Source organism: Bradyrhizobium rifense (genome assembly GCF_008123425.1).
Taxonomy (GTDB): domain Bacteria; phylum Pseudomonadota; class Alphaproteobacteria; order Rhizobiales; family Xanthobacteraceae; genus Bradyrhizobium; species Bradyrhizobium rifense.
Genome location: NZ_VSSS01000037.1, coordinates 1 through 57671, shown reverse-complemented (window position 1 = coordinate 57671; position 57671 = coordinate 1). Strand labels below are relative to the sequence as shown.

Annotated in this window: 47 protein-coding genes and 10 pseudogenes (1 of these 57 running past the window's edge); 18 read left to right on the top strand and 39 right to left on the bottom strand. The window is 59.9% G+C overall.

Going from position 1 to position 57671, the window contains the following annotated elements; all coding sequences use genetic code 11:
- The 3 genes from FXB40_RS24240 to FXB40_RS24230 form a co-directional block, all read left to right on the top strand.
- A protein-coding gene (locus tag FXB40_RS24240) for a hypothetical protein (protein ID WP_148774702.1) crosses the window boundary here: on the top strand, positions 1 to 1314 show its 3' portion. The gene continues 147 nt to the left of window position 1, outside the view; only the last 1314 of its 1461 coding nucleotides appear in the window; its start codon lies off the left edge, out of view; the stop codon is at positions 1312 to 1314.
- The gene (locus tag FXB40_RS24235; RefSeq protein ID WP_148774701.1) at positions 1286 to 1603 is read left to right on the top strand and encodes a hypothetical protein; all 318 of its coding nucleotides are present in this window, start codon (positions 1286 to 1288) and stop codon (positions 1601 to 1603) included. The genes FXB40_RS24240 and FXB40_RS24235 overlap by 29 nt, the downstream gene beginning before the upstream one ends.
- Positions 1604 to 1849: 246 nt before the next feature.
- A complete protein-coding gene (locus FXB40_RS24230; protein WP_148774700.1) occupies positions 1850 to 2611 on the top strand; it encodes a class I SAM-dependent methyltransferase in 762 nt (253 codons plus the stop codon).
- A gap of 17 nt (positions 2612 to 2628) precedes the next feature.
- Here FXB40_RS24230 and FXB40_RS24225 read toward each other — a convergent pair.
- Positions 2629 to 3362 (bottom strand): annotated as a pseudogene (locus FXB40_RS24225) (IS3 family transposase); the annotation flags it as partial.
- Positions 3363 to 4556: 1194 nt separating this feature from the next.
- Entirely contained in the window at positions 4557 to 6143 is a 1587-nt protein-coding gene (locus FXB40_RS24220; protein WP_246207886.1) for a carbohydrate porin, read from the bottom strand.
- 915 nt (positions 6144 to 7058) lie between these two features.
- Between FXB40_RS24220 and FXB40_RS24215 the strand changes: the two genes are divergently transcribed.
- The 6 genes from FXB40_RS24215 to FXB40_RS24190 are packed head-to-tail and all read left to right on the top strand — an operon-like array spanning position 7059 to position 14986.
- Positions 7059 to 8324: an extracellular solute-binding protein gene (locus FXB40_RS24215; RefSeq protein ID WP_148774699.1), complete on the top strand. Its 1266-nt coding sequence runs from the start codon at positions 7059 to 7061 to the stop codon at positions 8322 to 8324.
- A 45-nt stretch (positions 8325 to 8369) separates the two neighbouring features.
- The gene (locus FXB40_RS24210; protein WP_148774698.1) at positions 8370 to 9488 is read left to right on the top strand and encodes an alpha/beta fold hydrolase; all 1119 of its coding nucleotides are present in this window, start codon (positions 8370 to 8372) and stop codon (positions 9486 to 9488) included.
- The gene (locus tag FXB40_RS24205; RefSeq protein ID WP_148774697.1) at positions 9485 to 11155 is read left to right on the top strand and encodes a hydantoinase B/oxoprolinase family protein; all 1671 of its coding nucleotides are present in this window, start codon (positions 9485 to 9487) and stop codon (positions 11153 to 11155) included. Before FXB40_RS24210 ends, FXB40_RS24205 begins: the two co-directional genes overlap by 4 nt.
- Entirely contained in the window at positions 11148 to 13325 is a 2178-nt protein-coding gene (locus FXB40_RS24200) for a hydantoinase/oxoprolinase family protein (RefSeq protein ID WP_148774696.1), read from the top strand. Before FXB40_RS24205 ends, FXB40_RS24200 begins: the two co-directional genes overlap by 8 nt.
- On the top strand, positions 13318 to 13713 hold the full coding sequence (locus FXB40_RS24195) for a RidA family protein (RefSeq protein WP_246207884.1): 396 nt from the start codon (positions 13318 to 13320) through the stop codon (positions 13711 to 13713). Before FXB40_RS24200 ends, FXB40_RS24195 begins: the two co-directional genes overlap by 8 nt.
- On the top strand, positions 13685 to 14986 hold the full coding sequence (locus tag FXB40_RS24190) for an NAD(P)/FAD-dependent oxidoreductase (RefSeq protein ID WP_246207882.1): 1302 nt from the start codon (positions 13685 to 13687) through the stop codon (positions 14984 to 14986). Before FXB40_RS24195 ends, FXB40_RS24190 begins: the two co-directional genes overlap by 29 nt.
- Positions 14987 to 15197: 211 nt before the next feature.
- Here FXB40_RS24190 and FXB40_RS24185 read toward each other — a convergent pair whose 3' ends face one another.
- The 11 genes from FXB40_RS24185 to FXB40_RS24135 all read right to left on the bottom strand — a co-directional run bounded on the left by FXB40_RS24185 (position 15198) and on the right by FXB40_RS24135 (position 27377).
- The gene (locus FXB40_RS24185) at positions 15198 to 16679 is read right to left on the bottom strand and encodes an alkaline phosphatase family protein (RefSeq protein ID WP_148774695.1); all 1482 of its coding nucleotides are present in this window, start codon (positions 16677 to 16679) and stop codon (positions 15198 to 15200) included.
- A gap of 86 nt (positions 16680 to 16765) precedes the next feature.
- Positions 16766 to 17785, bottom strand: coding sequence for an MBL fold metallo-hydrolase (locus FXB40_RS24180; protein WP_246207880.1), 1020 nt, complete (start codon positions 17783 to 17785; stop codon positions 16766 to 16768).
- On the bottom strand, positions 17782 to 19005 hold the full coding sequence (locus FXB40_RS24175) for an ABC transporter substrate-binding protein (protein WP_187437103.1): 1224 nt from the start codon (positions 19003 to 19005) through the stop codon (positions 17782 to 17784). Before FXB40_RS24175 ends, FXB40_RS24180 begins: the two co-directional genes overlap by 4 nt.
- Positions 19006 to 19090: 85 nt before the next feature.
- The gene (locus FXB40_RS24170) at positions 19091 to 20032 is read right to left on the bottom strand and encodes an alpha/beta hydrolase (protein WP_187437102.1); all 942 of its coding nucleotides are present in this window, start codon (positions 20030 to 20032) and stop codon (positions 19091 to 19093) included.
- A gap of 140 nt (positions 20033 to 20172) precedes the next feature.
- A complete protein-coding gene (locus FXB40_RS24165; protein WP_246207878.1) occupies positions 20173 to 21327 on the bottom strand; it encodes a succinylglutamate desuccinylase/aspartoacylase family protein in 1155 nt (384 codons plus the stop codon).
- Complete coding sequence (locus tag FXB40_RS24160; protein WP_148774692.1) at positions 21239 to 22351, bottom strand: aminotransferase-like domain-containing protein; 1113 nt, start codon at positions 22349 to 22351, stop codon at positions 21239 to 21241. The genes FXB40_RS24165 and FXB40_RS24160 overlap by 89 nt, the downstream gene beginning before the upstream one ends.
- A 28-nt stretch (positions 22352 to 22379) precedes the next feature.
- Positions 22380 to 23645, bottom strand: coding sequence for an extracellular solute-binding protein (locus FXB40_RS24155; RefSeq protein ID WP_148774691.1), 1266 nt, complete (start codon positions 23643 to 23645; stop codon positions 22380 to 22382).
- A gap of 16 nt (positions 23646 to 23661) precedes the next feature.
- A complete protein-coding gene (locus tag FXB40_RS24150; RefSeq protein WP_246207876.1) occupies positions 23662 to 24510 on the bottom strand; it encodes a carbohydrate ABC transporter permease in 849 nt (282 codons plus the stop codon).
- A complete protein-coding gene (locus tag FXB40_RS24145) occupies positions 24507 to 25481 on the bottom strand; it encodes a carbohydrate ABC transporter permease (protein ID WP_148774690.1) in 975 nt (324 codons plus the stop codon). The genes FXB40_RS24150 and FXB40_RS24145 overlap by 4 nt, the downstream gene beginning before the upstream one ends.
- Entirely contained in the window at positions 25478 to 26656 is a 1179-nt protein-coding gene (locus FXB40_RS24140; RefSeq protein ID WP_148774689.1) for an ABC transporter ATP-binding protein, read from the bottom strand. Before FXB40_RS24140 ends, FXB40_RS24145 begins: the two co-directional genes overlap by 4 nt.
- A 493-nt stretch (positions 26657 to 27149) precedes the next feature.
- Positions 27150 to 27377, bottom strand: coding sequence for a hypothetical protein (locus tag FXB40_RS24135; protein ID WP_148774688.1), 228 nt, complete (start codon positions 27375 to 27377; stop codon positions 27150 to 27152).
- 72 nt (positions 27378 to 27449) lie between these two features.
- On the opposite strand from FXB40_RS24135, the gene FXB40_RS24130 reads away from it, so the two are divergent.
- The 5 genes from FXB40_RS24130 to FXB40_RS24110 all read left to right on the top strand — a co-directional run bounded on the left by FXB40_RS24130 (position 27450) and on the right by FXB40_RS24110 (position 33407).
- Positions 27450 to 28595, top strand: a complete 1146-nt coding sequence (locus tag FXB40_RS24130) for a pyridoxal phosphate-dependent aminotransferase (RefSeq protein WP_148774687.1) — start codon at positions 27450 to 27452, stop codon at positions 28593 to 28595.
- Between the two features lie 41 nt (positions 28596 to 28636).
- Positions 28637 to 29479 carry an isocitrate lyase/phosphoenolpyruvate mutase family protein gene (locus FXB40_RS24125; RefSeq protein WP_246207873.1) on the top strand — a complete coding sequence of 281 codons (843 nt, stop codon included), beginning with the start codon at positions 28637 to 28639 and terminating at the stop codon, positions 29477 to 29479.
- Between the two features lie 204 nt (positions 29480 to 29683).
- On the top strand, positions 29684 to 30592 hold the full coding sequence (locus tag FXB40_RS24120; RefSeq protein WP_148774685.1) for a LysR family transcriptional regulator: 909 nt from the start codon (positions 29684 to 29686) through the stop codon (positions 30590 to 30592).
- 957 nt (positions 30593 to 31549) lie between these two features.
- On the top strand, positions 31550 to 31909 hold the full coding sequence (locus FXB40_RS50420; RefSeq protein ID WP_148774684.1) for a helix-turn-helix domain-containing protein: 360 nt from the start codon (positions 31550 to 31552) through the stop codon (positions 31907 to 31909).
- Between the two features lie 544 nt (positions 31910 to 32453).
- Positions 32454 to 33407, top strand: coding sequence for a LysR family transcriptional regulator (locus tag FXB40_RS24110; RefSeq protein WP_246207870.1), 954 nt, complete (start codon positions 32454 to 32456; stop codon positions 33405 to 33407).
- On the opposite strand, the gene FXB40_RS24105 is transcribed toward FXB40_RS24110, so the two are convergent.
- From FXB40_RS24105 to FXB40_RS24095, 3 genes and pseudogenes are all read right to left on the bottom strand, one after another.
- The gene (locus FXB40_RS24105) at positions 33371 to 33628 is read right to left on the bottom strand and encodes a DUF2274 domain-containing protein (protein WP_148774683.1); all 258 of its coding nucleotides are present in this window, start codon (positions 33626 to 33628) and stop codon (positions 33371 to 33373) included. The two genes, FXB40_RS24110 and FXB40_RS24105, sit on opposite strands and share 37 nt — an antisense overlap.
- A pseudogene (locus FXB40_RS24100) lies at positions 33625 to 33921 on the bottom strand (TraB/TrbI/VirB10 family type IV secretion system protein); the annotation flags it as partial. The gene FXB40_RS24105 and the pseudogene FXB40_RS24100, both read right to left, overlap by 4 nt.
- 30 nt (positions 33922 to 33951) lie before the next feature.
- Positions 33952 to 34416 carry a glycoside hydrolase family protein gene (locus FXB40_RS24095; protein ID WP_148774682.1) on the bottom strand — a complete coding sequence of 155 codons (465 nt, stop codon included), beginning with the start codon at positions 34414 to 34416 and terminating at the stop codon, positions 33952 to 33954.
- 171 nt (positions 34417 to 34587) lie between these two features.
- On the opposite strand from FXB40_RS24095, the pseudogene FXB40_RS24090 reads away from it, so the two are divergent.
- Positions 34588 to 34875 (top strand): annotated as a pseudogene (locus tag FXB40_RS24090) (IS630 family transposase); the annotation flags it as partial.
- A gap of 183 nt (positions 34876 to 35058) precedes the next feature.
- On the opposite strand, the gene FXB40_RS24085 reads toward FXB40_RS24090, so the two are convergent.
- From FXB40_RS24085 to FXB40_RS49250, 8 genes and pseudogenes are all read right to left on the bottom strand, one after another.
- The gene (locus FXB40_RS24085) at positions 35059 to 37056 is read right to left on the bottom strand and encodes a class I tRNA ligase family protein (RefSeq protein ID WP_148774681.1); all 1998 of its coding nucleotides are present in this window, start codon (positions 37054 to 37056) and stop codon (positions 35059 to 35061) included.
- 306 nt (positions 37057 to 37362) lie between these two features.
- On the bottom strand, positions 37363 to 38142 hold the full coding sequence (locus FXB40_RS24080) for a phytanoyl-CoA dioxygenase family protein (protein ID WP_148774680.1): 780 nt from the start codon (positions 38140 to 38142) through the stop codon (positions 37363 to 37365).
- A gap of 565 nt (positions 38143 to 38707) precedes the next feature.
- Positions 38708 to 40012: a lysine N(6)-hydroxylase/L-ornithine N(5)-oxygenase family protein gene (locus tag FXB40_RS24075; protein WP_148774779.1), complete on the bottom strand. Its 1305-nt coding sequence runs from the start codon at positions 40010 to 40012 to the stop codon at positions 38708 to 38710.
- Between the two features lie 814 nt (positions 40013 to 40826).
- Positions 40827 to 41272 (bottom strand): annotated as a pseudogene (locus FXB40_RS24070) (transposase); the annotation flags it as partial.
- Between the two features lie 99 nt (positions 41273 to 41371).
- The gene (locus tag FXB40_RS49255; protein WP_246207864.1) at positions 41372 to 41530 is read right to left on the bottom strand and encodes a hypothetical protein; all 159 of its coding nucleotides are present in this window, start codon (positions 41528 to 41530) and stop codon (positions 41372 to 41374) included.
- 89 nt (positions 41531 to 41619) lie between these two features.
- Positions 41620 to 42318 (bottom strand): annotated as a pseudogene (gene trbF, locus FXB40_RS24060) (conjugal transfer protein TrbF).
- A 3-nt stretch (positions 42319 to 42321) separates the two neighbouring features.
- A pseudogene (gene trbL, locus FXB40_RS24055) lies at positions 42322 to 43624 on the bottom strand (P-type conjugative transfer protein TrbL).
- Between the two features lie 105 nt (positions 43625 to 43729).
- Positions 43730 to 43789, bottom strand: a pseudogene (locus tag FXB40_RS49250) (putative entry exclusion protein TrbK-alt); the annotation flags it as partial.
- Between the two features lie 85 nt (positions 43790 to 43874).
- On the opposite strand from FXB40_RS49250, the pseudogene FXB40_RS24045 reads away from it, so the two are divergent.
- Positions 43875 to 44062 (top strand): annotated as a pseudogene (locus tag FXB40_RS24045) (transposase); the annotation flags it as partial.
- Between the two features lie 299 nt (positions 44063 to 44361).
- Here FXB40_RS24045 and FXB40_RS50415 read toward each other — a convergent pair.
- The 14 genes and pseudogenes from FXB40_RS50415 to FXB40_RS23975 all read right to left on the bottom strand — a co-directional run bounded on the left by FXB40_RS50415 (position 44362) and on the right by FXB40_RS23975 (position 53751).
- Complete coding sequence (locus FXB40_RS50415) at positions 44362 to 44736, bottom strand: DUF4189 domain-containing protein (RefSeq protein ID WP_148774679.1); 375 nt, start codon at positions 44734 to 44736, stop codon at positions 44362 to 44364.
- 371 nt (positions 44737 to 45107) lie between these two features.
- Positions 45108 to 45902 (bottom strand): annotated as a pseudogene (locus FXB40_RS24035) (IS5 family transposase).
- Between the two features lie 1300 nt (positions 45903 to 47202).
- Positions 47203 to 47472, bottom strand: a complete 270-nt coding sequence (locus tag FXB40_RS24030) for a DUF6129 family protein (RefSeq protein ID WP_187437101.1) — start codon at positions 47470 to 47472, stop codon at positions 47203 to 47205.
- Between the two features lie 11 nt (positions 47473 to 47483).
- Positions 47484 to 47843, bottom strand: coding sequence for a DUF3024 domain-containing protein (locus tag FXB40_RS24025; RefSeq protein WP_148774678.1), 360 nt, complete (start codon positions 47841 to 47843; stop codon positions 47484 to 47486).
- Positions 47840 to 48094, bottom strand: coding sequence for a nitrogen fixation protein NifZ (locus tag FXB40_RS24020; protein WP_148774677.1), 255 nt, complete (start codon positions 48092 to 48094; stop codon positions 47840 to 47842). Before FXB40_RS24020 ends, FXB40_RS24025 begins: the two co-directional genes overlap by 4 nt.
- Positions 48094 to 48411, bottom strand: coding sequence for a nitrogen fixation protein NifZ (locus FXB40_RS24015; protein WP_148774676.1), 318 nt, complete (start codon positions 48409 to 48411; stop codon positions 48094 to 48096). The genes FXB40_RS24020 and FXB40_RS24015 overlap by 1 nt, the downstream gene beginning before the upstream one ends.
- Positions 48412 to 48960: 549 nt before the next feature.
- Complete coding sequence (locus tag FXB40_RS24010) at positions 48961 to 49236, bottom strand: hypothetical protein (protein ID WP_148774675.1); 276 nt, start codon at positions 49234 to 49236, stop codon at positions 48961 to 48963.
- A gap of 272 nt (positions 49237 to 49508) precedes the next feature.
- Positions 49509 to 49733, bottom strand: coding sequence for a 4Fe-4S binding protein (locus FXB40_RS24005; protein WP_148774674.1), 225 nt, complete (start codon positions 49731 to 49733; stop codon positions 49509 to 49511).
- A gap of 16 nt (positions 49734 to 49749) precedes the next feature.
- Complete coding sequence (nifB, locus tag FXB40_RS24000) at positions 49750 to 51303, bottom strand: nitrogenase cofactor biosynthesis protein NifB (RefSeq protein WP_148774673.1); 1554 nt, start codon at positions 51301 to 51303, stop codon at positions 49750 to 49752.
- 146 nt (positions 51304 to 51449) lie between these two features.
- A complete protein-coding gene (locus tag FXB40_RS23995) occupies positions 51450 to 51695 on the bottom strand; it encodes a hypothetical protein (protein WP_148774672.1) in 246 nt (81 codons plus the stop codon).
- Positions 51692 to 51913 (bottom strand): putative nitrogen fixation protein NifT, encoded by a 222-nt coding sequence (gene nifT, locus FXB40_RS23990; RefSeq protein ID WP_148742989.1) that lies wholly within the window; start codon positions 51911 to 51913, stop codon positions 51692 to 51694. The genes FXB40_RS23995 and nifT overlap by 4 nt, the downstream gene beginning before the upstream one ends.
- Positions 51910 to 53103, bottom strand: a complete 1194-nt coding sequence (gene nifS / locus FXB40_RS23985) for a cysteine desulfurase NifS (RefSeq protein ID WP_187437100.1) — start codon at positions 53101 to 53103, stop codon at positions 51910 to 51912. The genes nifT and nifS overlap by 4 nt, the downstream gene beginning before the upstream one ends.
- Positions 53104 to 53121: 18 nt before the next feature.
- Positions 53122 to 53391 carry a NifU family protein gene (locus tag FXB40_RS23980; protein WP_148774670.1) on the bottom strand — a complete coding sequence of 90 codons (270 nt, stop codon included), beginning with the start codon at positions 53389 to 53391 and terminating at the stop codon, positions 53122 to 53124.
- A gap of 39 nt (positions 53392 to 53430) precedes the next feature.
- Entirely contained in the window at positions 53431 to 53751 is a 321-nt protein-coding gene (locus FXB40_RS23975; protein WP_148774669.1) for an iron-sulfur cluster assembly accessory protein, read from the bottom strand.
- Positions 53752 to 54069: 318 nt separating this feature from the next.
- Here FXB40_RS23975 and FXB40_RS23970 point away from each other — a divergent pair, with 318 nt between their 5' ends.
- Positions 54070 to 54660 (top strand): hypothetical protein, encoded by a 591-nt coding sequence (locus tag FXB40_RS23970; RefSeq protein ID WP_148774668.1) that lies wholly within the window; start codon positions 54070 to 54072, stop codon positions 54658 to 54660.
- A 394-nt stretch (positions 54661 to 55054) separates the two neighbouring features.
- Positions 55055 to 55303 (top strand): annotated as a pseudogene (locus FXB40_RS48060) (hypothetical protein).
- Between the two features lie 1152 nt (positions 55304 to 56455).
- Here FXB40_RS48060 and FXB40_RS23960 read toward each other — a convergent pair.
- Positions 56456 to 57671, bottom strand: a 1216-nt coding sequence (locus tag FXB40_RS23960; RefSeq protein WP_246207862.1) for a GltB/FmdC/FwdC-like GXGXG domain-containing protein, incomplete at its 5' end; no start/stop codon positions are given.

Genomic DNA, 57671 nt, shown 5'->3' with positions numbered 1-57671 from the left:
GCTGGCAACGAACCGGTTGCAATGACCCGGTTACCCAAGTCGGGCGGTTTGAAAAAGCGGGTCCTGATTCCGCGTGCGCACCGTTTTCCCTATGAGTCTGCCATAAGCATTGTCGGAGCCGAACTTGTTCCATTCGATAGCCTCGAAGATCTCGCCACGTTAGCCGAATCAGCTTGCATGATCTGCTTGCTCGGAAGGGTGGAGGCGGCTGATGGCAACATGTTCTTGGAAGCGATGCGTGAACGCGTTGGGCATATGCCGATTGTGGTCGATGCAGCTGGACTGTCTCCTGGCAAGCCTGACCCGTGGCTATCCCGAGGCGCAACATTGGCTATCTACTCAGGCGGTAAATATCTGCGCGGCCCACAGTCAACCGGCCTGTTGATCGGATCAGAACAACTGGCACGGGCCGCGTGGGCGAATGGGCCACCGCACCTTTCGTTTGGCCGCGCGATGAAGGTCGGCAAAGAGGAGATCGTTGGCGCCGTCGTTGCCCTCGAGGCCTGGCTTACTCCGTCTTTACGTGCGAACGATGAGCAAAAGTGGCTTCGGCTATTGGGGACGATCGCGTCAAACCTCTCGCCCGATCTATTCCATGTTTCAATACAGCCGCCAAATTGGTCGGCGCTCACGCCTCGCCTGAAGGTGTTTTGGGTCGACGAACGGATAGCCGCGGTCGAAATCGTTGCTCGGATGCTTCATGATTTTCGTATTCAACTTCCGGACTTTTGCTCGAGCGAGAATGTCGTTCTGATCGACCCCTTTAACATCGTCGATGATGAGCAGGCTCACCTGGTTGCTAAATCCCTCGATACCGTACTCCGAAATCTGCAATCCGAGGTCGAGAACGACGCTGTGTCGGCTGGTCCGAAAGCACACGAATCTTTCGCTGGACTCTGGAGTAGTACTTTGACTTTTGCCGGTCGGGTGGAAGAGCATGCCATGGAGCTAACGCAAGAGGGAGCTGCCATTTCTGGTGTCTACCGAGGCGACGTCTTTGACGGTTCGATTACTGGCCGCGCCAATGGCAATGAGCTTAACCTCGTTGCAAAGCACGATACCGACCTAATGGAAATATACTATTGCTTTGAAGGCCACCTCCGGGTGGGCCGCATTGAAGGGATTGCTCAGTTAGGAGCCGCGACGCCGGAGCTAAGAAGTCCGTCGCTTTGCAAGCAGTTCGGCAATGCCCGATGGACTGCAAGACCGTCGAGCGCGGCAAGAGGGTGGCGGCCGCCGCCCATACAACGCGACATCCATCAGGAAATCAAGTGTGGAGGTCCAGATGCGAACGTTCCCGGAGACTGCAAGTGAATACATCCAGCTTGCCGAGCGAGCTGTGGACCGATTTTCGTTGAGCCAAAATATCGACGATCTCTTCACTGCGATTCTGGTCACGGCGCATTCGTTTGATTTCTTTCATCGCGAAAATAAGGGGAGGCCTGCGGAAGAGGCCGACAAGCAAGCTTTCGGCATTGAAAATCCGGATTGGAAGATCATCAGGCAGCTTTGCAATGGGGGCACAAGAGCAAGACTAACCGCTGTCGGAGACCCTAATCTCTGTCCTTCCGCCGAGCGCGCCATTCCAGACCGAACGGTCTGAGTTATTGCTTTTGAAGAGCGCGAACGGGCCCTTGATTTCCTGTGCTCTCGCTTTCTAGAGCGACTTAAGGGACGGCTCTCCACTCGCGTCTCACCGACGACGAAGCGTCTGCTTCACATCTTGATATGATCAGTCACTGACATGAAGGAATCGTACTATGTGGTGGGGTGGCACCTTTCGGCTCTGATGGAGCGGTAATGCGTCGAGTGCACTCGTAGCGCATCAAACGAAACAAAGGAGCCATCGATGCTTTCTGATTTTTATGATGATCTCGCCTTAGTGTACCACTTGCTCTTCGAGGATTGGGACCAAACGATAAAGGAACAGGCCGAATGCCTTAGCCGGCTACTGCCTTCGCCGAAACAGGCGGGCCCGATACTTGACTGCGCTTGTGGTATCGGAACGCAAGCGTTGGGTTTGGCTGCACTCAATTATGACATCTCGGGAAGCGATCTTTCAGCGCTCGCAATCCGCCGCGCTCGCTCCGAAGCGCTGGCGCGCGGATACGACATTGAATTTCGCATTGATGACATGCGGCAGCTGTCCGCGGCGCCGTGCAAGCACTACGGCGCAGTTCTTTGCATGGGAAATTCCATTCCCCATCTGGAGAGTGAGGTCGAGGTCCGCCAAGCGATTGAGAACATGAACAAGAGGCTGACCGACGGCGGTTTGGTCATGCTCAGCATCCGTGACTATGACATAGCTCTTCACGAGAGACAGACATCTACTAAGCCGTCGTTCTTTTCCGACGGCGTAAACCGACGGATACTTCACCATGTCTGGGACTGGGTCGATGATCGATCCTACAAGTTTCACGTCTATCTGACTTTGCAAGACGACGATCAGTGGCGAATTCATCATTTCGTCGGCCACTACCGAGCTCTCCGAACCCATGAACTCGTCCGCCTACTCGATCAATCGGGTTTCAAAAAGATCGATGTTCTTCCGCCGAACCAGACAGGCTACTACCAAACTATTGTGAAGGGAGTTAAGGCAGAAGCAGTTTAATAGCCGATTGAACTTCACCGGTGGATCACTTCGGCCTTGTAGAGACCGTTCACGGTTTCGGCGACGGCGTTGTCATAGGAATCTCCGACGCTGCCGACAAAACGCTCGACGCCAGCTTCAGTCAGGCGTTCGGTGTATTTGATAGAGACGTATTGGGCGGCCCCGGTCGCTTTGATGCACGAGCCTGCCGCGGTGGACCGGTCGCCGATCGTGCACGGCCTGCTCCAGGGCATCGAGCACGAAGCCTGCATGCGCCGAGCGCGAGGCCTCGCCAGCCCACAATCCTGCGGGCATAGGCGACGATCACAAAGGCGGCGTAGACGAAGCCGGTCCAGGTCGCGACATAGGTGAAGTCGGAGAGCCAGAGGACGTTCGGGCTTGGCGCCTTGAACTGGCGGTTGAGGTGATCCAGCGGGCATGGCGAGGCCTTGTCGTGGTCTTGACCGGCTTGCCGCGGATAACCCCTTGCAAACCCATGTCCCGCATCAGTCGCGACACCGTGCAACGGGCAACATCGAAGCCTTCGCGCTTGAGCTGCCGCCAGACCTTGCGCACGCCGTAGACGGAGAAGTTCTCATCGAACACGCGCCGAACCTCGATCTTCAGCCTGACATCTTGCCTGGCGCGCGCCGACTGCGTGCCGGATCGCGCCGCTTGGCCATATGGGCGTGGTAGGTCAAGGGGGCGATCGGCAAGACCTTGCAGATCGGCTCGACCCATGCGCCTCACGATGATCGTCAATGAAGGCGATTGTGTTTCGGCATGGAACAAGGGCTCTGACTCATATGTGGAAAGGCCCGGGCTGCAAGATATTTCTCCGATTCAACAAGGGATGACGGTGCCGTCATATGTTCGGCCTGTAAACGCGGCGCCAGGCCTACCGGGAATGTCATCATTCGGAGTTCATCCAGATTTGCACCTTGCCTCCTCGGCAGCTTTCTTCTTCAGCCGAAGAGCTCTTAAGATCAGTCTCGTGCATGCCGACGTCCAAACCACGGAAGAAGTCTATCGCGCGCCTCCCGCGTTGCTGAGACGGCGCAGTGTGCGGGATATTCACCGCGCAAACCACCTACTCTGCTGCCGCAGGCTCTGCAGCAGTCCGATTACAGGCGGCCTCAAAAAGGCGCGCCTCAATGTAGGAAAGTCTTTGCCAAAGGCTATATGGCTCATCACGCAGTCAGCACTGAGATCCACGAGCGCGTCCTGACCTTGGAGCAGCCCCCGATTTGGAATTGACTCTGTGAGCGATCGGCCCTCACCAAATGCCCAAGTTGGATCCTTGCGTTCTGCCGCGCCCTTGGCTTACTTGCCCGTCGTTGCCCTTGTCCTGTGGGCGCCAGATCGGTCCGAGCGGGCGCGCAGCGCCAGTTCGAGCCTCCACATCCGTCCTGACCGGCTATGGCGCTGCATGACGACGCGGGCATGACAATAATCGAATAATGCGATTTGATCGCCGCTGTGATGCGATGTGGGGACGTCGCCGCTTGTGAATACAAGTAAGGCGAGTCAACCTGCCGTTTGACCCGTACGCTCCCGCAAGGAAGCCGTCCTGTGTGAGCTTGCTTCTGGTGCCGATATGACAGACCTCGGAATAGGGATCAGCTTCAAGTTGGGACGGTGGGCGCTGAGTTTCGATCTTGAGAAGATCGACGAGTTCAAGGCGCAGCACGGCTCCGACCTGTTCGTTGAAGAAGGGTGCCGTTACGTCACCCGCCGATGCTAAGCGCTCGGCATCACTGACGATCTCCGGCTATGGCTTGAGGCAGTGCGGGCAAACAGATGACTTGATCGCGCCAGCCACGGAATACGTGAACACGAACTCACCTGGGAGCGTGTGGGTTTGAAGTCACCCAATCGGCCTCATAATAAAGCTCCTGCGTCCTGGGAGGCTGCCAATGCTGCCACCGAGCCGGCGTGAGCCGGCCCGGCGGGCTTCCGGAGCGCTTTAGAAGAATATCGATGTCGACGCTGAGAAGTTCAGGGCGTGGCCGATTTGGGGTGTGTACGTAATGGTCGTGGGATTGTTGATATAGGTGAGACCAAGGTTGAGATAGACGCCCGGCGCAAGATGCGCCGTGTATGTGCCAGAAATTGCCTTACTGTCGTTGTGAACGAGGTTCTTGGCCGCCAGTGCGTTCTGCACGGCAATGTTGCTCCAGACGGTGTCTGTCGCAACAACTGAGATCTGATCGCTGGGACGGCTGTCAAAGAGGCCCTTTGCGTAGAGACGCGCTTCGTAATACTGGGCGACCTTGTTTTGGTCGGGCGGTGCTCCCATGACGGAGAAGCCGCCGTAAATGCCGCGCGAGGCCGCGCCCTGCGGTGCGACCTGCCAAAGCTGGCGATCGGCCGCGACATAATAGAAGTTATTCTCGTCCCCTCTCGGTTGTTTGGGGAAAGCGAGATTGGTGTAGTGAGCGGTGTTGTAGCCGATACCGGCGCGTAGCCAAGTATCGAGCACACCGGGAGCCGCCTTGGTCTGGTACCCCGTTTCATCAAGCGTTAGGATGCCGGTATTGGGCGTGGTCCAATTCAGGCCCGCCGGGTTCTGATTGACCTCTGTCGCTACGCCGTCCGGGCTGATCGACCGCTGCACCGAAAGTTTGGTGTAGAGTTGACTATCGAAATTGTATCGAAGATTGATGGCCGGTGTGGGTGTCGCGTTGCTGCTCATCCCGCCTTGGTACAAGACGTTCGACGAGGGTCCGAAAACGCTCGCGCCAGCGTTTCCGCCGACCAATGTGCCCGCGAACTCATGCGAGTTTCTGAGGTAACCGACCTTGAGTTCGAGCGCCCTGTCGAAGAAGGTCTGATAATAGGCAAGCGTGTTGATGCCGAGCCTGTCTGGGCCGCCCGGCTGCCAGGTCCACGATTGCTGCTCCATGCCGGCGATGATCTGGCCGTCGGGGATCCCATATCGAGTGAGGTCATAGGTGACCATCACGTAGTTTACGCTGTTGAACGTCGGATTCTGACCATTGTAGAGCTGATTGGCGATAGTGCTTCTGGCCGCATTTGGGAGCACGTTTTGCACGTAGCTGTTCTGTGTCCAGGCAACATAACCGATGCCGAGATCAGCCAGGGCTGATCTGAAGCCGCCTTTATCCTGGTCAACCGTATCGGCAGGACCAGGGATGTTGATTTCCAGGCCCCGCTCACGAAGCTTGTTGAATCTTGCGAACTTGCTGGCTTCGTCCTGCGGTTTCCCTGCCGCGATGTCAGCACGGCTGGCGTGGGGCAAAGCGGGAGCTTGCGCCAAAGCAGACCTTCCGGGAACGCTGCCCGAGCCGATTTCTGCAGCTTTCCCCGAATTGGGGGGCCGGCCCTTCTTCTTCGGGAGCTTTGGTTTAACGGTCGCATCGGGAGTATCGCTCTTGATGCTTGAGCTGCGGGCACTCTGTGCCAGCGCCATACTGCTGATCAGACTAACTGCCAATGAAAGCGCGACCACGCGCCTTCCCTGCTTTGGAAAAAGCTCAGGCGCATCGCCAAATGCCTTGACCTGCCCGCAGCGCGTAACCTGCGCGCCCACCCGTCCAATACGATTTCGCTTTACTCGCATAACGCCCCCGAGGAGATTGTGAATCTTGTGACGGGGCTCCAATCGCATTGAGACCGCAACAGCGGGATGACGTTCATCGAATAATTCGATGGGAAGCCGTGCGATACGCGATCCCGCACGCTCATGGGCTTCCCAGGCCAGCACCAGCTGGACGGACCGGCGCTCGGTGCAACTGCCCCATCCGCGCGTGATAATTCGACAAAGCCGAGCGAAGCCGCAGAGCACTTCGAACGGGACATCTTGTCAAATACGCTGTTGCTGCGAGCGTAAGTGGTGTTCTCGAGAGAGTGTTTCGCGATGGCGATCTTGGTCAAATGCGGATCACGCTGGGCTAGCGTGAGCTTTGAAAGGGCGAGGCCGCTGAATTGCGCCTCGGCCACGACCGCTACCGTATTGGGGGCGCCGCCGAACATTCACGCGTCGTGCATCTGCCGCGAGCGCCTCCCAGATTGGATCGCATATTGGAGTAATGGCATCGAATAATTCGCTGTATGTCATTTGATCGTAGCAAATACCGCCTCTAAGTGCCCCCTGACAGATGTGCAGGCAGACAGCGAGAGGACGAAACGCGATTTCCGCGGTTGCGGCCGATCGGTTCACTGTCCGGAATGGCTTTACGAAGCCGCGGTACACCGAATGGGCTCCGCCACCACGAGCCTTTGGAGTGGACCGAGGCCAGCGCGAGGCTACGTGAGCAGCAGACTTAAGCTGGCAAGGAGACTAGCGGTACGGTCCTAAGTACAAAGCGGTTTTCGACATTCAGCGATCCGGGCATCAAATGGCGAGCCCGCTGCTCCTGGCTGAACGAGAGATGGACCGCCACACCACTCGGGCTTGAAATTGGCGCGCCAGAAGAGATCAGGCGAAACCTCTGGGGATGACGCGATGCGGACCACACGTCGAAAAGTGCTGCTAGCTACTGCTAGCGCTATCGGCTCACTCGCCGTTCCAGCGATCGTCCGTGCCGCGACCACCAAGCTGACGATCAGCCACGGCGCACCGGCCTATCTCAAGATGCTCGCCGAGCTTGGGCAGCAATTTTCCGCCAAGTATTCTGGCGTACGGATCGACTTCATCGCCGGCGGCGAAAACTGGGATCCGCTTTTGCAAAGCACGCTCCGCTCGGCTTTGGTCGGTGATTTACCGGATGCGACGTGGCAGTCCCTTACCTATGCAGGGATTCTTGCAAAGCGCGGCATATCGCAACCGATGGACGCATTCACGGGAGACGTCAAAGCCCTGTCCGCCATGGGACTTTCGCAGCCCTTGATCGATGCAACTCAGGTCGGAGGAAAGACCTATTCTCTGCCCTTCGGGACGACCATTCCCGTCATTTATTACAATATGACGCTGTTGAGGCGGGCCGGCTACTCGAAAAACGAGCTGCCATCGTCTTGGGACGAAATCGCCGCGATCGGAAAGCAGGTTGCCTCGTTCGGCGAAGGCGTCAATGGCGGATATATCGAGTATATGTCCACCAACGCGTGGATGTTCCAGAACATTCTCGGCACGCTCGGCAGCCGCATGATGAATCCCGAGCAGACGCAAATCACGTTTGCCGGGCCTGAGGGCCTGCAGGCACTAGAGATACTTGCAAAATTCGGCCGGACCAACAATGTCGACATGACGCAGGACCAGGCGCGCCAGGCGTTCAATTCCGGAATTAGCGGGATCCATATCCGAACTGCAAGCGGCATCAACTCGGTAGCCAAGGCAGCTTCGGGAAAGTTCGAGTTGCAGGTCGGCCAACTGCCTGTCCCCAGTCCGCAGGGAAGGCTTATTGGAGCCGGGCACGGCTTCTTCATGTTCACCAAGGATCCAGAGCGCCAGCGGCGGGTCTGGGACTTCATCCGCTTTGCGGCGGATCGCGATGGCCAGGCCATCCTTGCGAAACACACCGGCTACCTGCCGATCAACATGATCGCTCTGAACGATTCAAAGTTTCTCGAATCCTATTTTGGCGATCATCCATATCACCGCTCTGTCGTCGAGCGGATGTCGATAACGGGCGATCAGTTTTCATTTCCGAGCGACAACACCGTCAAGATCGTCGACATGATGGCCGAGGAAATGCGCAAGGTTGTCACGCAACGTTCAGAGCCGAAGCAAGCCTTGGCTGATATGACCAAGCAAACCAGGAAGCTGCTCTAGTGCGCCGCCTCGTATGCACCTGCGGCACCTGAGGTGAAGCCCGCAATGGCTGATCAACAGCAATTAAGGCACTCCCAGGCAGCGCTATTCAAAGGCGAGCATCAGTCGGCCATTGGCCTTGTGCCGGTGCTTGCCTACTGCAGGCCAGGAAATGTGGGCAAACCGCTCGTGCTGTTTCTCACTGGCGGGGGTGTTATGGCGCGCATTGCCTACGGCCACCCAGGCGCAAACGCGAGCGATTTCCTCGATCATTGGCTCGAGAGGGGAGGATGGGGTCTGTTGACTGCCACCTATCCCGGCGATCATCCGGCGCTCACGACATCCAATCCAGATCTGACGTTGGACGACTGGGCGGCGGCGCTCGCAGCACTCGTCGCGGAGACATTGGGCAGCGGTCCAAAACGGCCGATCATTGCCTGTGGCTGGAGCATGGGTGGCAAGCTCGTTTTTGCGCTGACCCGTGCGCTGCGCCTGAAGGGGCTTGCCCTCGCGTGCTTCGTCTCCTTCTGCGCAACGCCCCCCTTCCCTCGCCTAGACGGCGGACCGATCCCACCGGAGCGAATGTTGCCCAACGGACTCTGGGACCTTTCGGCCGGAACGAGGGATGGCCTGACCAGGGACGAGCGCTGGCAGCAAGAGCTACTCGCAATCGCGAATCTGGAAGGGCACAGTGTCGTCGATCCGGACTTGTTCAGGTCTCTCTACCGGACCAATGTCCCTACCGCGTTGTGGGGACCAGAGCTGGACCGGCTTTTTGAAGGACAGACATATCAAGAGTTGTCTTGCGCGCTTCGTAAGGCCCGCTCGTTCTCGGGCGACGATTATCCTATATGCGCTGCGGTTGTTCCCATGGACTCACGGGACTACCGGCACGCTCTTGCCGATGAAGCGGTCTGGGGATCCATCACCGTCCAGGGCCTTCTGCACAATGTCGTGGCGAAGGTAGCCCCCGGGCAGCTCTCCACGCATGATTGGCTTCGTCTCCGTGAGCGTATCATCGACCTGCCGCGGCGCCTGGTCAGGCACCTGCCGGGTGGACATTTTTTCTTCGTCGGAGCACGTGGCGCAAGCGCCACCATGTCTCATCTCGTAGACCTTCACGAGGAAGTACAGCGCGCTTGCGAGTTATTTGGTGGTTTCAAAGGTTTGCGGACAAGCACATGAAGGCGAATGTCGACTTCGATCCAATCGAGCTTGAGATCTTCTGGAATCGGTTGCTGTCAGTGGTGGATGAGGCTGCGGTTGCGTTGCTTCGGACTGCATTCTCCACCGTCGTTCGCGAATCCAACGATTTCACAGTGGTCCTGATGGATGCAGAAGGGGCCAGTATCGCCGATACAAATGTCGGGACTCCGTCGTTTGTCGGAATTCTTCCCAGAACCCTGCGCCAATGCTTGGCTCGCATACCAATCGAGGACTGGCAGGACGGGGACTACATCGTCACCAACGATCCCTGGATGACCGCGGGTCACCTACTCGATCTGGCAATGCTCGCGCCCATCTTCCATCACGGCCGGCTGGTCGGATTTTCTGGATCCATCGCTCATCTGCCCGATATCGGCGGCGCGCTGTTTTCAGCAGATTGCCGGGAAGTGTTCGAGGAAGGAATACGCATTCCGCCAACCAAATTCCTGCGGCAAGGACAGGAAAATCGGGACCTCGCCTACCTCATTCGCGCCAACGTCAGAGTACCGGAGCAGGTTCTGGGTGATGTCTACGCGCAGGTTGCTGCGCACGCAGTCTGCGCACGCAAGCTTGGCGAATTTCTCGAGGCCTCGGGCCTTCAAGATCTGACCGCGATCTCGGCTGCGTTGCAGGATCGCGCCGACAGGGCGATGCGATCCGCGATAGAGGCGGTACCCGATGGAACTTATCGCGCTGTCCTCACAGCCGACGGTTATGACAATGAGGAGACGCGGATCGCATGCGCAGTGACCGTTGCGGGCTCGCAGCTTCACGTCGACTATGCAGGTAGCTCGAAGCAGATCGGCCGTGGTCTGAACTCCGTCATGAACTTCACCTATGCGCTTTCAGTGTATCCATTGAAATGCGCGCTCGATCCTACGACTCCTCGTAACGAGGGATCCTACCGCTCGATTAGGGTTACAGCTCCGGAAGGGAGCATTCTCAACCCGGTTTACCCTGCAGCGTGTAATGCGCGGCAGCTCACAGCCCATCTGCTTGCGGGCGCGATCTATAAATGCCTCGCTCAGGTCATCCCCGACAAGGTCGTCGCCGAGTCAGGGACTGCACCAACCCTGCGTTCGGTCTACAGCGGCATCGATCGCTTTGGAAACCGCTTCTCCCAAGTCTTGTTTGGCAGCGGCGGAATGGGAGCAAGCGCTCACTCCGATGGGCATTCCTGTACGCCATTTCCGACCAACACGGGCTCTGGAAGCATCGAGGCATTCGAAGCGGCGGCGCCATTGATCGTTTGGCGCAAGGAGCTCATCGCGGACTCCGGTGGAGCTGGCCAGTACCGCGGGGGACTGGGCCAGGAAATTGAGGTCGAGGTGGTTTCCGCTGGAGATATCCAGCTCTCCCTCATGGCTGACCGACAGAAACACGCACCCGAGGGTCTGATGGGTGGACGGAACGGCGCACCAGTTGCCATTCGGCTGAGGGATGGATCGCAGCCGCATCCGAAATCTCGCAGTCTGCTCGCGCCAGGGCAGCGCTTGATCTTGCGTTACGCCGGTGCCGGCGGCTTCGGAGATCCCAAGAAGCGCACGCGCGCCGACATGCTTTTGGATCTGGAAGAGGGGTATGTGACGGTGGAGGGTTTGCAGCATCACTACGGCGTACGGCTCGAGGAGATCGCAGGTGAATAACGTCGGGAGTGAAACTCGCAAGGTTCGGACGGGCGTCGACGTCGGTGGCACGTTCACTGACCTCGTTCTCGTCGACCAGAATACGGGGAAGATCTTTCTAGGCAAGCGTCTGACCACACATGCCGACCCAAGCCGCGCGATCTTGGGGGGGCTCGAGCGAATTGCGAAGGAATCTGGCCGCTCGATAGAGAGCGTCGACGATCTCGTGCACGGTACGACGCTGGTCACCAACACCATCATCGAGAGACGGGGCGCCAAGGTCGGCCTTCTGACCACACGAGGTTTCCGCGACAGTCTTGAACTCGGCAAGGAAATCCGCCACGACCGGCACGATTTGTTTTTGCGCCGGCCGGAGCCACTGGTCTGTCGACGCCTGCGCCAGGAAGCCGGCGAACGGATCAATGCGGCGGGCGAGATTCTCCTGGAACTCGAGGAAGCCAGCGTCCGGGCTGCCGCCCAGGAGTTCAAGGCGAGTGATGTCGAAGCCATCGCTGTCTGTTTCCTGCACAGCTATGCCAATGCAGTTCATGAGCAGCGTGCAAAGCAGATTCTGCAATCCGAACTGCCAGGAGTGCCGATCACCCTCTCTCACGAGATTTCACCAGAGATTCGCGAATACGAGCGAGCCAACACGGCATGCGCCAACGCATATGTTCAGCCCATGATGAACCGCTATCTGACGCGGCTCGATAGCAGACTACGCGAGGCCGGCTTTGCTGGCTCGCTGTCTCTGATGTTGTCGGGTGGGGGTCTCACACGTATCGAGGCTGCCGAGGCACAACCCATTCATCTCATCGAGTCGGGCCCCGCCGCCGGAGCGACCGCTGCCGCCTTCTACAGCCGGATCACTCAGATCCCTGATCTGATCTCCTTCGACATGGGAGGCACGACTGCAAAAATGTGCCTCATTGAGGCTGGTCAGCCCGAACGATCGAACCAGTTCGAGGCGGCCAGGGTCAGCCGGTTCCAGAAGGGATCGGGGCTTCCTCTCAAAATCCCTGTCATCGACCTGATCGAAATCGGTGCCGGAGGCGGGTCGATCGCTCGCATCGACCAGATGGGCCTGCTCAAGGTCGGGCCTCAGAGCGCGGGATCCGAGCCGGGGCCGGTGTGCTACGGACGCGGAGGCAGGCGTCCAACGGTCACGGATGCCGACCTTGTCCTTGGGTACCTCTCGCCGACCTACTTCCTTGGTGGGGAGATGGAGCTCGATATGGATGCCGTGCAGCGTGCGCTGCACGAGCATGTCGCCGAACCCCTAAATATTGACGTCCTGCAGGCCGCGATTGGCATCCGCAGGATTGTCGATGAAAACATGGCGGCCGCAACGCGGATGTACATCGCAGAGAAGGGCCGCGATCCGCGTCAATATGCGCTTCTCGCCTTTGGTGGCGCAGGTCCCGTCCACGCGCATTCGCTCGCCAAGCTGCTCGGGGTGAAGCGAGTAGTCGTTCCGCTTGGCGCAGGAGTGATGTCCGCGCTTGGCTTTCTGGTGGCCGCGCCGGCGATCAACTTGGCGCGGAGTTATGCCGGCCGTGTTGCAGAGCTGGATTGGCAGCGCGTCAACGCCTTGCTCGAAGCCATGGAGCAGGAGGCAAGTCGTTTTCTGACCCGGAGCGGCATTGCATCTGAAGCCATCGGCTTTCGACGCTGCGTCGACATGCGCCATCTGGGACAGGGTTTCGAGATCCCAGTCGACGTTCCGGATGGTATCCTGGACGCACGGACCGCAGATACGCTCGCCGGCAGTTTCCGGAACGCCTATGAGATGCGGTTTGGGCGAAGCATCGCCGGGATTGCGATTGAAGCGCTGACGTGGCGGCTTGCCGCCGTTGGTCCAGCGCCCGAGGTGTCATTGCAGTTCTCGGTTTCCGACCGCGCCGAGGCCGGACCCCACAAAGGCTCAAGGATGGTCTATTTCCCAGAGACCGGATTTGTAACGGCGGATGTCCTCGATCGCTATCGGCTCGGTCCAGGAATGCGGTTCGAGGGGCCTGCGGTCGTCGAAGAACGCGAGTCGACAACCATCATTGGACCTCACTGCAAGGCCGAAGTTGACGCCTCGCTCAATCTCATTATCGAGCTTGCGGAAGTGCCGCGGCAGCGCAGCGACGCACCCGGAGAACCCGCGCCATTAACTGTCAAAATAAAGGAGGTGTCCCGTGTCTGAGCGTGCCCATGTCATCGATCGGCTGCGCGGCAAAGCTATCGGCCGAAACGCCGGAACTGCCTATCGTGAGTTGGTCTGGGTCGCCACGATCCCTGACCGAAAGACTGCAAGCATTTCGGAGCAATCTACCGACATTTTCATGAAGCTCGATCGCCTTTTGGCGGAGCTCGGCACCGACAAGCAGCGGATTCTTTCCGCCACGGTCTACCTGTCGGATTTGAGCCACAAGGCCTCGTTCGACGAGGCGTGGTGCAGGTGGATAGGTGATGATCCCTGCCATTGGCCGCAGCGGACCTGCGTCGGCGCTCAGCTGGTCGGTGCCACCCTTGTGGAGATCATGCTGCTGGCTGCGAGGGCAGATGGCGGTGCGATTGATGCACCAATCTGAGCGACATGTCGTGGTGATTGGCGCCGGCATTGTCGGCGCTGCGACCGCAATCGAGTTGCTGCGCGAAGGCCATCAGGTCACGATTCTTGAGCCCGGGGAGATCGGCGGTGATCATGCGGCGAGCTATGGCAATGGAGGCTGGATCAGCCGCAGTCTCGTCGTTCCAACGTCTGTCCCCGGCCTTTGGCGACATGTTCCTGGCTACCTCATGGATCCGCTCGGGCCGCTGACGATCCACTGGCGCTATCTTCCGGGCCTGCTTCCATGGTTGTGGCGCTTCCTTCATTCTGGCTCGACCATCGAGCGGGTCGGAAGAACAGCGGCAGCCATTTCTGGTCTGATATCGGATTGTGCCGAACGGCACCGCAAATTGGCGCAAGAGGCTGACGTGCCAGATTTGCTGCAGGACACAAGCCTTCTTCATGTGTTCCGGAAAAGAAGCGATTTTGACGCCAATGCGCTTGCGTGGCGCCTCAGACAGCAAAACGGCACGACATGGCGCGAGTTGGATCAGGGACAGCTATCCTCGCTAGAGCCTGACCTCGACCCCCGCTACACCTTTGCCATAGCCGTGGACGGAAGCGTATGTGTTGATCCCGGACGATACGTCGCGGCCCTTGTTGACCACGCGTGCCGACGAGGTGCAACGATCCGCAAAGGACGAGCAAGGGGTTTTCGGATCAAGAGCGGTCGGCTCCAGGCGGTTCAGACAGCCGACGGTGAGCTCGCATGCGATCGAGGTGTTATCGCGACCGGGGCCTGGTCGAAGGAGCTCGTTCGGGGGCTGGGCGACCGCGTCTTTCTGGAGAGCGAGCGCGGCTATCACGCCGTCATTCAAGACCCGGAAATCAAGCTTAAGAGCCGGATCTTGTTCACCGACGGAAAGCTCGCCATCACCACCACACCTTCCGGCTTGCGCGTGACCGGACAGGTCGAATTGGCGAGTCTACGGGCTAAGCCGAATTGGACGCGAGCGCACGTCCTTCGCGATTTCGCGCTCAACGCATTTCCGGGCATGCCGAAGACTTTGCCTCACACTCGGCAAACGTTTTGGATGGGGCACCGCCCCTCTACGCCCGACGGCATCCCGGTCATAGGCTCAGCAAGCAAATGCGCGGATGTGATTTATGCCTTCGGACACGGCCATATCGGCATGACTGCCGCCCCCGTGACGGGCCGCATCGTCGCGGAGATCATCAGTGAGAAAACGCCTTGCATCGATCCTGGGCCGTTCTCGGCGCGTCGGTTTGGAGGCGGTGCACACCCGCAGTGAGTGGACGTGGATTCGACCGGCCTGCGAGCTACGCCGCCGTCTTCCTCTCCTGGAATTCTGACGATCCCAGCCTCCTTGTTTGTGAGACGGAAGCGAACGGCCCTCCACTGCTCGTCAGCGGCTGTCCAGGTTCCCTTATCAAGCAGAGGGTCATCCTCACGACGGAAGCCAGAGAAATCCGCTGGATTGCGGCGCTTCGCGTCTCAGCGCCTCAACATTCGATCCAGCCGCCGGCGATATAGCTCGCACCGCCAACATGCTCGCGCCGGAGAATCTGGCGATAGTCCCCAAGCCGGGCCTCAAAGACTTCCTCGCGCGGGTAGATGAGATTTGGCGCCAATGCGAGCGCCTCGTGGAGCACCCGCCCGCTCATCGTCGGCGTGGCCGAAACTCCAAGCAGATGGAGAATGGTGGGCGCGATGTCACAGATTCCGGACGGCAAAGAAGACGTGGCCCCGCTGCACGGAACCGCGGTCCCTGCGAGGATCCCGACCGCTGCAAGCTCTTTCGGATGAAGACCACCATGCAGGCCGAGGCCAGCGCGGCGATCATTGTCGTAGAATGTGCCTCCCTCAAGGCCGAAGGCATCATCGCTGTCGTCCGTGCGGAAGGAAAACGCAACGTCCGGCGCTCGAATATGGTCGGCAAAGACGAGCCGCTTCGAGAAGCTGCCCGGCGCAATCCCATTGACCTCGTCCCTGGCCCGCGTGAAGATCGGGCCGCACCACGGCTCGGCCGTAAGGCTTGCGACCAGCCGCGCGAGTGTCGCCTCATCCATCTCATCAAGATAGAGTGCGCCAACTTGCCCGGGAACGACCACGACGTCGACTCCGGGACCAGGCGCCGTACCTGGAGAAAAGCCCGCCGCCCGCAGGCTACACACAACGGAGATCCGCGTATGGCCCGTGATATGGCCATGATCGGACAGGGCGAATAGCTGGACGCCGGCGGCCCTCCCCTCCGCGTCCCACCAGTCGAGCACGCGGCCGAACTGGCGGTCGCAATATGCGATGATGGACCTGGTCTGATCCGCTCCCGTGCCGTGGAAATGCGAGGTGACGTCGGGCTCGCCGAATGAGAGGATCGTGACATCCGGACGGCATCTGGGCCAGACATAGTCCAGGAAGGCCGATGTTATCCAATCCTGGCCGGCGCGGTCGGGCTCGATCTTGGGAGGCGCGGGAGGTAATGGCCCAAGCTGGGCCTCGATGTCAGCGAGGACTTCGGAGGGCGTGCATGCCTCGCGGAAGTGACCGGAGAGACGGACGTGACCAAGGTCCTCGGCTTTGTGGTGAAACAGCCGCGTCGTGCCGGGCGTATTCGTCGACAAGACGCCAAGGCTCCGGCCACTCTTCGCCAGGAGCTCGCCAAGCGAAGGGGCCGAAAACAAAAGCCCGCCGCTCGCGACATCGAGTTCACGCAAGAGAACCGCATCGGACGTGTCGATATAGCGAGGCGGCAGGGTGGTGCGATCGACATATTTGTTGCCGACCATCCCGTGGCGGTCTGGCGTTGCGCCTGTTACGAAGCTTGGGAAGGCAGAACGGGTTTCACTCGGATACACCGTGCGGTGATTGGCAAGCGTCAGGCCAGCCGCTTTCAGTCGCCACAAATTGGGGGTGAGTTCCCGGCTGATCAGATCGGGGCGCAGGCCGTCAAAGCTGACCACGAGAATCCGAGGTGATTCAAGCATCTTTCAAATCCGTTCTTTCTCGCACGCGATACCAAGGTTAGGATCCCGATCCGGCAGCCGGCTCGAACATGCTGGCGCTGTTCGCCTCAAGCCTTCTCACGCCGCCTGATGCACCCGCTCGCATCAAGGCTAATCCAATCTCCGGGGGCCAAGACCACCGATTCAGGGACGCTCTCACCCGCAGCTTTCGCATCAGCCAGGCAGCGCTGGAATTGATGGACCAGCGGATCGTCGGGATCGGTGTAGTGACATGGCAGAACCGTCTTCAGGCCAAGCCACTGCGCTGCCAGGACGCCTTCTCGCGGCGAAAGATCCGTGGTGAGTTTGCGGCCCGGCCTTGTATCTGCAATGCCGCTCGGATTGGCAATACCGAGCGATCCGATGGTCGGCTGGTAGAGCTCGCCCTGCAGGCGCATGTCCGAGAACAAGGAGGTGTCACCGGGATGATACCAGCGCACGCCCGCTCCGAGCTCAATGATGAAGGCCAGGGGAATGCCGGAAACGAAAGATCCGTCCGGCATTGTCGCGCCCGAGCAGTGCCGGCATTCCAGCGTCTGGATCTCAAATCCTGCAATCTCGAGGCGCATGCCCCAGGCTGTCGGCCTAATCTGGGATGCCGGAACGTCCATTGCCCGGAGATAGGCCTGGACCTCATTGCCGCACAGGACCGTTGCGCCCGTAAGTTTCGCAATCGCCGGCGTGTCCCCGAGGTGATCGCGGGCCGCATGCGTGACAAGGATGAGGTCGACACGCTGAAAATCTTCGGCCTTGACCAGAGAGGCTGGATTGCCGGCAAAGAACGGGTCAAGCAGAATCCGCCTGCCGTCGGCTGCTACGATTTCATAGGCGGCAACACCATGATATCGAACATTGCAAACTGAATCACGCATGGCAATTGCCTCCGGGAACGAGAGCGAAGTCTTGTCGCTGCAGCTTCTGGGATCAGCAAGATCCGCACCTGGGACAGCTTGAATCTGATGCAGGATTGGAGGCTGGCGATGATTGCATGCGAGATGACCCGGGTCGGCGCGCTTGCTTGCACCCTCGCCTCGGCTGATGTGAGCGGTAAGATTGGGCAAAGGCCCCGCTTTCAGCGTCGAATTCATTTTGGAAGCAGCTGCTCGACCGCCTCGGTCATCGCCTTCATGGCGTCCTCGGGTGAGCGGCGCAGCGTCACCACATCCTGCAGCAGCAGGCGAATCCGGTCCGTTATTCGAAGCGAGTTGTCGCCGGGGAAGGAATACCATCCGCCCGCTTTGCCGGCCGCCCGGATCGCGGCCATCCGCGGGTCGGTGGGCGGCGTCGAAGCCTCGAGCGCTGCGATGGCTATTTGGTTGCCGGGCAAATAGCTCGTTACGTCCGAGACGATGTTTTGTGCCGGCGGGCTCGCCACGAACTTCATGAACGTCCAGGCCGCTTTCTGGTGCTCGGGCTTGCGGGTGACCATCATCACGCAGTTGCCGCCGACCGGGAGCCTACCCTTGTCCACGATCGGAATAGGCGTTGTCCGCAAATCAAACTTCACCTGTTTAAGCTGAGTCTTGAGGAATCCACTCGAGGTCACGATCATTCCGATCGTTCCGGCCGAGAACGCCTGGTAGGCCTGTTCGCGAGGCATATCCACCTGGCCAGCCTTGCCGAAATCGCGGACGATTTCGAGGGCGCGCAGTCCGTCCGGTCCGTTGAACGTGATCGAGCGGTCGTCGGCAGACATCATCCGCCCCCCTTGCGATTCTATCAGCGCCATGAAGGTCCAGTTGCCGGCCGCGGCGTAGTCGAAAAAGCCGCCGATCCGGTTGGCGCCAAGCGCGGTGATCTTAGCCGCGAGAGCTGTTATCTCAGGCCAGGTCTGGGGAAGGTGGTCAGGATCGCCTCCCGCCTGCCGCACGAGTTCGGCGTTGTAATAAATGATTGGCACGGAGATGATAAACGGCAGCCCATAAAGCTTCCCGTCAGTCCGGCACAGATCATCCGAGATCGCGTGGTAACTGCTCTCAGCCCAGGGTTTATCCTCGGTCAGGAACGGCGACAGTGGGAGGACCAGGCCCCGGCGTATGGTCAGTTCAGCGCGGTTGTAGCCCTGAAAAATGACGTCAGGAGCTGTCCCGGTAACGTTGTCGCGGAGCAAGCGCTGGGTAAGGTCGTCATAGTCAGTCGCTGGCGGCCGCACCGTTACCTTGATCTCCGGGTGCTCGGACTTGAACGTCTCGATTAGCTGAGGCGGCACCAGCGAACCGAGTGAGATGACGTCGATACCGGCTGCTTCAGCCTGCTGGATACACGCACCCATCAGGAAGAGCAGCAAAAGAAGCGGTAGCTTGAACATGTTTTGATGCATCCTGATCAAGGCTGAAGTTAGCAGAAGGCGAGAGCGAGCTTGAATTTTGGAGCGGCCAGCTGCTGCTCGCCGCTCAGATGTCTCTTGTCTTCAGGTTTGCCAAAAATCGTGCGGCCGTTCTGATGGCATCGTCAGCGCGGGGGACAAGACGAACGCGATTGGCAAAGCCGTGGATCAACCCCTCATATCGCTGAACATCGACCAAAACGCCTGCCGCCTCGAGCCGGTGCGCCATCTCGAGCTGGTCATCGCGGAGCACGTCGAGCTCGGCGATCCCCATCCAGATCGGCGGCAAGCTCTTCAGATCCGCGTGAAGCGGTGCGAGATAGGGATCAGATGGCGATGTTCCCTCAGGCATGAGGGCATGGATATAGTGCTCGACGCGAGCCTTCGACATTCCGAACTGTCCGTTCCCGAAGAGACGATAGCTCTCGCGCCTGGTATTCGTGATGTCATAGCCGCCGTAGAATAGCGCCATGCCGACGGGCAACTTCTTGCCTGCGTCCCGCCGCCAGAGCGTTGACGTCAAAGCAAGAGTTGCACCTGCCGACCCGCCTGTCACGGAAACCCGGCTGGCGTCCAGATCATGGTCGCCGGCTGAGGCAAACAGCCAGTCCAGCACCTTGACGATGTCCTCAAGCGCTGCGGGATAGGGATGTTCGGGCGCCAGGCTGTACTCGGTCGCGATCACCGCGAGCTTTCCCTCTGCGGCCATTCTCCGGCAGATGCAATCGCAATGATCGAGGGAACCCCGAACGAAGCCGCCGCCATGCATGAACAGCGTCACGGGCAGGTGTCTCGCAGCGTTCTTGTAGAGGCGGGCTTTGAGCGGGCCATGCGCCCCTTCGATCGAAAGAGGTATGACCTTTTCGATCTCTGGTGAGCCTTCATTCCAGAAGGGCGCAAACCTTGTTTGCTGGTCTCGGTCCCCCTCGAACGTGGAGGGCGGACCGCCATCAGCTTTTACCATTTCTGACAACTTCGCCATCGCGATCGCCATGGCGGGATCGATCAAGTCGGTGGAGCCTGCCTGCCCGCTTCGGGTGCTCTGCGTAGACATAGAATGTCCAGAACTCGGTCGCGAGGAAGGTGACGTTATGAACCCCGATGCTTGCCCGCCTGCGGGCCGCACCGCTTGGGCCTGCTCAAGATGCTTCAGTTTGTGCCGGCGGGTGACCAGTCACGGCCAAGAGCAAAGACGCAATCGCCTCGCCCGGTTCGCGCCGGGATTCGCCTTGTGAGCACGAGTCCATCAGTCCTGGTGATTACGGGCTCGGGGTCTCGCCAGGGCGTCGTCGTGAAGTGGATTCTACCGACCACTTGGCCGGCCTCGACCGTGTCATTGAGGCCTACCAGAGGTTCGAACAGCCCTCGTTCGCTGCTGCCGGCATAGACATAGTCGCGGCTGGGAACGCGTGCGACGAACCGACAATCAGGCGCACGCCGATCGGTCAGAGCGCGGCTGGTTGCTCCGATGTGATGGAGGAGCCGCGCCAATCCATATTCTGCCATCTCCACGGCAGCACGGTTGACGTCGCCGCCGCCGCCAAGCTCAGTCGACAGATGTTTGACGCCCTGGCGGCGGCAGGCGCCGATCAACGCGCCATCGCCGCCGGTTGAATGTTCGATGATCATGCCGACTGGCATGCCGAACACGCGCAGACGTGTCAGCGCCTCCTCCAGGTGATCCGGGTTTGGAGGACGGGCGACGACGGCACAAGGCAGATACTCGGCGGTGAGACTGCCCGAATGCAGGTCGATGACATACTCGACGCGCGGCAGGATGACGCTCTCGATGAAATGGGCGATCATCGCGGTCGGGCCCCCAGAGGGGTCGCCGGGAAACTGACGGTTCAAGTTTCCGTCATCGAGCGGGGAATTGCGCCGATCTCCCCGCACGGCTGGCGCGTTCGCAGCCGGTAGAATAATCAGCCGGCCGCGCACGTCTTCCACTTTCAGCGTGCGGATCAGCTTCATCAGGATGATCTGTCCTTCGTATTCGTTGCCGTGATTGCCGGCCATCAGCAGCACGCTCGGACCTTCTCCGTTACGGATCGTCACAATCGGAATCGGCTCGCAATTGTAGCCGGCGTCGTCGCCGGAGCGATCGTGCACAGCCAGTGGCAACCAGAGAAAGCCGGTCTGCCTGCCTGGCGCGTCGATATCGAGATCGGTCCAGATCTTGGACGCTTGTTTTGCTTTATCGTTCATGACGTGTCCCTTATCCACGATAGACTTTTGTGATTGCGAAGAGCCCGCGTTCGAAGGCAACTCGATCGCGCGGCGTGCCCGTGCCAAAGCGAATTGCATTTGGTGCAGGGCTATCGTCCATGGCGTATGTGCCGGCGGGGCTGACGTCGACGCCAAGCGCCCTCACTTTGGCGACGAACTCCTGCGCCGGGCGATCTGTGGGTAGCGGGAGATAGACGTGGAGGCAATCAGGCCGGCTGCGAAGGTCGGAGCTGGAAATGCTGTCGATTACCATGGATTGGCGAATACGCGTCTCGGCTCGCACCGCCTCGATGATGTCGTCGACAGACCCGGTTTCGATGAGAGACGATACGATCGCGCCGTTCATGGGGGCGCACATCCAGTAGGTGGCGCGCACGCCCGGCCAGAACCGCTCCGCCGCGGCCTCGGCACTTGGTGCAACGAGGTAGGCGATCTTCAGCGCAGCGGCCAGCGACTTGGCGGTGCCGAGCACGTACCAGGAGATCTCCGGCGCAAAACTCGATAATGGCGGGGGGATATCCTTGGGAAGCAGGCTGTAAATGTCGTCCTCGATGATCGCGACCTCGTAGCGCCGGCAGATCTCAGCGATAGCCTTGCGCCGCTCGAGGCTCATCATTCCCGTCGTCGGATTCTGGAGCGTCGGCATCGCATAATAGGCGGCTGGGCGATCGGCACGGCAGATCGCCTCGAAGGCATCCGGCCGGGCGCCCTCGCCGTCCATCGGGATCGGTGAGAGCTGGAAACCGAGATGCTGGGCGAAGGTGCGCATCGTCGGATAGCTCAGGGTCTCGATAGCGAGGCGTCGATTGGGGCCGACGAGGCTGGCGAGCAGCATCATCAGGATGCTTTGCGTGCCATTGGCAACGACCACTCTGTCCACCGCTGGAACGTCCTGCATTCGGCGGCCAATAAAGCGGGCGCCAAGCGCGCGATCGCGATCGCTGCCGCGAAATTGATGTGCACCGATCAGATCATTCGGCTCGCACTCGCCAAGAACCCGTTGAACGGCGCCACGATAGGCTTCATCGAAGACATGCGGCACCTTGGGCGGCAGATTGCCGCTCATGTTCAGAATGTCGCTTGGGCGGAACGATAGTGTCATGGGGATTTCCGGTTGGATGAAGAGCGTCTCAGGAGCTCAGGAGCTTGCGGGTCTGATCGGCCATCGCCTTCAGCGCGACATCAGGCCTCGTCCGATGCGCCACGACGTCCCGCATGACATCGGCCATCATGTCGGTGATCTTGACCGTGTTGTCTTTGAGGAACGAGAACTGATCCGTGGTGATCGCGAGGGCTTCAACGACGGCACGGTGATAGGGATTGATCTGAAGATACTCCTTGAGGAAATCGGCTTGCCCGAGCGCCGACATGTTGACCGGCATGTAGCCGCTCTGCCGTGCAAGGATCATCTGGCCCTCGGCACTTGCGGCGAAGCGGAAGAAGGTCCACAGCGCCTTCTGTCGTTCCGTATCCTTGGTGAAGACCATGAATCCATGGCCAGCTCCCACCAAGCGACCCTTTGGGCTCGGGATGGGCAACCGGCCGACCATCAACTCGAAGCGCCTCTGGGTGGCCTCGGAGACGGACGTAGTTCCGCTGGCGGATCTGATCAGAATGCCACAAGCACCGGCATTGAACGCCTGCCGCGCCTGCTCGCGGCTCATGTTCGTCCCGCTCACATCGCCAAACCGCCAGAGAAGCTCCAGGGAGCTGCGGCCTTCGGGGGCATTGAACGCGACGTCGGATAGATCGGGCGTCATCATCCGCCCACCGGAACTTGCAACCAGGTTCTGGAAGATCCAAGCGTTGCTCGCGTCGTTTTCAATGAAGCCGCCGGTGATCGTGCGGTCGAGTGCAGAGATCTTTCCGGCAACCTCGATAATCTCGTCCCAGGTTGAGGGCGGCTGCGCGGCGGCGTGCCCGGCCCGCTTCAGGAGATCCATGTTGTAGTAAACGACAGGGATCGTGGTTCCGAACGGCATCGCGTGGACGCCGCTATCGCCAGAGATTGATTCCAGCAGAGGCTCCGGGAGGCCGAGTGCGGTGAAGGCAGCCCGGCCACCGGCCAAAGGATCGAGTGGTTGTATGTAGCCGCGACGGGCAAGGAGGCGCGCATAGGCAAGCGACTGCCAAGTCGCATCGGGCAGACCGTTGACGAGGCCCTCGCGAAGCGTGACCTGCAGCAGGGGATCCCAATTATCGCCCTTGCCCAAGAACTCGACGGCAATGGCCGGATTGGCCTTGGTAAATCGTGCCCCGAGCTCCTCAATCATTTTCTGATGGAGGCCCATCGGCACACTAATCCTCAGGGGTCTCTGAGCGGCGGACGCCGCCCGCGGCGCGGGGACAGCCGCCACACAAAGCCCGATCAGGGCCTTCCTGCGGGTGAGATCCATTTGGCGCTCCACGATCCTACTTGACGGCTCCGCCAGTCATACCTTCGACGAACCACTTCTGAGCGGCAAGGAAAGCGACGACCAGGGGGAGAACGATAAGGGTCGATGCGGCCATCAGCGGGCCGTAGTCATTGCCGGACTCTTCGCTCTTGAAAGCCATGATTCCGAGGGGCGGAGGCATCAGGGATTCGTCCCGTACCGCAATCAATGGCCAGAACAGATCATTCCAATGGCCAACAACTGAGAAGATCGAGAATGCGGCAAGTGCCGGCAGTGCCATTGGCACCATGATCTTCCACACGATCGCGATTTCTGAGAGACCGTCGAGCCGCGCGGCATGGACCACGTCATCGGGAATGGTCTTGAAGAACTGGCGGAACAGGAAGATGCCGAAGGGCGAGACCACATAAGGGAAGATAAGCGCAGCATACGTGTTGAGAATGCCAAGCTGGTAACCGAGGACGAAGAGCGGCAGCGAGAGCACCTGGTGCGGCAGCAGCAGGCCGATCAACACCATGGCGAAGAGCAGGTCTCGGCCGGGAAAGCGAAGCTTGGCGAGCGCATAGGCGCAAGGGGCGCATACGAGGATCTGAAGGCCGAGGATCAGAGCACAAACGATCAGGCCATTGCCCATATAGCGCGGCAGCGGCGCTTCGGTAAGCGCCTTGGTGTAGTTCTCGACGCCATAGAATTGCGTCGGCCAAAAGGAGAATGACGCGCGGAAGATCTCCCCCGGCGGCTTGAGCGATAGCGACACCATCCAGACGAAAGGTACAAGAATGAGCGCGCCGGTGGTGAGTAGAACCGCATGGCGAACGATGGCGGACGGCTGCAACAAGCGGTTCGGGTGCATGTTGATGCTCATTGGTAATGCACCTTCCTATCCATGAGCCGGGCTTGAGCGAGGGTGAGGGTCACGACGATGGCGAGAAAGACGACCGCAACGGCGGCGCCATATCCGGTGCGCAGATACTCAAAGCTCTCCCGATATAGCGTGTAGAGCAGCATTTCGGAGGCGTGGCCGGGCCCGCCTTGGGTAAGCACTTTCACGGTGTCGAACGACTCGAATGCCCTCAGCGCCACGACGATGACGACGAACATCGAGACCGGCCCGAGCAGCGGCAAGGTGACGGTGCGAAATCGGTCGAGCCAAAGGTCAGCACCGTCGATATCGGCAGCATCGTAGAGATCCTGCGGGATGCTCTTCAGGCCCGCCAGAAACAGCACCATGGCGTAGCCCAGGTTCTGCCAGATACCGATGACGGCCAGCACCGGGAGGGCCGTATTCTCGTCGCGCAGCCAGTTGGCGGTCGGCAGGCCGATGGCGGCGAGCGTCTGGTTGACGAGGCCGATCGTGGGATGCAGCAATGCCTCCCAAGCGACCGCCATGGCCGTGAGCGTCGCCATGAAGGGCAGGAAGTGGATGGCGCGGTAAAAGGAGCGGCAGGACTTTCCGCTTTCGATCAGAAGCGCAATCAGAAGGCCAAAGACGAGGGTGCCCGGCACGACGATCAGAACGTAGACGATTGTGTTGACGAGCGAGGCCCTAAAACCATCGTCAGCGAAGACCTCGCGGAAGTTGGCGAGGCCGACAAAGGCGAGCGTCAGCGCGCCGAATTGCCAGTCGGTGAGCGCGATGACAAGGACGCCGATCACCGGCAGGAAGAACAGGGCGAGCAGAAAGAAGACCGCCGGCCCGGCCAGCGCCCAGGCCGCCAGCGCTTCTGTCAAGGCCCGCCTGCGGGCCGGTGCGACGGCGGGGGATGGGAGCGCTCGAACGCTACCCGTCGCAGATGGCTCGTCGGGAGCGCCGGTAAGAGCAAGAGGCTCGCTCATCGGGCGACCTCCCGGATCGGCGTGACCGACGCCCGGCCGGATTCGACTTCTTGGCGCAAACGACGCCCATCATGATCAAACAGAAGCACGCGATCTGGCCCGACGCCGACGTGTAGGGTCTGGCCGGGGACGACATGAGGCGCCCGTTCGGCCAGCAGCCTTGCGATCAACGGATGATCGCCGCCCGCCAGATCGAGATGGACGAAGAGATCGGAGCCCATATGCTCGATCATGCGCACGGAACCGGTCAGTGCGCCCTGCCCGCCGCGTTCGGCGAGATGAAAAGCCTCGGGGCGAATGCCGAGGGTGAGATGCGCTCCGGCAAGCGCATCGGCCCCGATCGCAAGCGTCGATCCGGCCACATCGATCAGGCCACGTTCGCGCACCACACCGTCGAGCATGTTGATCTTGGGCGAACCGATGAATTCGGCGACGCGCCGGTCGTCCGGATCGGCATAGATCTCCTGCGGCGGAGCGACCTGCAACAACTCGCCGTCGAGCATCACAGCCACGCGGTCCGACAGCGTCATGGCCTCGGCTTGGTCATGAGTGACATAGACGAAGGTGACCCCGAGCCGCTGGTGCAGTTCCTTGATTTCGGCGCGCATCTGCACACGGAGCTTGGCGTCGAGATTTGACAGCGGCTCATCCATCAGGAAAACAGCCGGATGACGCACCATCGCCCGGCCGACCGCCACGCGCTGGCGCTGGCCGCCGGAGAGCTGCCCCGGTTTGCGGGCCAGCAGGTGGCCAATGCCGAGGGACTTGGCCGTACGGGTGACTTCCGCGTCGATCTCGGCAGCGATCCGCGCCGTTCCCGGCAGCAGGCGGCCCAGAAGAGGAAGCCTCTCGAAGGTCGAGAGCCGGCGCATTCGAAGCGGCAGGCCCATGTTGGAGGCAACCGTCATATGGGGATAGAGCGCATAAGACTGGAACACCATCGCTACGTCCCGGCACTTCGGCCTGAGGTTGTCGACAGCCCGCTCGCCAATCGAGAGCGAACCTGCATCCTGCACCTCGAGTCCCGCCAGGATACGCAGCAGCGTCGACTTCCCACACCCCGATGGTCCCAACAGCGTCAGGAACTCGCCATCCGCTATCGACAGCGAAACACCACGCAAGACGGATGTTGCGCCGTAATTCTTATGGATGCTGTCAATCGATACGGATGCCATCGCCGTTACCTCCACATCGTCATGAAAACCCCCTGCGGAGCACGGCACCGAGATCATCCCGTTTGGACGTGTACGCTGGCGTGCCAGACCTTAGAAACTCGTACTGCTACAGTCGGATGACGACCATCGAATAATTCGATATGTACATCCGCAGATGCGATGACGTGTTCCGCTCTTGGGAGAGCGACGGAAAGTAAGCGCAATCGGTGAGTGCGGTGCGCAACTTTGGTGGAAAGGTCTCGTGGGCGACGCGGGTGGCAAAGGCCTCGGTATCAGCCGGAGGTTCGGCTAGCATCCTCGCTGTCGGGAAAACTGTCTCGAGTCAAAGGTCGCCGAGTTGGGCAGCCGAACAGCGAATTGTCGGCCTCCGCCGACGCCCTCGCTAAGCAAGCGATCCTGTTAACTGCGGAGCGCATGCATCGGCGCGACAAAACGGAAGCGAACCGCACCGGCGTGCGCACCTATCTCACAATGTTTTTCTAGGCGCGCTCGTTCAAATCTTCAGTCTCGCTTGTCCGAGGTGCGAGCCGTGACCAACGTCATCAGTGTTCTGATCTTGCTCGCGGCTTTGACCGCTGGACGGCGCGCCTGCGAGAAAGGCATGTCGACGCGACGGGCGTAAAGCATCGTAGTTTTCGATGCCTTCATTTGAAAACGCGATGGTCTGATTGGTTAAGCCATCAAGGAACGAGTAGAAGTCGTCGGGAGTTTTTGCTTTCAAATTCGCAGGTATTCGATCTTGTCTCTCGTTGCAGAACGGCTCAATGCCGTTCGTCCCTCCGAAACCAAGGCCATGACGGCCCGCGCTGCCGAACTGAAAGATCGGGGCGCCGATGTGATCACGCTCAGCCAGGGCGAACCGGATTTCGACACGCCGTCTGCTGTCTGCGAAGCCGGTATCCGGGCGATCCGGGATGGGCGGACGAAATACACCGCGGTCGCCGGTATCAAGCCGCTGCGCAACGTGATCCGCGAGAGCTTCCGCCGCGATCACGGGCTCGACTACGACATCGACCAAATTACGGTCGGCTGTGGGGCCAAGCAGGTCGTATTCAACGCACTGTTCGCCACCCTCGACCCGGGCGAGGAGGTGGTGATCCCGACACCCTGTTGGGTCTCCTATCCCGATATGGTGGCGCTGGCTGGCGGCAAGCCGGTTCTCGTCGCCTGCGATGAATTCCATGGCTTCAAGCTACGCCCCGAGGCGCTCGAAGCTGCCATCACGCCGCGCACCAAGTGGCTCATGCTGAATTCGCCGTCCAACCCGACCGGTGCGGTGTACAGCCGAGGCGAATTGCTCGCGCTCGCTGCGGTGTTGCGGCGCCATGGCCATGTCCATGTGCTCTCCGACGATATTTATGAAAAGCTCACCTACAACGCCGACTTTGCTAGCATGGCGGCGGTCGCGCCGGACCTCTACGAGCGCACGCTGACGGTCAACGGCGTGTCCAAGGCCGACGCGATGACTGGCTGGCGCGTCGGTTATGGCGCGGGGCCTCTGGCGCTGATCAAGGCCATGAACCTCATCCAGGGCCAGACCTCCTCGCACACCAGTTCGATTTCCCAATATGCCGCCATCGAGGCGCTGTCCGGCGGGCGGAAGCATATCCAGGAATTCGCGAGCGCCTTTCTGCAGCGCCGCGACCTCGTCGTTGCCAAGCTGAACCAGGCCGCGGGGCTTTCATGTCGCGTGCCGGACGGCGCCTTCTACGTTTTTCCCTCTTGCGCGGGTGTTATCGGCAAGCGCACACCGGGCGGCAAGGTGATCGAAACCGACACCGATTTTGCCATGTACCTGCTCGACGCATTCGCCGTAGCCGTCGTGCCCGGAAGCGGATTTATGGCCTCGCCCTATATCCGCATTTCCTACGCCTCCTCGCTCGAGGACCTCACCCGCGCCTGCGACCGCATCATCGCCGCCTGCGCAGCCCTGTCCTGAAAGATCTCCGGATGTCCCCTGCCAAACGCCTTCGCGCTCGCATGGCCGAGACCAGTCTTGTCCACATCATGGCCGCCCACAGCCCGCTTTCGGCGATCCTCGCCGAAGAAGCCGGATTCGATGGCCTGTGGGCCTCCGGCTTCGAGTTGTCGGCGCTTTACGGCCTGCCGGACATGAGCCTGATCTCGATGACCCAGCATCTCGACATGCTGCGGGCGATCGCCGGACGCACGACGCTGCCGATCGTCGCCGATATCGATACGGGCTACGGCAACGCAATCAATGTCATCCATGCAATCGGCGAATACGAGCGGGCCGGTGCGAGCGCCGTCGTCATTGAAGACAAGACCTTTCCGAAAGTGACGAGCCTCGTTGCCGGTGGGCGCCAGGAACTGCTGCGCATTGAGGAGTTCAAGGGCAAAATCGCGGCCGCCGTCACGACAAGACAGGATCCGGATTTTCTCGTGATCGCCCGCACCGAAGCGCTGATCGCAGGCCTCGGCGAAACCGAAGCCCTGCAGCGTGCTCAAGCCTATGTGGACGCTGGCGCCGACATGATCTTGATCCATTCGAAAAAGAGGGATCCTTCCGAGATCGAAAGCTTTTCACGCGCCTGGACCGGATCGGTGCCGCTGGCGATCGTGCCGAACGCGTACCCGGAACTTAATGCCGAGCGCGTCAAGGCACTCGGCAATATTCGCATGACGATCTACGGCAACTACGGGATCCGCGCTGCTGCAACTGGCATGCAGGAGACCTTCCGCCGGATCATCGCCGATGACGGCGTCCAGAACGTTCACAAGGACATTCTGCCGGTGGAGGAGATTTTTAGACTTCAGAGGATGGACGAGATTAAATCAGCCGAATCTCGCTTCCTTTGCTGATCCGTCCCAGCCGCGCCGCGAATGGCGAGGTTTTCAGCGCGATAGGCCATTACGCCGTTCGTTTTTGGCTTAGGCCGTTTTTGCGCGCGATATATCGTTTATAAGCAGTAATCCGGCGACAGACATCGAATAATCTGCTGGGAACTTTCATTTTGTCGTGGCCTGCTGCCAGTAAGAGCTGGCGACAATTTTCTGGAATAGAAGATGGCCACCGGAGACAATGAAGTGCCCCTCAACGCGATCCGCGTGTTCGTAACGATCGCGCGAGAAGGAAGCGTCACGCGCGCGGCTCACGCATTGGGAATGACCCAGAGCTCCGTGAGCCGCTACCTGGCCGTGCTGCAGGACCATCTGGGCACAGACCTCATGCAACGACGCGGCAAGCGGAGCGAATTGACGGAATTCGGAAGGCTCTTTGCGAACACAGTCGCCGAGCCGCTAGACACCGTGTGCTTCACCGCTAAGAGAATGCGCCGGCGGGATCGTCCAGACGTCAATCGGCTTGTGGTCCGCACGTCGCTTTCGACCTTCGCGTACTCTCTTCTGATTCCGAATCTCCAGGCATTTTCCGCAGAAATGGGCGGCGTCATCGTGGATGTGATCAGCTCACTGTCACTGCCGATATCCACCGACGATTTCGACATCCTGATTACACGCGATCTTTCCGTCGTCGAACCGGCCGACGATTGGGAAATCTACAACGAGCAACTGGTCTGTGTGGGCTCTCCAAATCACGTCGTTGGTAAAGGCCTCTCGATTGTTCGCGCAATGCCGATTCTGAATATCACATCCCGGCCCGACATACTGCCCACATGGCTGCGGGCGATGAACCTGACCACTAAAGACATAAGCTCGGGGGCGCGTTATGATCACAATTACCTGGCTCTGCCGGCGGTCATGACGGGAAAATGCCTTCTGGTAGCGCCCGAAATCATTGTCAGCGATCTGGTGCGCGGGGGCGCTCTACATGTGATACCAGGATCACGTGCGCCCAGCGGCATGCACTATCGGGCCTATGCGGTCGACCGTAGTGACAATCCCGAAATTTCTCGTGCGTTTTGCCGTTGGCTAGTCCGCCTTTGCAAAAAGGCCACCCTTCCGGAAGCCGCTTGATATCGCATGAGGTTTCCAGATGGTCATCTCCAATCCGACTTATTGGATGGCTGAAGAGCTGATTGCGCCACCAATCACGAGCTCGCTGCGCCAAGGCCCATCGACCGCTGGACTCTGATCTAGCTAGTCTAATCAGGTTTCGCAAAAGTGTGACGGAGCGCGCCGCTCCGACACGCGAATGGGACGAAGCGGATCGCCGTGCAACGCGCACGAAACGCTTCGGAGCGTGTATAGCCCGCGAGCGCGCGAGCGCTTCAGTCATGATGACGCAACATCGCCGGACTGGCGCAACGCGCAACGCCTCGTGTAATCGAAGGCCAAAACGCAGGAAGCGCACATGCTCTCATCCTTGTCGGACTGATCTCCGGCGCTCAGATGCGGATTTTCGAGCACGGTGGAAACTCCCTTGTTGGCGCAAGCCACACCAAATAGGTGCGTCGGTTGTTGGCGCCTAGCTCGACGTGAGCGCGACAGCTCCGGCTATACCCGGATCAGCGCGTAACGTCGGACGGCGTGTCTCAAAGCATCCGCCCTGATCGATAGTTAGAGTCACGATCTTCCGTCGCGCAACAGACATCGAATCGTTTGATGAGACGCTCTGGTTTTGCGATGGATGACACTCGCCCTCATTGGGCTCGGGCTACAATCTGAGCGCGTCTTGCAGCATGGCAGCGGCCGATGACGTAAGCCCGATGCAGGTCCGCAAGACGCCTTGAGCGGCGACGGTCTCACAGTAACAGGGGAGCGCTTAGAGCTTGGCAAATGCATCAAATCTCTCAAGCATTTGTGCGTAGTCGGTCGATCATGAGCAGCGCATTGATCTCGACTGGACCCATCTTTCGCAATCCCGAATGTGAGCCTGTGCTGAGCATGCAAAGCCGGGGACCCGCGGTGGGTCATCTGGCTGAGCTCGGCCGCTGGCGGACCGTCCCACACAACTAAAAATCGTCACAATCCATGCGCACAGCTTTGTTACCTTTTAATTTGGTAAGTGCGATGGATGATCTAGGCTCGCGACTGTCTATCGAAGCACCTCGAATTCCGAACCTTGATCCTCGGCAACTTCGCTATGCTGTTATAGCCGCGGACTTCGGAAGTCTCCGACGGGCGGCTGACGTACCTCTTATCAAACAAACGACCCTTAGCCGCTCAATACGGCAGCTTGAGCATCTCGTGGGTATTGCGATTTTTGAGCGGTCGAATGCTGGCATTCGTCGACAGCCGCAAGTCGTCGTGTTTTTTGTATCGCGCGGTTCATACTCGAAAACATGGAAGTCACTCAGCGGGAGAAATCTAATCTGCATTCGCCATGCTTGAATTCAGGTAACGAATCCCAAATCGACCTGACTACGGCTGAGCGATCAGGAACACTTCCGCGGGCCGAGCCGCTCGAAATCCGCGCAATGGAGGCCAGATAACGAGATCCCTGCTCTGGAGAGGCACATCGATTGCGCCTGCCCTCCAGAGGGTTGACTGATTTAAACGGCCAAGAGAGGCAAGCCACCGTGGAAGTCCACTCAACTCGCGATAGGAGGCAATAGGTGGGCTGCGGCTTCAATCGACACATATGAGGAAAATGAAGGAGAGCAGCATGTCCAGTTTGAGACTATCGGTTCGCAACCCACCTTTGAACACATCGAAAGAGAGGACTGAGAAAGCTCGATTGACGGCCACCATGAAAAGGCGGGCGCTCAAGCGCAAGATCAAAGCTTCCAAAATTACGGTGGTGTCCTCGTCTGGGACGCCGCCGGAACCGGAATCCTAGCTATTCCGAATTGACCGCACCTCACAGTAGTCAACGAATTCGCTGGCAGGGGTGCTGAAGAAGCGCATGCAAATGGAGTGACCCATTCAAGAAACAGTGCTGTCACCGGCAACTCGCCATAGGGCTTCGACCGCGCCTGTGGAGTTCCGAGATCTACGCTGGGCGATCGCTGCGTCCCAGCACCGAAGCCTGCGGCAAGCGGCGGAGACGCTCAACATCAAGCAGTCGACTCTTAGTCGCCGCTTGCGCAATCTCGAATGCAAGTTGGGCAGCACTCTGTTCGAGCGCACAAGTGGCGGTACGCGACCGACCATTGAAGGTCAGGAATTCCTCGATGCCGCCCGGCGCGTCGTGGGCGAAGCTGATGCAATGACCGCTCGTCTCAAGACCCGCTCGCGTGGCGAGAGCGGTCGGTTGACCATCGGCATCCACACCTCCCTCTCAGCCGGCAATCTCCGGGCCACTCTCCTCGAGCACCGGCACCGCTTCCCCGATGTCGATAGGCAACTGGTCGACGGCTCGAGAGACCATTTGATCGCGGATCTCGCCAGCTCCGCCGTTGACGTCGCCTTCGTGGTCGAGCCCAATCCGAAATGGAGTGACAGGTCATTGTTGCTCTGGAGCGAGCGTGTCGTTGCCGCCCTCCCCGCGAACCATCCGTTGGCGGGCCGTGACGTAGTTCACTGGGGCGAACTGAGGCGCGAATCGCTTTTAATGTCACAGCGAGGCCCGGGACCGGAATTCCTGAAGCTCCTCATCAGCAAATTGGGATCCTCCGACCCTTGCCTGCTGCTTCGCCATGATGTCGTGCTCGACCGCCTCCTCTCCTTGGTCGGCGTGGGCTGGGGCATTCTACTGATATTGGAAAGTGCGACTGGCGCAGTCTATCCGGGTGTCACCTTCCGCGAGGTGCATGATGCCGAGGGTCCGACGCGGCTGAGCTTCCGCGCCTATTGGCGGCAGGCCAACTGCAATCCATCGCTGAGTCCGTTCCTCGACCTACTTCGCGAGCGCTATCCGGATCTTTCCGGTGACGCAGGTGCGGGCTGAGCAGCATTTCGCCGCGCGTTCGCAAAGGCGCGGTCGGTTGCCATGAAACGCTCGATCATCGGCGCGATCAAATTGACCAGCTCGATCGGCTTCGTCGCGTCTCCGTTACGCATTAGAATTTCGACAAAGCTTTGGAGATCCCTGAAGACCGCCGCCGGCAGCTCGATGGTGAGCTTGACCGGCTTGTCGTCGGCGAGCGGCCCAAGCTTGAGTTTCGTCACGGTGTTCCTCCTTTCCCGTAGGGCGCCAGCACCAGGTCGCGCGTGACGATGACCTGCATCGGGAAACCCGGCCGGATAGTCAGCGTCGGCTGGATGTTGAGCTGGCGCTGCACGATCTGCTGGCCGGTTTGGCTGATGCTGTTAGACGCCCCGCTTCGGATTGGTTCAACAAGGTTGTTCTCGTTCTGGCTCGTGCCGGCCTCGACTCCGACGCTGAGCAGGGTCGAGAGAACGGCGGCCTTGAACAGCATGCCCCAATGGTTGTCGACCGCGTCCTCGAGTCCGGCATAACCACCCACTACCTCCGTTTCGATCACGCTGGGTCATGCCTGATCCCATTGAAACACAAATAGAACCTCCATTTTTGCGGATTGCGTACAGGGGGCGGAGTTGAAGGGATAGAAAACGGCTTTCCGCTCCCAGAAAACGATCTCCGTTTCTCCTCGACCGATCCAAGTCGCGGAAAAGGTAGAAACGTCATGCCAAGCCTGACCGACACCGCGATCCGCCCCCGCATTGATCAGCTTGATCACTGCAATCGCTCCCGACGCGCAGTTGAAGTAGATGTCGACCAGTGCATCGAACTGGTGCGCGCGACCTCGGGCCTTCAGCAGGCGATTCACCGCGCGTTCGCACGGCGCGAGATCCTCTGAGAGCAGCTCGTCGGCCTGCGCACGCGTGAGGCACAGGCCCTGCGAGATCTGCAGACCGCCGGCGGCGTGATATGGCCGAAGCCGATTATCAGCGTGCCACTGACGGGGCCACTCCGCGAGCGAAAGTATGATCAAAGTCTCACGGTAATCCGAACCCGCCAGAAGCTACGAGGACCTACGCGGAGACATAGCAAGCGTCATACCAATCATGTCACTCGCGAAGATTCCACGTCGAACCTGAGCTTGAGAGGACTGGATCGATTGCGACGTGTTAATTGCATCGAGGCAATCGCGACATGCGTCAGAGAACAGCCGAAGGTCCGGGCCTGGTTGGTGCGGCACCCACGCTGGACATTCCACTTCGTTCCGACATCGTGTTCCTGGTTGAACGCCGTCGAGCGCTTCTTCGCAAAGCTCACACGGCGACGACTGAAAAATGGTGTCTTTCATTCCGTCGTTGATCTCCAGGCGGCCATCAACCGCTTTATCAAAGAGCACAACGAACAACCAAAGCCGTTCATTTGGAAAGCAGCCCCTGACAACATCATCGCAGCCGTCAGACGTGGGCACCAAGTGTTGGAATCAACGCACTAGGCTGACCCAGCGCCCCGAACCGCATGACCTTCTTGACCGGCTGGCAATCGGGAATTCTCCGCGATTCCGAAAAAGTTGGTCAGCGCAGTGGAGCCCGCCTTCGCCAGCCAATGGTAGCGAGTAAAGCTTCGGCATTATCGGCTTTGATTGCCGCCCAAATCTGGTGGAAATTACGATAGGCTATTATGCCTCCTCATTGAGAACAGGAATGTCTGCTTTGGCATAGAACGCCAGCAAGGGCCCGAGATCAAAGGTCGTTGCGGGCGCAAGCCTCTGGACCGACCGCGGCCATGTTTCTGTTGACACGCCGCCGACGCCTCGCGCGAGAGTGCTGGCAAATCGGGGCATGAGCGGCGCGAGTGTCTGTGCCAGGATCGCAGCGGCCGTCGTCTGAAGGGCGAGCGAAGTGCGGGTGCGGGCGGGATAGAGACGTCGCGCCGCTTCATAGTCTTGCGCCTGTCGGTAGACTACACAATCGCTCACGAAATCGCAGGCCTGCGCGGCCGCGCGCCGGACCGAGAAGCCATCGTCCGAATAGGCGCGTTCCATCGCCGCGCGATGGATCTCTATCCGAGCAAAGAAATCGCGATCGGCGGGAGCCCAGTCGCCTGCGTCGGGCACACAGCCGCCAAAGTCCCGCTTGATTTCCCGGTGCAACGCATCAAGCCAATTCAGCCAGATCCCTTGGAACACCTCGTTTTCGGTGCGGCGTAGCGCGTCCAGCGTGAAGTTCGTCCGCTCACCTTCCGGGCGTGTCAGGCCCAAATGAAGACGCACGACATCGACTGTCTTTGGGCCAAGAACCTCTTTGCCCCAGACCGCATGGCCACGGCTGGTCGAGAACTTCTGGCCGTCGAGCAAGTAGAACTCGTTCACATGATACCGGATGCGCGGCGTCCAGTGAGAGAATACCTCAGCATAAAGCGCCGGATAAAGTAGCGTGTGGTAGAAGGAATTATCGAAGCCGAAGAAATGGACAAGCTGCCAATCATCGCTGGGCAAGGAAGCATCCCAGTCACGACCGACCGAGCGAGCCAGCGCCTGGATGTTGTAAAGAAAACCAAACGCCATCTCTGGCCAGACCCAGGTCACCTGCCCCGGGAACCCCTCGGCCGGTAACCCCCAGTCCGATGGGTGGGTGATGGGCACGGAAAAGTCGCCACGTTGGCGTAGACGCGCGAAGAGGTCCATGATCCGTAAGGGGGCGCCCGACGCCCTTAAATGCCGGTCGATATTGACGTAGCACCGTTCCAGCGCAAGTTCGGGACGGCGCACGGAGCCGACCACCGGCGCCTCGGCCGAGTGCCGCGACCGGACTGCACCTAGGTCGTGGCATAAGTTCGGCGCGCCGCATTCCTCGCAGATGTTGCCGGCAGCGGAGCCGCCGCAATCGGGGCAGAGGCCGCTTACATCCGGTTCGTAAAGGTAGTCGCCCGTCACAGCGTCGAAGAGCGCAGGGCTCTGGCGCAGATCTACCGCCGTGCTGCTCAGAAGACTACGGAAACACGCGGCTTGAAACTCTGCATAAGCGCTATCGCCCAAAGTGAGGAGGAAGTTGTGGACCTCACAGTCGAGAAGCGCAAGCGTGGCTCTAATCTCGTCGGCGTAATGGCGCGCCACCTTGGCGGGCGTCGATTGATCGGCATCGGCATGCGTGGCGACGTAGCTCTGGTAATCGTCGCTTCCAGTCAGGTGATAGGCTTCGACCCCTTTCATGCGCAGGAAACGCGTGTAGACATCGGCGCCAAAATAAGGGCCAGAAAGATGCCCCAGATGCAGATCGCCATTAGGCGTCGGCGGCGCGGAGAAGACGAAGATCGGCCCGCGGGGAGTGGCTACCTGTCCAGAAGCTTCGAGGGCGACCTTGCCGTCGCGCCAGTAGACATCGACGAAATTTAGGTCTTCGTCCCTATCGTTGTGCAGCACATGGGCTTCAAAAGGGTGGAACAGAACGACATCGCCGGCCGCGACTGAGATTTCCCCACGGTCGGTCCTGACCTTGCCCGCTCCGGACAGGACTACGAAAGCCTCGATTTCGTCGTGCCGATGGGGCTCGGATGTGGCGCCCGGTGCCACCTTGCCGAATGAAAACCCGGTGCCAGCGCTTCCCGTTCCAAGGGTGGCCACGTCGATACCGAACGCCCGCGACAGCTCCGTTCGAGAAAACGTAAATTTCCGCATGACGAACCTCAGCTGTTGAAGCAGTGGTATCTCCGGCTGCCAACGAAACAGCCTCTGCTGCAAGTTGCGAAGAGAGACGGCAGCCCGACAGGTTTGCCGCCCCCGTTAGAATAATCCGGCGCTGAGGCCTCAGGCGAGCGACGACGGGGGCCAGTAGGGCTTTAGCGTCGACCCGGCGACACCTCCACAACCGACATACCGGACTGCGCGCGGTGCTCCAGTAGCCGGCAATCAGAACGCCACGCTCTCCGCCCGCATCTTTATGGTCGATCAGTTTCGTGTGCATGCCGAGCCTGGTCCGTGAGCTCAATCCCGATAGAAAATGCCGTTGGGGGGCTTGAGGTTGTCGAGATCGGCCACTTTGCCCTCTGGCGGATTAACGGCGCGCTTAAGCACGTTATATTCGGCGCGGGTCGGTCCACCGGTTGAAGCACGCTGGAACACCAAGTAGAGTGTCCGCCGAGAACGATTGCTTTTGTTCGGTTGTGAGTAATGCGGCGCGTAATCGTCGAAGATGAAGATGTCGCCAGCCTTCCATACTATGGGCTCCCAGGAAAACGTTTCGGTGACTTCAGGATCGATCACCCCGCCGGCGTCCATGGGAAATACCCCCTTCTTGTGGTTGCCGGGGCTGAAGAAAAGGCCGCCGTTGTCCGGGTCGGAGTCGTCAATGCCTATGGCAACGACCGCATGGACCATCCGGTCGGGCAGCCTGTGTGGAATGTGATAAATGTCTTGATGCGGGCGATAGCCGCCGCTATCGGGATAGTGGAAAATAAGCAACTCCTTGAGCCTGCGCGAATCTTCGCCAAGCAGTTCCTCGACAACAGACTTTATGCGCTGATCTTCTAGGAGAAGAGAACGCAATGGATCGTGAAAATCGAGAAAATTCTCGACCTTAGAGATGATCTTTCGATTGTCCGTTGTCTTCTCGAACCACATGAGCCATTTATCGTCGCTGACATCCCAGCGTGAGATATCTTCGACAAAGCTGGAAATACCCTCCCGAGCCGCGGGATCGAAGAACGTTTCGAGCTTAAGGTATCCAACTTTCTGCCACTTTTCTCTTTGTGCATCAGTCAACATGCGAAAGCCTCCTGTTGGTAAGACTGGTTGGTCGAACATTCCGGGCAGGGGAGTCGGGCGCTGGTCAGATTGTGGGTCGACGCTGACGGTACTCCACGGTATGTGGACGGTGGTGCTAAGTGCGTTCCGCCCCGGGTGTATTGCAGGACTTTGTTGTCTCTCCTCACTGGAGAGATCGTCCGGGCCCGTAAAGATCTGTGGGGCCGGTACGTCTGCACGGTGATCACGGCCAAGCATGCTATTGATGATGCGGCTACTCGGTAGGCATTAAACTGGTCCCGATCATTGCTTATCTCACCCGGGCCAGCCTCGACACGCACCGCTACGGGCCGGAACACGCCGCTGACCGCCGACCCAGCCATGACCACCAAGGCCACTGCGCAACTGCGAGTGAGCGAACTGCTGGGATCCTTACGCAAATGCAGCCCCGCAGAACAACGCGGTGCGCCGACAGGTCCAATGGCTTGTTCAGTCACGATGAGCTCGGAGAGGGCTCCGGCCTTCGCCGCAGCCGAGGCGGACATCATTCCTTGGAGGCCCCCGCCGATGATCAGTCGTCGGCGAGTCATATCCCGCTGCCCATTTCTTCGGCTACTGGGTCGGGCCAGCCCTCGACGGAGGTACGGCTGATGAAGCCAGGATGCTCGGGATTCGCGCGCGGTGCGCGCTGTAGAAGGCTGTCAAGAATGCGGCGAGCTCGCCATGCCAGCAGGCTTAGGTTCGGATCGGCCAGCCCGCGCTGCCCGAGGCTCGCGTTCTGTACGTAGATGCGTCTGTCACGTGGTCCGTCCCAGCACACCGAAAAATCCTCGCGAACGGCCAACTCATTGTCGATATGTTCCAGCCGGTCCGCCATCGGTTCAAAGAAGTCTGGCACCGCGTTCACGTAACCGGTGGCCAGGATGACGATGTCGGCCGTGAGTTCTTCGACCTCCTCCATGCCGTGCTGGAGGGTCAGCCTGTGACCCGCGCCGGCGTTGATGCAGTGTGAGACGGTGCAGCCCGGCCGCAGTGTGATGTCGCACGGGTTTGGCTCGAGAAATGCGTGGCGGTACAGCGTCTGATACACAGCGCGCAGCGTGCTTTCCGAAATCCCGTCCGAGGCAAGCACGAAACGCCGGAGAAACAACTTGCGCTGCGGCTCGCTCATGGCCGCGAAACGATCCGAAAAACAGGGCATGAACAACTCGTTTGTGAACGGGCTGTTGTCGAGGGGCAGGTAGTTTTCGCGCTGCGAGATCCAGGTGATCGAGGCAGGCCGCCTTTCTTCCGGCCGGCCGACAAGATGCAACAGCACCTCGGCTCCCGACTGTCCTCCGCCGACAACATAAACATGCTTTTTGTGCACCTCAGGATGGATGTGCAGTAATTCAGATGAGTGGAACAGGTTGCGTCCAATCCAGCCCCGAAACTGAGGCGGAATTTGCGCCTGCTTGCCAATGCCGACCACTAGGTCTCTTGCACTGAGAACTGCATCGTCGGTTCGCACCCGAAACTCGCCATCATAGCGTATTTCGCGCACCGTCTCGCCGCCGCGGACAAGCGGGTTCCTGCGGAACGCCCAGTTCAGGTATTGCTCGAACTCAGCCCTGAGAACAGCATCGAACTGTGCATTCAGGAAGTGGTAGAGACGCCCGTTCTCGTGCAGGTAGTTTATGAAAGTGTAGGCTGATCGCGGATTAACCAGCGTGACCAGATCCTTGACGTGGCTGACCTGGAGTTCTGAGGAATCGAATGCGCTTCCTGGATGCCAGCGGAAGTCAACTTGCCGATCCAAGAACAGTGCCCCGTGCCCGATTTGCTCGTGTATCTGACACGCAAGGCTCAAATTGGACGGGCCAGCACCGATCCCAATGCAAGAGAGCTCCAGTTGCCTTGCTACTACTGACGTTTCCAAAACATGCGCTGTGCGCGGCGAATGTCGGCCATGGCCGTTGGGCTTACCCTCCCCGCAGGCATCGTCGACGCCGCCCGACTTGCGACAGTTTGTCCGCGCGTTCGTATTATCGCGTGTCCCGCCTGCGGATCCGGGCTCCGTGATGAGATCGGCACTCATGCCGGCGACATGTGCCGCGTGACTGGTATCGAGAATCCCGCCTCGATGATCTCGGCGTGATCAGTGACATGCTTTCCCAGCCTATCCCTCATTGCAATTGGGCTCAGTTGCCCGCCTCGACCGTGATGGGCCGACCTTCGGCCTGCTTGGCGACCAGCGGGGACACGGTCATGAGTGCGGCGACAGCATTTTCCCGTCGGTTTGATCATAGAAGACATCCGCTGCTGCGTTCGGGAGGTCCTCTGCATCGAACGTGCCAGAGCAACACAGCAGCAAAGCAACGGAAAGCAGGTATGCGAACCTGTCGAGTATCCGACATTGAGGCCGAAACCCTGCACCGGCGCCGATTTTGCTCGTAGTCGTACTTTTCGGCTTCATGGCGTTGCAGGCGCTCTTGGCACTTTCCACGATCGTCATCGAGGAATGGCCTCGGCGACGAGTATCGATCCCTTGAAAAGGAATTTCCGTTGCGCAGCTGACTATCGGGCGTCGCGCACGATCGGGCTAGCTGCGTGAACGTCTTGAGCTGGGCTCGGCCTCGCGACGAAGGCCAATGAGAACGCAAGGTGGGACGACATCCGTTCCACGCTAGCAACCCTGGTTTACGTAGTCCGCCCTTGAACAATGGCTAAGCCATTGACGCGGCAGTGCCGCGGCGACGGGAGGAAGTATCCGGTTTGGCGGCGCAAGCAGCGATAGCGAACAGGATGAGCGCACGCCAAAGCCCAAGTGTGGCGAGGATGAGGAGCAGATTGTGGCCGGCAGCCACGAGCAGAGCATTGATCGCGTCGCCACCATGACCGAGAAGGAAGTTTCGGTCCAGCCGCCCATCGGTTTTCATGTGACCGATGGTGGCCTCGATGGCCGATCGTCGCTTCATCTCCCGCTTCATGGTGGCGGTCAGGCCGCGCTTGCTGCCGGCGATCATCACCGAACCCGAGCCGGCGTAATCATGGCCGCGATAGTCCTTGTCGACGTAGATGCGGTCCGGATCGATACCCCAATCTCCACCGCCTGATCGACCGTCGCTGCGAGCGTGTGGCCGTCATACGGATTGCCCTCGAAGGATTTGGCCGGTGCGGACCGGCTGCACCCGTGCTGCGGCGTTGGCCTGTTTGACGAGAACCTTCGATTCAGCAGCTTTCGGGATTCGTTTGCCGGCGGCGAGCGGTTTCAACTGCCCTGATAGCGGCAGGGGTTCGGCAATTCCACGATCTTGACGGGCGACGGCGGATCGGCGGTGAGCGTCGCCGGCTCCGCGGTATCGTAGTTGATGTCGGGGGATGAGATTGTGCGCGCGCAGCCGCCGTGCGTCGCGACGGGCAGCAGCAAAGCCGTAAGTGCGGATTTACGGAAGCACGGATCCCTGTCTTTCCGGCTTTGCTGAACGATTGAGAGAGGCGAAGCCGGACCGCCGGCGCTTACGGAAATCGGCGGGGGTCATGTCCCAGCTCCTTCGACCAGTTGATGGCGTTGACGTAGATGCCGAGCGGATTCTTGCGCAGCCGATCGGCGTCGGTTGGAGGCTGAATCGCGATGGCAAGGATCGCAGCCCAAAGTGTGGTGCCGGCGAGCGCCAATTAGCCCTGCTCGACCCAGGCGACGCGGAAGCTGTCGGGCGAAGCGCGAATGACGCTGGAGACGTCGATCGCGACCTGCTCCTTGCCGAGACTGGCGAGGGGTCATTGGCGCGGGCGTAGTCGTTCAGCGCCAATGCGCGCGCCCTGGTCGTGAAATCGTAGGCCTGCGGCCACTTCTGCTGCACGATGATCGGATCGGCTGGAAGCGAGCGCACCATCGTGGTGAAGTGGGCGAGGTACCAGGCAATCTGCGGGCCGCTCGGCCTGTAGTCGGCCGCAGCCGGCGCCATAGCTTGCGCCTCGCCGAGCTCGTCGACCTGTACACCTAGGGAACGACGGTGCCGTGCGCGGACTGCCAGACGAGCCCGCCGACGAGGCCGCAAGCCACGATCAGCGAACCGAATGCCATCGGCTGCCAGTTCTTGGCTTGCACGCGGGCCGAGCCGATGCGCTCATTCCAAACCTGCGCCGCGCGCTGGTATGGAGTTGCGGGTTCGGGTGTTCGGCCGTAGCGGCCGACGATCGCCGAAAGACTGACATTCGTTATTCTCCTCCCGAGAGGTCGACGGAGTGGCCGCCGCCATGGCTATCGCCGGATTTGAGGGCTTGCGCGGCGGACTGCGCGCCGTGAACAACCGCCTCATTGCGTTTCATGCGCTGGACCCAGGCGGGCAAACCTCGCTCGCTCCTTGGGAAGCGGCTCCCTCTTGCGGCCTCGCCACCCTCAACGACTCCCATAGTCGAGGAGCCACCCGTGTTGGCGAAACTGGCGCGGGCGCCTGAGGCGAAGCTCTCCTGCATTGCCCGGTTGCTTGCTCGGCGGCGCGCCTGATGGGTGCGGCGACAACGCTGGCCGCCGCACGGCCCGCGCCGCTAAAGCCGGACGAAACGCGGCCTGCGCTGGACCGACCGGCCGAGGCGAGGCTGTAGGGGGAGGACACGCCTCCCGCCATCGCCGTACCACCAACGCGGCGGCCGCCAACGCTCCCCTTCCGGCGAGAGCGAGCGAAGCGCCGCCCGCCATCGCCGCGCCGGCGACGGCGAGGCTAGTTCCGACAGCAGCGCCCGCGCCAAGCTGCGGCGCGCCAGAGAACAGACCGTTAGCGATGCCCGGCGCCGGGGGCCGAGCATGGCGAGTGCGGCGAGCACGACAGAACGTCTGCTCGATCGTCGGCTGGCAGCCGCCATAGGTGGTGGTGAACTGCGAGACAGTCCGGCGCCGATGCCGACGATGACAGCGAGCACCATCACCTTCACGGAGGCGACGACATTGCCCAGCACCTTCTCGGCGAGAACGGCAGTCTTGTTGAAGAGGGCGAAGGGAAAGAGGATGAAGCCCACGAGCGTTGTCAGTGAACTCGATCAACGTGACGAATAGCTTCACCGCCAGAATGAATAAGCGATCAGGACCAGGAGCCAGGACACCATCAGCACCGCAACCTGGACGAAGTTCGCAAAGAAGCTGGTGAAGCCCATCATCTGGCTTGCGGCGTCCAGCAGTGGGTGGCCCGCGGTCGAGACCGACCTACGCGAGCCGGCCGGGCCGCGGGAAATCGGCTGTCGAGATGGAGGAGCCGCCGGCCTTCAGGCCAAGCCCGGCGAAGCTATTGAAGATGAAGCCCGAGAGAGTGTTGAAGGTGAATAATCCGATGTAGAGCGCCTTCTTCACCAGCCGCTGGAGGATGCCTGCGCCGGCGCACACGCCCAGAACAGGCAGGCCAAGGTGATGTCGATGACGATCAGCGTCGAGGCGAAAGAAGTGATCTCGCCTTGGATCAGGCCGAAGCCTGAATCGATATAGGTGGTGAAGGTGTTGAAAGGTGTCGATGACGCCGACGTTGTTCATCGTTATCTCCCCTCCGCAGCGTTCGTCGTCGACGGTGTGGCCGGCGCGGCCCGTTGCGGCACGCGGCACCGGCCTGCCGAAGAAGCGCGCGCGGTTCTCCTCCCAGACCGCCTGGCAATGCGGATCTTCGGCATCCTGGGGGCCAAGCGCGCGGCAGCGGTGCAGCTAATAGGCCGAGAGATCGTCGGGCGTGGAGACAGCAGGAGCGTCGGAGCCGGGTTGTGGCGCGGAACGGCGATGGATGGCGGACACCCACCTCCGCTTGCCGCTGGCACACCGCAAGCACATGAAGTCGACCAACATGCTGGAGCGGCTCAACGAGGGATCAGGCGACGCACCTATGTGGTGCGTATCTTCCCCAATGGCGAGAGCTGTCTACGGCTCGTCCGTGCGTTGACCGTCGAACGCCATGAGCCTTGGCTCGAGGACCGTCGCTAGCTGAACATGGATCTGTTGAAGGACCACAAGAAGGAGGAGTTACGCCAGGCGGCCTGACGATGCTCGGACCCCAAAGGGATGGACGCCACCCCTCTCCGCCGCCGTCGCTCGCCTGCTGCGCTTCTGGGTGAGGCGAGCGACGGCGGTTCCGAGGGGATGGCTCGGCCGGATCCCATGATCGATTTTACTGAACTTGACGCACAGAACTCTCTTCAGTCGCGGGGTTCGGCTGGATATGTCTGCTGCGAATTTGGGTTCGCCTGACCTCCTTCCTTAGGGCCTTGGCTTACTGAAGGGCCTTAGTGGCAAACCCAGGCCCGCAGCTTGCAGTCCTCGTTGCCGGTCTCATTACATCCGGCCAGCGCGCCTTGTTGCGATAGCTCCTCTTCAAATTCACCAAGTGGGTGGGACCACCACCCACGTCCCAGCCGGCGTCCATTGCCTATGGCAACGGCGGCGCAAGCGTTGCTTTCGTAAGCTTCGATTTGGCAATCCGAGCCGCCCTTGCGGCGACAGTCGAGCAGGGCCCACCGTTTAGCGTGCTTTTGTGATCTACACCCGTGCGAGACACCGACCACGTGATCTGGTTTGGAGTATGCGATGGCCCCGGAGCCGGCGAACGCGGTATTGTTTGAAATGAACAGCGCGAGGACGCTGATTATTAGTTTACGCATTCACTTTTCTCCATTCGGATTTGAGCATCGCACCGATTGGCGCCTATTGCCCTACGGCGAGATACAGCAAGGGCCGTGCCAGCGCTCCTCGCGCGCACTAAGCGCCTGATTGTGTTTTGAAACAGTTCGCGATGCGCAAACCGCGCACGGTGTTTTGAATCTCACAGCTTTGTGCACCGCTGTTAGAAAGCGGACAAGGATCGAGGAGCTGACGCATCCGGACCTTGCCCCACGGACTTGATCCGGATTGAAGGCAATTCCTTTTTGGCAATGCGCGCGGCGCCCTGGGAGACTTGCGGTGGACTACCGCCAACTGCTGCAAGAGGATTTCACGGTCCACTGCCGCGCTTACAGCAAACTAGGGTACAGACTCAATTGAGCCAATATGCGACGAGAGCGGCGAGCTGAACAGCGGCCAAGAAATTCCGGACGAGCTTGTCGTATCATGTGGCGATGCGGCGGAAGTCCTTGAGCCGACAAAAATCAGCGTTCGATGATATTTCGGCCTCCGTAGGCGCGTTTGTTGAAACGATGAATGACGACACGGTTGGATTTATTGGGAATGACGGGCTTGGCGCCGGGACCAGCGATTTCGGCGCGAAGGTTGTCCCCGTCGTACCCTTTGTCTGCGAGAAGCGCGCTCATGGGCGGTGCGAGCGCCAGAACATCGGGCGCGGCAGCGATGTCGGCATCCTGACTTGGGGTTAGATGCAGGACGACCGGTCGGCAGAGCGGATCGCTCAGCGCATGGACTTTTGTCGTGCGGCCTCCCCGCGAGCGGCCGATTGCCTGATTGTGCTCCCCCTTTTCCGCCGGAGGCACACCGATGAGCTTTAATCGAAGTCGAGTCGAGCGACAGCACGACGGCATCTTCGCCAGGTTTGGCCAGTGCTTGAAAGATTGCGCACCATCGTTCGCGCTTGGCCCAGCGATTGAAGCGATTGTAGATCATCGTGTAAGGACCGTATTAGCCCGGACAATCACGTCATCGCGCACCCGATTGCAGCTTGTGAACAATACCGCTGATGATGCGCCGATCGTCGTCCCGATCCGGCCCCGTCAGTCCCGTCGGCAGATGAGGCGATGAGGTTCGATACGAGCCCATTGCCTGTCATTCAACCAAAACAAGCCCGCGCGCTTTTCTCTCGCCCCCGGATCAAGAACACGGAGGCAAGAGACTCACGTGGCGCTATTTAGGTACAGACCCTAGCTAGCAGCGAGAGACAGCTCAGCGCCGAATGACGTCTGCCGGCCGAGCTGATGATCCGCCGGCACGCTCGCGGACCGCATTTCCGGTGATGGATCTATATTCACAGATGCGCCTATATCCGTCGCTGATCGAAACCATGACAACCGATGAGGTCTAGGCCAAGTGGGCGGTCTATCGGCAGACCGGTCAGCTCGTTCACCGCGCGAGCTGACCCTCGGGGACGCAGAGACCTGGAACGATCAGCCGGCCCGGCGGTCGTAAGCCGCCTGGCCGGAACGATCACGCCGATCAATTTCCGAAAATTGAATCATATCTCAGCGCTGGTGACCCAAGCCAATCCCCAAGGTACGTGCTTTCTGTCGTAGGGACCCCTCGGATCGCTTCATCTGCTTTGAAACCCTCGCTACAGGAGTGCGGGCCTTTGAGTGCGCTTTGAGCAGCTTGACGTCATCCTTACTATACTCTTTGCGCTTGACGGCTTTTGCCACGTGATATTCTCCGATTTCGCTTTACAAATTTGTCTGTAGCGCCTCGTTTTTTTTGGCGAAAGACGCAACTGCCTCCCATTACCATATCAATGGTCATCGGCAACTATTCAGGCGGATTATTCTCTTCGCGATAAGAACTGGAACTACACGCGAATGTGTCCTCCCTCCATTTTTATCCGCGTGACAAACCCGATTCTCGACATGCACGTCACCCGGCTTCAACATGGAAGCAAGCCACAGAGAAGGGACGCTCGATCCGTCTTCGAAAGCGACTCGACAATCGCTGCTTGCTTGAATGCTCCGACTTCAAGTCACCAAGACATTTCGTAGAATGATACTAGGCGCCAGCATTAAGTAGCGCTGGATCGGCCGGGACACTCGCACTGCCTCACTTGCGCGCGCATCATCAACCGGCCTCCACGGCAAGTGCACGGCGTTGCCGCGCGAAGAACAAACGTCTTGTCCAATTTACCAAAGGAAGGCGGCTTTAAGTGAAAGTTCTCGCAAAGGCAAATCTTGCGATACCATATCCTCGTCGGTGGATCGAGCCCAGCTCGCCCGTCCTAATTGATCTGCCGCAGTATTCTTGACCTAATTAGCAACGTTGAGATACCCAGGCAATTCCGCCAGAGGAACGATCGCCTGCCCCGTCTCATGGACCCGACGAACGAGCGTCGTGATCTCCCTGGGCTGGTCACTACCGCGTGGTAAACAAGCCGCGGGCCTAGCCGTCCGGGGTGAGCTTGGCACCGGCAGGCGATTACTTGATCATGAGTTGCCAGAGCGCTTGGCCAGCACAATGCCGTTGGCACGCTGCGGATCATCCGTAATCTGTGCACACTGACCGCCACTGTCGAGCAGATGCAAGTCGAACTGTCCAACGCGGCGGAACGGACTCTGCGTCATGTCAGAGGCCTCGCAACAAATCCAGGCTAGATGTGGAAATGTCTGCCGGAGCGTGAGGCAGGGCTCAGACGCTGTATCAATAGTGGCTAGCGTCTGCTCGATGTTCGTCAATTCGCCTGCGGCGAGCACCATCTCCATAATCCTTATTGCCAGAACAAACGTTCAGGGTCGGCGCTCAGAACCGCTGTCGCCAAGCCAAGCCGTTGATGGGTCGAATGCCACTCCCAGACGCCCTTACCGTGATCTTTGCGGAACAGCTGCCATGCCGCCCCAGTCCTATCGTGGTGCAATAGCGCGACGTCGACGAGGCCTCCCTCCGCATCGATATTGCCTGAGCAGCACCGGCTCTCGACAAGATAGCCGCCAGCAACCGCTGTCACCTCTGGCGAGACAAATCGGTAGCGCTCGCGCCCCGTCAGCGCGCGCACGATCCGCCATCGGTCGAGCTCGTTGGGATGCGCAGGCAATCCGCAATGATGTCGCCTGATGATGGCGGCGTTCATTGCGCGATATCCTGGACTGCGGCGATCTCTGCCTCAAGGCAGCCAACCACCAACTGCTTGCCGAAGTCGACCATATAGATGGGTAGGTTCGCTTCCGTATGGAGACCGACCTGGACGATCTCACCAATCTGTCCGACGCTGACCAGACACTCTTCCGCCGAGGCGGCGGGAAAGGAACCGTCGTTGAGCAGATCGATTGCCGCCTCGACACGTTGGCCTGAGCTGTATTTTGGCACCCTTGGTTCGATCATCAGGGTGCCCCTCCTGACAAGCAAGGCTCCTCGCCTCTGTTGCCTCGCGTGACTAGATCAAGCTCTTTGCGTTTCATGCCGACGCGATAGCCTGAAGCGAGGAACTCGACCCCATAAATATAAAATTGTTGCAGGAACGTACCGATCGAAACGACATAGCCAAGCTCGCCTTTCTTGACGAGAACCTCACCGATCTCCTTGCCCACATAGGTGCCGTCGTTTCGGATGGTGCGGTTGGCCCGCACCTTATCGCCGTAATCAAAGAAGGGCACGTCCGTCAACTCGAAGATGTCACTATCACGGGCGATGTTGCTCATGCTGCCGTCTCTTTCCATGCTTCAACTGTGCGGCGCTTCGCGAGCGCCCGGCGTTACGGACCGCCCTATCATGATCCTCGATCAACTCCGTCGATTCCCGCACCGCCGCGCGGCTTGCGACCACGTATTGGATGAGCCGACGGGGATGACGATGCGTCCACATCAACGCCCGGCACCCCAAAACGGATGCTTGAGATGGCGATCCGCGAGCCCATGATTGATGTTGAGGAAGCCGCCGATGCTGCACGCGAGTCCGTCGTTGACGCAACGAACCTGAGCCGGCAGCAAGAAGTGCGGTTCAGCGCGACACGCGCAGCTGGCAGAATCGACCTGATTGCCCGGCAACTGAGGGCATCGTGGATGACATCACTCATGGTCCCGCCCATCCGCTCGAGCGTGCCTCGCAAACCTTGGCGCCAATCTTGTGCGCGGGACTGCGGCCCAGCAGTCTCTCGGCAAACCGCCGTCCTTCCCTCGAGTTGCCCGAGACGCGTCTCCAAGTGGGCAACAAGCCTTGAGCGAGAATAGCAAGACCCACGCGAGGTACTCTCATAGCAGCCGAATTCGGGCTGGTGGCACCACCGCGCCGGTCGGCAGCAAAATCATATCCGCATCACGAACGCCTTGGCTTGACACAGGTTGATTTTCTGCATCTTCAGAACCCTGCCGCCCTGCAATGATGCTCGGCCGGCTCGACACCGTGCGACCAACACAGAGCTCGGTGAGGACGCCCTCGTTTCGCTCGGATGACCGACTGAAGAAGACCTCCAGCATGAATGTCGCCTGTTCAATGATGGCTGAGGTCACTGGATTGATATCGCGCAAGACGGGTCCGCTCTTGGTGGACCCATCGGCGAAATCGATCCTCGACGCTCAAGACCGCAGCCTTCGGGCCGGCAGGAATAGCTTAACGCGTTGCCCTCGACGTTCGCGTCGCCAGAATATGGCTCGCCAACTGCGAAAAAGCCGGCGACCAGGGCGAGCCGTCCACCCGATTTGGGAGGGCGACAGCCGCGGTCGGCGCCTCGTCAAGGCGACGCATCATCCGCCCGAGTTTCTGAACCGTTCGTGTCGTGGTGACATCCATGTTGTGGTCCTCAAGGGGGCGCCCGATGGCGTGCCAGTGCTGTGTCGAGCACGCATGTGTTGTCAACCGGACAAACCGCCACGCATTGCGGTTCGTCAAAGTAGCCGTCGCACTCGGTGCATTGCTCCGAATCGATCAGGAAAGCGCCGGCTACCTCGGAAATAGCAAGATTTGGGCATTGCGTTTCGCACGCTGAACAGCCCGTGCATTGCGAGGCGATGATCTTGTACGGCATTGTCTGAACCCATCCTTCAGGCGGCGGAAATCAGCGCATTGTGGCGGGCCGGATCGACCCGCTCAAGGTGCTTGATCTTCCGCTCATTGACTTTATCGAGATAGAGTTTGAACCAGGCGATCGTCGAGGCATCGATGAACTCGCAGGCGTACTGATCGACCGGCTCGATGCCGGCCTTGATCAATTCGGCCTTCGGGCAGCCGCCGATCTTTGACACGAATACGGCGTGGCAATCCTTGATAGCGCCGATGGCGATTTCGAGCTTGCTGTCCTCGCCATGGCCGCCCTGGCAATAGGGATGAATAGGACGATGACGAACGAATTTCGCGCCTGAAGTCGAGAGCTCGTAGATCTGGAACTCCTTGGCGTGACCGAAGTGCTGGTTGATCAATCCCGAGCCCTTGGTTGCAACCGCCACCAGCACTTTGATTTCGCTGGACGCGCCGGCGAGCCCCGCGAGCTCCTCCTGCTGGGCCGCAAGCTTTGTGATGCGCGCTTTCTCGACTTTGGCCTGATACGCCTTTCGGGGCTGCTCGTCGTATTTGATGTCCATCGCCATGATCTTTTCCATGGTGAACTCCGAGCCGCGGTCCTCTCCGAGCAGTCCGACGGCGTCGGCCCGGCACTGACGACAATGACGCATCATGTTCATCTTGCTTTCGCAGCTATCCTGCAACGCTGTCACTTCCTGTGCGGTCGGGCCGCGTTGCCCCCTGAGACCGAACACGGTGCCGTGCTCGGGCGACGATATCAGGGGCATCACGTTATGCAGGAAGGCACCGCGCGACTTCACAGCCATGTTCACCGCAACCAGATGCTGATCGTTTATCCCGGGAATCATCACCGAGTTGACTTTGCACAGGATGCCGCGCGCGGTGAGCATCTCCACGCCCTGGAGCTGCCGATTGCTAAGGATGCTTGCAGCTTCAACGCCGGTGTAGCGCTTGTGGCGGTAAAAGATCCAGGGATAGATCTTTGCACCAATTTCGGGATCGATCATGTTGATCGTGATCGTCACGTGATCGATCTTGAGTCTTGCGATCGTGTCGACATGATCGGCTAGCGCAAGACCGTTCGTCGAGAGGCACAGCTTGATACCTGGCGCGAGCTTGTTCACAAGCTCGAACGTCTTGAATGTCTTGTCCGGATTCGCTAGCGGATCGCCAGGGCCGGCAACGCCGACCACGCTCATCTGAGGGATCGCGGAAGCGACCGCCAGCACCTTTTTGGCGGCCTGCTCCGGCGTCAACTTCTCGCTGACAATGCCGGGGCGCGATTCGTTGGCGCAATCGTATTTACGATTGCAGTAATTGCACTGGATATTGCAGGCGGGTGCGACCGCGACATGCATGCGGGCATAATGGTGGTGCGCCTCCTCGCTGTAGCAGGGATGGTTCTTCACCTTTTCCACGATCTCATTTGGCAGATTGCTGATGCCGGTCTGAGATCCGCAGCTCGCCTTCCCGCTGCCGCCGATGGTAGCGCAGCCCTTGTGCTTAGTGACCGCTTGCGTGGTCTCCCTGATCTCGCCGCCGCCGCAGGATACTTGGTGTTGCGCTGAAGTACTCATTTTTCCAATTCTATTCGCAAGCCGAACCCTACCGGCAAGCATCCACAGAGACGTTTCTGAACAGCTAAGAGCAACTGGCGTGCCATGCCTGCCACAAATGACTTTTGCGATTTGCGTCAAGTAGTTATGTAACACTCGCACGAATGTCAGTTTATCATCATGTTGGAAAGCTGACAGAGATTGCGATCACAAGAGCGCTGGCAGCGTTGTTTTGACGACGGGTAGGCTGCTTCACCGATGCCCTTGGCAAAACGCAGGGCGGGTGGCCGGTCACGCCAGGCCCAAGCCAGGGGAATGGTGTCGCGTTCCTCGCAGGTGCCGGACCGCCCCGCCAGGAACAGCTTCCGCCTCCGCCGGTTGGCGAGGTTTTGTGGAACCAGAGCATTCATCATTCGGTTGCTTCGCCGCCGCGCTTCTTGGCGTTGATAGTGATTGGTAGGGTGGTGTCACTCGCCATCGCCGGTAGGTCGAGCACCCAGCCGTTCGCGATTCTGATCCAACCGCCCCACAGCGTCTCGTGCTCCCATTCGACGATCGGCTCCTCAAGATCCTTCTTGGGCACATAAATCGAAAGGCCCGTCTCGGGCGAACGGCGAATCATAACCTTCATGGGAGCTCCGCACGTTGTGAGCTCTCGCCCGCGCGCTCCTGACACGCACGCCACAAGGCTCTCTGTTTGGCAACGATGTCCGGCATGACTTGCAGGACACGGTCGATCTCATCGGGCGCCGTCTCGCGCGACAGCGAGAAGCGAACCGCAGCGCGCAAAAAGGGCGGTGGTACTCTCATCGCGCGCAGGACATGGGATGGCTCCATCGAGCCGGACGCGCAGGCTGAACCGAGTGAGACGGCAATTCCGTTGCGGTTCAGGTGGTGGACGATGGCCTCCGCTTCGATATGCTCGAAGGCAATGTTAGACGTATTTGGCAAGCGGTTCTTGACATGGCCAAGCACGATGCAACAGCCGTGAGCGAGAATGCCCTGCTCCAGCCGGTCGCGAAGGGCGCCAATCTGCGTCTGGTCTTGTGCGAGGTTTGCCGCAGCGAGTTCCGCCGCTTTGCCGAGCCCAACAATACCCGTAACGTTTTGGGTACCAGCGCGGCGACGCCGCTCTTGTACGCCGCCGAAAAGCAGCGGCCGGAACTTGACGTCCTTGCGCACATACAGCGCGCCGATCCCCTTCGGACCATGGAGCTTGTGCCCGGAGAGCGACAGCATGTCGATGTCCGTAGCCTTCAGGTCAATCGGAATTCGCCCGACCGCCTGGACTGCGTCGGTGTGAAAGAGCGCGCCGACTGAGCGCGCCATCTTGGCGAGGGACTTCACCGGAAAGATCGTACCGGTCTCATTATTGGCCCACATGACCGAGGCGACTGACGTGCGCCTCGACAATGCCTTGCGATAAGTCTCGATGTCCAGTCGGCCGCTGGCATCTACCGGAATGACATGGGTCTTGATTCCTCGTCGGCCCAACTCCTCGGCAAGGGACAGCACGGCCGGATGCTCAACGGCCGTTGTGACGATCTCGTCGCGCCCCTCCTGCACGGCGAGCGCAGACAAGATCGCTGTGTTGTCGGCTTCAGTCCCGCCGGAGGTGAAGACGATCTCATGATCGAATGCCGCGCCAATGAGGGACTGCAGGTTCCGGCGCGCCAGTTTCAATGCGGACGCAACCTCGCTGCCGAATGCATGCGCGGAGGACGCATTGCCGAATTGTGTAGAGAAGAACGGCAGCATCGCCGCAACGACCAACGGATGTGCGCGGGTCGTCGCGTTGTTATCCAGGTAGATCGGCCGCACGGACTGTCCGCTCTGCACTTAATGTCGCCCTTTGGCGGCTCCGCGGAGCGGGATCAGGCGGACGAACTCGCCGAGCCGCTCGATCAGACGCGCCTGAATGGCCGCGAGCGTCGTGCCCGCAAGCTTGCATGACATGCAGGCGCCGGTCAGCCTGACGATGAGCTCACGATCTCCACGATCACGCCTGAGGCTCGCCCGATTCTCATCGAGCACGGCTCCGACAATTTGCTCGCAATCGGAAGGCTCAGAAATCGGAGGCTGCTTCGTTGGTACAGTCTTGATGCCCATGTTTCGAAGCCCTTCTATTGCGGATGGTCGAGGACAGGCTCACCTGCACGGTTTGTCGCAGGAGCAGCTCGACTTGGCATTTGGATTGTCGAATCGGAACCCCGATCCTTCGGGCGACAGCACGAAATCGATCGTGGTACCGTTGAGATGCTCTTGGGTCGCGCTGTCGACGAAGAGTTTGATGCCGTCTAGCTCGACCACGGCATCATCGGAGCTCGGCCCATGCGCGAGATCCATCTTGTATGTGAACCCCTCGCAGCCGCCGTCATCGACCATGATCCGCAGACCGCTCGCCGGCTGCCCTGTCGTCGAGATTGCGGCCCTCAATGCATTGATGGCGTTATCCGTTAGGTTGATCATTTCTGACTCGCTTACAGGTCTTGTCGCAAGGCACGTTTCGCAAATCCCATGCCAGTCGAGATGCAGCTGAAATAAAGGATTTGCAGGCGGCCACTGTTCGATCCCACGACTTGTGTGTCGGGTTTTCGACACGACGCTTCCCGGCCGCGGCGTCATCCGGCCAAGACCTCGTGACGGTGCCTGCACGTATTCATGCAAATAGCGCCAAGCTGCTGCTTACGCCGCGGAGATCGCGTGACGGCAAACAATTTGCATAAGCGTAGCGGACACGTCGCTTTGCGCGACGCGTCACACCACGCATTGATGAGGAGCCTTTCCATGACGTCGATTGACAACACTGCTCTTGGCCCGTTGGACAAGGAGGGGCGGCTATTGAATGCGGTACTTAAGAGTGAAACGACGAAGTCGGGGCGATTTGGATTCCGGGGTGACATCGCGCTGAAATTCCAAGCCCAGTTCGCCGACGAAAAGCGACCGCCGGTCTATTCCATCGAACAAGTTCTTGCGATCGCGGAGGAAGGCGAACCGACTATCCCGGTCCTTGCCGGATATCTGCATTCCTTTGCGTATCTACCCGAGGCCGCAAAGGTTCTGGATGGCAGGCTGAGCCCCAAAGGCAGCTATTTCATGTTCTGCAACAACATTGATCTGCTCGCGAAGTACCGTACCAAGGTAGGCGACATCACCTTCCGCATTCTGCCTTGCGACGAATCAACTGTGTGGAAGGAGATGATGGACCTCGCCGGCGTCGACAAGAATGACATCAAGAAGCTCGGTCCGGCCGGTAGGCTCGACTACTTGCTCGACGCGGCCAAGGACATCGGTGGATCATACAGCGAGATCTCATACGAGGACGGCTTGGCCAAAATGGAGCCGGTGAAGAACAGAGGCGAAAACCGCCCAGTCTGAGGCATCGCCTCAGGCCCCCTCGCCAACTCGACGAGTCTGCCGCAGAGAGAGTCACTGCACCCAGAGCGAGTCACTGTACCGCCTCGCCTGGGACTGGCTCTGAAACCCTCGTGATGGACTTCTCGGCCTACGTTTGGGAGATCATACGACCGCTCTGCTAGGCGTGTGTTGGCCATGAGTACTGTCGTCAATTACACCGAGGGGCGGCTGGCCGGGAGGGTCCGGCTGGCTGCGTCCATTGGGATCCGAACATTCCAATGATGATCGGCTCCTATTCGCGGTCATATTTCAGAGGGCTGATCGACGGTGTATGGATCAACTTTGGCGTTGTGCTCCAGGCCTTTGCCGGCCTGAGCGGCGCTGGCGCTGAGATGTCGCGCGGGGAGCGATCACTGTGCTGATGTTCGAGGAAAGACTGCAGGCGACCGGCACGTTCAGCGGCTGGGCGATCTCCGTGCTGCGGAAAGCCGGCGCCATCCGCGAGTGCGAGGAGCACGGCTGGACGCAGGACAGCGCCCCGCATCGCCAGCGAGATCGCCCGGCAAGATCCGCCCCAGGTAGCGTCTGAGGACGAAGCTGTCGCTGAACTGGTGGAGGTGCTGGACTCGATCGGAGATACCTGCCCGAGTGCCCGCCGCTGTAATCAACAGCACGCGCGTGAGGTCGAGCAGGCGCGTGGATTCTCCTTCAGCCTCGTCTTCGGCCATCCGCGGCGTCCTTAAGGATTGCTCACGGAGGTTGCTGTTTCGATCCGTAGCAGATCGAGCGAGGTAAACGGGATCAAGGCTAGCAGACACCGCAAGAAATCGAAGGATGCGACCGCTTCATAGGGCGCTATCGAGCCGACCGTGTCGGATGAGGCTTGGCCGCAGCGCGCTTCATCCTGTAAGCAGTGAAGTCGATGATTGTTGCCGAGGTCTCTGTCATCTGATTCGTCCACTCACTCTTGAAAGCGTCGCGCCTGAGTCCATGATTGCAGCAGAACTATTCGGCCGGCGTCCGTCTTGCGAGAGCACGGCCGCGGCTGCAGCGAGTCGGATGCCACGTATCCGACTGTTCGCACAAAGCGAAGCCATTTGTTGCGGCCTCCCGCCGCGCGTGGAAGCGGTTGGCGCATTTCCGAGAACAAAGCCCCGTTTGCCAGCAGTAATAGCGGATAAGCCCGAATCGTCCCACCGCATACCGTGCAGAACCTCGATGACCCGTGGTTGGAAGCATAATAGTCACTGCGCATTCTCGCCTTCCTGTCGGCGCGACCTGGATCTCCCCCATGCATCTCCATTTCCGCGACACGGCGCTCGCACTTTAACTGCGGGTCGCCAATTGCGATGCTTGTGGCATGTACGGACGACCGGCGCAGAGTGTGAGTCTGGTGTGCGCCTACCTGGCAAAGCGGCACGGGCTACTCCAAGCGCCTTCGTCGGGATTGCCGACTTTAAGCGACTGTTGATCTTGATTGATGCAATCCGCAGGGCAGTCACGATCATATCATTATCTTTTTGGCCTATCTTCGATGGAATTCAACTGACCAGGTGACGGCAAGCGTATAGCAGCCCTCACCTGTTGTGGTGCACCCCTCACTGTCATTGCGCTCCAGGGACGCGACGGCCCCGATCCCGTACCTTCCTCAGAACGACGCGTGGGGACATCAAAAACGATCTTGCGTGATCACCAGGCAGGAACGTATCAGCCGGCCCTACCCGGTGAGGATCTGCTTCGGGTTGCGCTGGCGCACGCGTGTGGGAGCGCTATAAGCGCTATACCTGCGCCTCGGGCGCGAGCGGTGTTCGGTATGTCAGTGGTTCTCAGGCCCCCGGGGCCCGATCGCGATTTTCGGCTCGGCGTCCGCGTTGGCGGCCATTTCGCGTAGCGCGCGCCGGTACTCGCGCGGCATCACCTTGCGGAATTTGGGCAGCCAGTCCTTCCAATTGGCAAGGATGTCGGCGGCGCGCTTGGAGCCGGTCGCTTTCGCATGGCGCGAGATCAGGGCGTGCAAGCGCTCGACGTCGGAATCGAGCAGGTTCTTGAACACGTCGACCCGGCCGTGCGCCTCGAGGTCACCGGTGTGGCGATTGGTGTCGGCGTTGATCAGCTCTTCCGACAGCAACGGCTCGAGATCGACCATCGCCATGTTGCACAGCGTTTCGAAGTCGCCGGTCTCGTCGAGCACATAGGCGATGCCGCCGGACATGCCGGCCGCGAAGTTGCGCCCGGTCTTGCCGAGCACGACCACGATGCCGCCGGTCATGTATTCGCAGCAATGATCGCCCGCGCCTTCGATGACGGCGACCGCGCCCGAGTTACGCACGGCAAAGCGTTCGCCGGCGACGCCGCGGAAGTAGCACTCACCGTCGGTCGCGCCGTACAACACGGTGTTGCCGACGATGATGCTCTCTTCCGGCACGATGCTGCTGTTGGCCGGCGGCTTGACGATGATCTTGCCGCCCGAGAGGCCCTTGCCGACATAGTCGTTGGCTTCGCCCTCGAGCTCGAAAGTGACGCCATGCGCGAGCCAGGCGCCGAAAGCCTGGCCGGCGGTGCCCTGGAGGCTGACATGGATGGTGTCATTCGGCAGGCCGGCATTGCCATAGATCTTGGCGATCGCGCCCGACAGCATCGCGCCGGCGGAGCGGTTGGTGCTGTTGATCGCAGCCTCGATCTTCACCGGCGCACCGCGGTCGAGCGAGGGCTGTGCCTTCTCGATCAGCGTGCGGTCGAGCACCGCCTCCAGGTGATGGTTCTGGCGCTCCGAGTGATAGATCTTCTGGCCCTTCTCTTCCTTCTGCCGCACGAACAGCTTGGAGAAATCGAGCCCCTTGGCCTTCCAGTGCGCGACCAGCTTGGTCTGGTCGAGCAGTTGGACCTGGCCAATCATCTCGTTGAAGGTGCGGAAGCCAAGCGAGGCCATGATCTCGCGGACTTCCTCGGCGACGAAGAAGAAATAGTTGATCACGTGCTCGGGCTGGCCGGTGAAGCGCTTGCGCAGGACTGGGTCCTGGGTGGCGACGCCG

Excerpts from the sequence above, each read along its gene's own strand:
- FXB40_RS24235 (WP_148774701.1), top strand. The coding sequence starts at position 1,286 with ATGCGAACGTTCCCGGAGACTGCAAGTGAATACATCCAGCTTGCCGAG.
- FXB40_RS24230 (WP_148774700.1), top strand. The coding sequence starts at position 1,850 with ATGCTTTCTGATTTTTATGATGATCTCGCCTTAGTGTACCACTTGCTC.
- FXB40_RS24215 (WP_148774699.1), top strand. The coding sequence starts at position 7,059 with ATGCGGACCACACGTCGAAAAGTGCTGCTAGCTACTGCTAGCGCTATC.
- FXB40_RS24210 (WP_148774698.1), top strand. The coding sequence starts at position 8,370 with ATGGCTGATCAACAGCAATTAAGGCACTCCCAGGCAGCGCTATTCAAA.
- FXB40_RS24205 (WP_148774697.1), top strand. The coding sequence starts at position 9,485 with ATGAAGGCGAATGTCGACTTCGATCCAATCGAGCTTGAGATCTTCTGG.
- FXB40_RS24190 (WP_246207882.1), top strand. The coding sequence starts at position 13,685 with ATGGCGGTGCGATTGATGCACCAATCTGAGCGACATGTCGTGGTGATT.
- FXB40_RS24185 (WP_148774695.1), bottom strand. The coding sequence starts at position 16,679 with ATGCTTGAATCACCTCGGATTCTCGTGGTCAGCTTTGACGGCCTGCGC.
- FXB40_RS24180 (WP_246207880.1), bottom strand. The coding sequence starts at position 17,785 with ATGAATTCGACGCTGAAAGCGGGGCCTTTGCCCAATCTTACCGCTCAC.
- FXB40_RS24175 (WP_187437103.1), bottom strand. The coding sequence starts at position 19,005 with ATGTTCAAGCTACCGCTTCTTTTGCTGCTCTTCCTGATGGGTGCGTGT.
- FXB40_RS24165 (WP_246207878.1), bottom strand. The coding sequence starts at position 21,327 with ATGCAATTCGCTTTGGCACGGGCACGCCGCGCGATCGAGTTGCCTTCG.
- FXB40_RS24160 (WP_148774692.1), bottom strand. The coding sequence starts at position 22,351 with ATGACACTATCGTTCCGCCCAAGCGACATTCTGAACATGAGCGGCAAT.
- FXB40_RS24155 (WP_148774691.1), bottom strand. The coding sequence starts at position 23,645 with ATGGATCTCACCCGCAGGAAGGCCCTGATCGGGCTTTGTGTGGCGGCT.
- FXB40_RS24150 (WP_246207876.1), bottom strand. The coding sequence starts at position 24,510 with ATGAGCATCAACATGCACCCGAACCGCTTGTTGCAGCCGTCCGCCATC.
- FXB40_RS24145 (WP_148774690.1), bottom strand. The coding sequence starts at position 25,481 with ATGAGCGAGCCTCTTGCTCTTACCGGCGCTCCCGACGAGCCATCTGCG.
- FXB40_RS24140 (WP_148774689.1), bottom strand. The coding sequence starts at position 26,656 with ATGGCATCCGTATCGATTGACAGCATCCATAAGAATTACGGCGCAACA.
- FXB40_RS24130 (WP_148774687.1), top strand. The coding sequence starts at position 27,450 with ATGACGGCCCGCGCTGCCGAACTGAAAGATCGGGGCGCCGATGTGATC.
- FXB40_RS24125 (WP_246207873.1), top strand. The coding sequence starts at position 28,637 with ATGGCCGAGACCAGTCTTGTCCACATCATGGCCGCCCACAGCCCGCTT.
- FXB40_RS24120 (WP_148774685.1), top strand. The coding sequence starts at position 29,684 with ATGGCCACCGGAGACAATGAAGTGCCCCTCAACGCGATCCGCGTGTTC.
- FXB40_RS50420 (WP_148774684.1), top strand. The coding sequence starts at position 31,550 with ATGCGCACAGCTTTGTTACCTTTTAATTTGGTAAGTGCGATGGATGAT.
- FXB40_RS24085 (WP_148774681.1), bottom strand. The coding sequence starts at position 37,056 with ATGCGGAAATTTACGTTTTCTCGAACGGAGCTGTCGCGGGCGTTCGGT.
- FXB40_RS24080 (WP_148774680.1), bottom strand. The coding sequence starts at position 38,142 with ATGTTGACTGATGCACAAAGAGAAAAGTGGCAGAAAGTTGGATACCTT.
- FXB40_RS50415 (WP_148774679.1), bottom strand. The coding sequence starts at position 44,736 with ATGCGTAAACTAATAATCAGCGTCCTCGCGCTGTTCATTTCAAACAAT.
- FXB40_RS24030 (WP_187437101.1), bottom strand. The coding sequence starts at position 47,472 with ATGGTGCTCGCCGCAGGCGAATTGACGAACATCGAGCAGACGCTAGCC.
- FXB40_RS24025 (WP_148774678.1), bottom strand. The coding sequence starts at position 47,843 with ATGAACGCCGCCATCATCAGGCGACATCATTGCGGATTGCCTGCGCAT.
- FXB40_RS24020 (WP_148774677.1), bottom strand. The coding sequence starts at position 48,094 with ATGATCGAACCAAGGGTGCCAAAATACAGCTCAGGCCAACGTGTCGAG.
- FXB40_RS24015 (WP_148774676.1), bottom strand. The coding sequence starts at position 48,411 with ATGAGCAACATCGCCCGTGATAGTGACATCTTCGAGTTGACGGACGTG.
- FXB40_RS24005 (WP_148774674.1), bottom strand. The coding sequence starts at position 49,733 with ATGCCGTACAAGATCATCGCCTCGCAATGCACGGGCTGTTCAGCGTGC.
- nifB (WP_148774673.1), bottom strand. The coding sequence starts at position 51,303 with ATGAGTACTTCAGCGCAACACCAAGTATCCTGCGGCGGCGGCGAGATC.
- FXB40_RS23995 (WP_148774672.1), bottom strand. The coding sequence starts at position 51,695 with ATGATGAATGCTCTGGTTCCACAAAACCTCGCCAACCGGCGGAGGCGG.
- nifT (WP_148742989.1), bottom strand. The coding sequence starts at position 51,913 with ATGAAGGTTATGATTCGCCGTTCGCCCGAGACGGGCCTTTCGATTTAT.
- FXB40_RS23980 (WP_148774670.1), bottom strand. The coding sequence starts at position 53,391 with ATGGGCATCAAGACTGTACCAACGAAGCAGCCTCCGATTTCTGAGCCT.
- FXB40_RS23975 (WP_148774669.1), bottom strand. The coding sequence starts at position 53,751 with ATGATCAACCTAACGGATAACGCCATCAATGCATTGAGGGCCGCAATC.
- FXB40_RS23970 (WP_148774668.1), top strand. The coding sequence starts at position 54,070 with ATGACGTCGATTGACAACACTGCTCTTGGCCCGTTGGACAAGGAGGGG.